Below are 57,671 nucleotides of genomic sequence, written 5' to 3'. Positions count from 1 at the left end.
CCGAGGCGAGCTTTTCGACGAGCGTCGCGTTCTCGATGTTCCAGCCGAAGGCATCGAGGCCGATTTCGTGAGCGGTGAATGCGACCGGCGGCGGGCGGAAAAGGCTGCCCGTATCGTCGATGATCCGCATCGTTTCGAGGGGCGCGGCCTCGGCGGCAAGAGAAGGCCAGACATCGAGCGCCTCGAGAAATCGGACCGATCCGTTAAGAAGAGCGACGGTGCGACCGTCACGGCGCGCATCAAGGTTGCCGATGAGGACGGTCTTGTAGCCGTCACGGGCGAAGGCGAGGGCGGCGCTGATGCCGACGGCCCCCGCGCCGACGATGGCAATGTCATAGATTTCTTCGGTCACCGGCTTCTCTCATAACCAAGCTGTGGACGGCTTGCAGACTCACAATAAACCATGCATTCGCCATTGCCGACCGGCCTGACGCGTCCCTATGATCATTCCGCTGGGGATGTTGATCCTGGGCGGTGTTCGTTCAAGGCCACCCGGGCCGTCATCCACGGCTCATATGTCTCTTTAGCCGTCCTCAACCGTCAAGTGAGAGCGTAGCGTTGGCAGACGTTTCACCTTCGGGATCGCCCCTCGTCGAGCTTAAAGGGATCAGCAAGCGCTACGGCGATCTTCTGGCCAACGACGGTATCAATCTAGCCATCCAGCCCGGTGAAATTCACGCGCTTCTCGGTGAGAACGGGGCGGGCAAATCGACGCTGGTCAAAATCCTCTACGGCGTCATCGAGCCGAGCGCCGGACAGATTTTGTGGGAAGGTCGCCCCGTCTCGCTCTCTTCCCCCGTCGAAGCCCGTGCCCTCGGTCTCGGGATGGTGTTTCAGCACTTCTCCCTGTTTGATGAACTGACGGTCGCTGAAAACATCGCGGTGGCGCTCACCGACGACTGGGACCTCGCCACGGTTCGAAGCAAATTGGGCGACATCAGCCGCGCCTACGGTTTGGCCCTGGAGCCCGACCGCGCGGTATGGACGCTCTCTGCCGGCGAGCGTCAGCGCATCGAGATCGTCCGCTGCCTGCTTCAGAACCCGCGCCTACTCATTCTCGACGAGCCGACCTCTGTCCTGACTCCGCAGGAGGCCGAACACCTCTTCGTCACCTTGGACAAGCTCTCAGCCGATGGCTGTGCGATCCTCTACATCTCGCATAAGCTGGAAGAAGTGCGCCGCCTCTGCCGCAGCGCGACGATTTTGCGGGGCGGGCGTGTTGTCGCCTCGATCGACCCGCGCGAGCGCAGCGCCCGCGATATCGCAGCGCTGATGGTGGGCAACGAGATCGGAGAGGTTCGCACTGGCACGCCGCATGTTCCGAAGGGCGCAATGCTGACCGTGAGCAAGCTCTCGATGCCCGCAGGCGGATTGCATGGGCAAGCTCTGGAAGACATCAATCTCGTCGCCAACGCTGGCGAGATCGTCGGCATCGCTGGTATTGCGGGCAACGGCCAGAGCGAGCTGTTCGCAGCGTTGTCGGGAGAGCGGTTGGCGGACAAAGCCGACGCGGTCGTCATCGCGGGAAAAACATGCGGGACGATCGACATCGACAACCGCAGGCGTCTCGGAGCAGCATTCGTGCCGGAGGAGCGCCTGGGGCACGCGGCTGCACCGACGCATCGTCTAAGTGAGAACACGCTGATTTCTCATGCCGCGACGGAGGTGAGCCGGTCGGGCTTCATTCTGCTCAATGCTGCGAGACGCCTTGCGACGGCGATCATCAAGGCCTTTGATGTCCGCACGCCGAATGGCGATCCGCAGGCGCGTAAGCTCTCCGGCGGCAACCTCCAGAAATTCGTCATCGGCCGCGAGATCATCCGGCAACCAAAGCTCCTCATCGTCGATCAGCCGACCTGGGGCGTTGATGCCGGCGCGGCGCGTCTCATCCGGCAGGCTCTGGTGGATTTGGCCGGTGAGGGCAGTGCGGTCGTCGTCATCAGTCAGGATCTCGACGAGCTGTTCGAGGTGGCGGACCGGATGGCTGTGATCCATCAAGGCCGCCTGAGCGCGGTTAAACCGGTCAATGAATGGACCAAGGAAGCGGTCGGCCTGGAAATGCTCGGCATTGCGCAGACTCAAGGGGCAGTTCATGCGGTTTGAGCTGACGCCTCGTCCCACGATTTCGCCCGTGGCCCGCGCGCTTGCGCCGGTCCTGGCTTTCGTCACCGCGTTTCTCATCGCCGGTGTTGTGGTCTGGCTGATGGGCCGCTCGCCGATTGCGGCGTTCCAGGTCTATGTGCTTCAGCCTTTGAGCGATCCGTGGGCGCTCCAGGAACTTCTGGTGAAGGCCACGCCGCTCGCCCTCATCGCCATTGGCCTGTCCTATTGTTTCCGCGCCAATTTCTGGAACATCGGCGCGGAAGGCCAATATGTAATCGGGGCCCTCCTCGGCAGTTGGCTGGCCTTGAAGACCCATGGGGGCTTCTGGGTCATGCCGGCGATGCTCGTTCTCGGCATCTTGGGTGGAGCCCTCTATGGTCTGATCCCAGCCTTTCTGAAGACCCGCTTCGGTGTGAACGAGATTTTGACCAGCCTGATGCTGGTCTATGTCGCGCAATTGCTGCTTGATTATCTGGTCCGCGGTCCTTGGCGCGATCCGAAGGGTTTCAATTTCCCGCAATCCGTCACCTTCGATCCGGCGGCGACCTTACCGCTCGTGGCAGACGGGAGCCGCGTTCACTACGGTACGATTTTCGCGCTGGTTGCGGTCATCGTCACGGCCATCGTGTTGGGGCGGACCCTCTTCGGTTATCGCCTCAAACTAACCGGCGATGCGCCGCGTGCAGCGCGCTTCGCAGGATTTAGTGCGAAGCACACGACGCTTGCCGTCTTTGCGATTTCGGGTGGCCTTGCGGGCCTTGCGGGGATCAGCGAAGTATCGGGCCAGATCGGGCAATTGCAGCCTTCGATCTCTCCCGGATACGGTTTCACCGCAATCACTGTCGCTTTTCTTGGGCGGCTGAACCCCATCGGCATCCTTGTCGCATCACTTGTGGTCGCTCTGACCTTCATAGGCGGTGAAAGCGCGCAGATTCTTTTGAAGCTGCCGCTTGATCTCACGCAGGCTTTCCAGGGTATTCTGTTGCTGTGCGTGCTCTCCGCAGATGCGCTGGTGAGCCATCGAATTCGCTTCATCACACGGGGAGGGGGCAAGTGAGCACGTTCGAGGCCATTCTGCTGACCATCGTCACCGCCTCCACGCCGCTGCTGATTGCGGCCCTCGGCGAGTTGGTCACGGAGCGCTCCGGCGTTCTCAATCTCGGCGTTGAGGGCATGATGGCCATGGGCGCGGCGTGCAGCTTCGCTGCAGCCGTGACGTTCAATTCCACGCTTCTCGGCGTAGGCGCAGGGATCGTCGCGGGAACGTTGATGGCGGCGCTCTTCGCGGTCGTTGTTCTAGGCTTCGCCGCCAATCAGGTGGGGTCCGGCCTTGCCCTCACGATCCTGGGCCTTGGGCTGTCCGGTCTCATCGGCGCTCCCTTCGTCGGCGCGCGTCGCGATCCTGTGGCGCCGATCTCCATTCCGGGCTTGAGCGATCTGCCCGTCATCGGTCGCCTCTTTTTCGGGCAGGACCTTTTCGTTTACGCCTCGATCCTGCTGACCATTGCGGTCGCCTATTATCTCGGCCGGATCCGCTCGGGGCTGACTTTGCGCTCTATCGGCGAAAACCACACCTCTGCCCATGCCCTCGGGCTGCCGGTGTGGCGGGTGCGCTTCCTGGCCATCCTATTCGGCGGCGCTTGCGCCGGCTTGGCGGGGGCCTATTTGTCGCTCGTCTATACGCGTTTCTGGTCGCCGAATATGACGGCGGGACGCGGGTGGATCGCGTTGGCGCTGGTGGTCTTTGCAGCCTGGCGTCCGGGCTGGGCCCTGATCGGTGCCTACATTTTCGGTGCAGCGACGGTGCTGCAACTCCATGCCCAGGCGGCCCAGTTCGGCGTTCCGTCGCAGCTTCTGTCTGCAGTGCCCTATTTGGCGACGATCCTGGCCCTGCTGCTCCTGTCGCTGCGGCATGGCAGGGCCTTGGGCGCGCCGGGTTCGCTCGGGACGCCGTTCGTGCCTGACCGATAGGCGCAATGGTGATATTGTAGGCATCGGGGCAGTTGCCAGGACATCTGGGACCTGCGACGGAAGACGGGAACCTTTTGGGAAGGGGAGCGACTATGTTTTCACGGACTCTTATCGGCGCTCTGGCCGGAGCCGCAGTGCTTGCGCTGTCGGCAGGCGGCGCGGCTGCGCAGCAGAAGCTGAAGATCGGCTTCATTTATGTCGGCCCGGTCGGCGATTACGGCTGGAGCCATCAGCACGACCAGGGCCGCAAGGCCATCGAGAAGGCGTTCGGTGACAAGGTCGAGACGACCTTTGTGGAGAGCGTTCCGGAGGCTGATGCCGAGCGCCCCATCGAGCAACTCGCCCGCACCGGTCACACTCTGATCTTCACGACCTCCTTCGGCTTCATGGAGCCGACCCTCAAGGTCGCTAAAAAGTATCCGAACGTGAAGTTCGAGCACGCCACCGGCTTCAAGCGCGCGCCGAACGTGTCAACCTATGCAGCCAAGTTCCATGAGGGCCGCTACATTCTCGGCCAAATCGCGGCCAAGATGACGAAGTCCGGCGTCATTGGCTATGTCGGCGCGTTCCCGATCCCGGAAGTGGTCTCCGGCATCAACTCCTATTTCCTCGGCGCGCAGTCGGTGAATCCAAACATCAAGATCAAGGTCGTCTGGGCGAACTCCTGGTATGATCCGGCGAAGGAAGCCGACGCGGCCAAGGCTCTGCTCGACCAGGGCGTCGACGTGATCGCTCAGCACACCGACAGCCCGGCTCCGCTCCAGGCAGCGGAAGCGCGCGGCAAGTTCGGCTTCGGCCAGGCCTCCGACATGGAGCAGTTCGCTCCGAAGGCCCAGCTCACCGCCATCGTCGACAACTGGTCCGATTACTATGTCGCCCGCACCAAGGCTGTTCTCGACGGCACCTGGAAGTCGCAAGACACCTGGGACGGCTTGGCCCAGCACGCGGTCGTGATGGCGCCCTACAAGAACATGCCTGACGACGTGAAGAAGATGGCCCAGGAAACCGAAGCCGCCATCAAGTCCGGCAAGCTCAACCCGTTCAAGTGCCCGGTCATCAAGCAGGACGGCTCGCAGGTTGAGTGCAAAGGCAATGGGGCATTGTCGGACGAGCAGGTGCTCGGCATGAACTTCTACGTCAAGGGCATCGACGACAAGCTGCCGCAATAAGCGACGGTGTTTAAAAAGGGGGGCAGCCGAGCGATCGGCTGCCCTTTTTCATGGGAGAATGCCATGCCGCTGAAGCCGACGGAAACCGACATCTTCATCATCGTCGATGTCCAAAATGACTTCCTGCCCGGCGGCGCTCTCGCGGTGCCGGAAGGCGACGCGGTCATCGCGCCGATCAACAAACTTGCAAAAGCCTTTCGCCATGTCGTGCTGACGCAGGATTGGCACCCGAAGGGACATGCCTCCTTTGCTTCCAGCCACGCGAGCAAGAAGCCCTTTGAACTGATCGAGCTGTCTTACGGTTCGCAGGTGCTTTGGCCTGACCACTGTGTCCAGGGGACGCGCGGTGCCGAGATTGCGAGCGAACTCGACATCCCGCATGCGGAGCTGGTGATCCGCAAAGGGCACAATCGGCAGATCGATAGCTATTCGGGATTCAAGGAAGCGGACCGCAAGACCAGTACGGGGCTTGCCGGGTATCTGCGCGAGCGCGGCTTCAACCGCGTCTTTGTTGCGGGCCTCGCCACCGATTTCTGCGTCACCTGGACGGCGCTCGACGCCAAAGCCGCCGGGTTTGACACTTACCTGATCGAGGACGCCTCGCGGCCCATCGACACCAATGGATCGCTCGCGCGAGCTCAGAATGATCTGAAGGCCGCCGGCGTGCACATCACCACCAGCGGCCAGATCGTCAAAGACTAAAGGGCGTCGGGCTCAAATAGCCGTCCCGTGCAGGTCGTACTCGTCCGACCGCTCGATCTTTACTTCAACGATTTCGCCCGGCCGCAGAGGCTTGGCCGAGGCGACAAAGACCGCACCGTCGATCTCCGGCGCGTCGTATTTCGTGCGGCCCTTGGCGACGGTTGGGCCAGCTTCGTCGATGATAACCGGCAGGGTCTTGCCGACCTTGGCCTTGAGAAGCTTGGCGCTGATCTTCTGCTGCGTCTGCATGAAGCGGTGCCAGCGCTCTTCCTTGACCTCATCCGGCACAGCGCCGGCGATCTCGTTGGCAGGCGCGCCCTGCACCGGCTCGTATTGGAAGCAGCCGACGCGGTCGAGCTTGGCTTCCTTCATCCAGTCGAGCAGGAAGTCCACATCCTCTTCCGTCTCGCCGGGGAAGCCGACGATGAAGGTCGAGCGAATGGCGAGATCTGGGCAGATCTCGCGCCACTTGTGGATCCGGTCGAGGGTCTTTTCTTGATGCGCGGGGCGGCGCATGGCCTTGAGGACGGTCGGAGACGCGTGCTGGAACGGGATGTCGAGATAGGGGAGAATTTTCCCCTCCGCCATGAGCGGGATGACCTCGTCCACGTGCGGGTAGGGGTAGACGTAGTGCATGCGGGTCCACATGCCGAGTTCGCCAAGCTCGCGCGCCAGTTCGAAGAAACGGGTGCGGACCTCCCGATCCTTCCAAAGGCTCGGCTGATACTTGATGTCGAGACCATAGGCGCTGGTATCCTGCGAAATCACCAGCAGTTCCTTGACGCCGGCCTTCGCAAGCTTCTCTGCTTCGCGCAGCACATCGCCGATGGGGCGGCTGACAAGATCACCGCGCAGTTTGGGGATGATGCAGAAGGAGCAGCGGTTGTTGCAGCCCTCGGAAATCTTGAGATAGGCGTAGTGCCGCGGCGTCAGTTTGACGCCCTGGGGTGGCACGAGATCGACGAAGGGATCGTGCTGAGGTGGCGCCGCCTTATGGACCGCCCCGACAACGGTCTCGTATTGCTGCGGTCCGGTGATAGCCAACACCTCAGGAAACTTTTCGCGGATCTGCTCCGGCTCCGCGCCCATGCAGCCGGTGACGATGACCTTGCCGTTCTCGGCCATGGCATCGCCGATGGCTTCGAGGGACTCGGCCTTGGCGCTGTCGAGAAAGCCGCAGGTGTTGACGATCACCACATCTGCGCCGACGTGCTTGTTCGTCAGCTCATAGCCTTGAGCGCGAAGCTGGGTGATGATGCGCTCGGAATCGACCAGGGCCTTCGGGCAGCCCAGGGACACGAACGAGACTTTCGGCGCGGGAGCATTCATCCGCCAAATCCACTCACTGCAGAATTGTCACTGACATTCAAAGGCGCCCGTCTAAGGTCGCATCGGCGCGAAATCATGGCAAAGCCATACCGGGTCGCAGCTAAGTGTCGAATAACAAAAGGTTTTCTTTGCTGTTTCGGCAGTCTTCGTAGCATTTTTCAAGCAAAACGCAAGCCGTTGGCCACTTTCAGCGGCTCAGCGTGACGCGCATAGCCTTCGCAGTTCATCGAAAAGCGGCGAGCCTGAAAACCCAATTTCATCCCGCAGGCGGGAAACCTCGGCCGGCATGGCCGGTATTTCGCCGTCGGGGAGTGGGCCGTGATCGCGGTCGGCGAGATCCTCCCGGCCCATCAGCTGGGCGAGCATTCTCGCGAGGTCGCCGATAAGGATCGGTTCGCCGCTCGCAATGTTCACTGGGCCGACCGCATCGCTGTCGGCGAGGGCTGCGAGCGCTTCACCCACGCGCTCGATGGCCATGTAGTCGCGAAGTGCTGATCCTGAGCGGAGCTGCACCCGCTCCCCGGCTCGGAGCGAGGCAAGGATCGATGCGACCAACTTTCCCGGAGGTTCGTCCGCGCCGAAGAGATGAAACAGACGGGCCCAGGCGAAGCTGACGCCGTGATCCGCAAAGAGCGAGGCTAGATGAGCCGCCGTCACCGCCTTGGCGCGTCCGTAGAGCGTGGCGGGCGCGAGCGCATCGCTTTCGCGTCGCGGCATCTTCCCGCCATCGGACCAGTCATATTCAGCGCAGGTGCCGACACCGACAAAGCGGGTCACTCCATGGCGCGCGGCAAACCGTCCGAGGGTCAGGCTTGCAGCCACCCAGTCCAGGTTTTCTGGAGCGGTCCAAAACCGGCCGTGCTCCGCGAACCAAGCCAGGTGAAGGACATGGCTAGGTCGAACGGTGGCGAGTAGTTTGTCCACGGCCGCCGCATCCATGAGATCGACCAGATGATGGGCCGAAAAGGGGCCTCTTGGCGCTTTCCTGCTAGCCGCGTGAACGCTGAACCCACGTTCCCGAAGCGAACCGAGAACGTGGGAGCCCGCGAACCCTGAAGCGCCGGTCACCAGGATGCGTTTCTCGGCCACGCTTAGCCCTCGAACGCGGGCCAAGCGAGGTCGCGCTCGCCAACCACGACGGGAGCAGCAGGCCACGTGATGGCAAAAGCAGGATCGTCGAAACGAGCGCCTCTGCCAGCCGCAGGCGCGTAGGCCGTGTCAATTGCGTAGGCAACCTCCGTTTCGTCTTCGAAGGTGACGAAGCCGTGGGCGAAGCCTGCGGGAATGAACAGCGACATGCGGTTCTCGGCTGAGAGTTCGAGCCCGAACCACTTTTTGTAAGTCGGTGAGGATGGTCGCAGGTCGACGGCGACGTCGAACATTGCTCCGCGTGTCACCCGCACCAGCTTCGCCTCGCCATGCGGTGCCTCCTGCCAATGCAGGCCACGCAGGGTCCGGGCGACGCGATTGAAGGACGTGCTCATCTGAAGCGGCGTGAAATCGACGCCTGCCGAGGCGAAGGTCTCGCGGCAATAGGTTCGCGCAAAAAGACCCCGGCTGTCGGCATGGGGCTCAGGACGCACCACGAGAACACCGGCGAGGGGCGTCGCCTCGAGGATCATTGCGGCCCCTCGTGGATGCGCAAGGAGGGGATGGCCGTGACGAAGCGGCCTTTCCAGCCCTTTGAAAGGTTCCGCATGATTTCGGGGGCGATGTTCCAGGGCAGGATAACGATATCATCAGGCTTCGCCGCCAAAAGATCGTCCGGCGAGACGATAGGGATGCGACTGCCGGGTAGCAGGCGGCCCTGCTTGAGCGGGTTCGCATCGGCAACGAGCGTGATGTCGTCTGCCGTCGCGCCGACGGCATTCAGAAACGTATTTCCTTTGGCTGCCGCTCCGTAGGCGGTGACGCGACGTCCCGCCGCGCGGCTCTCCTTGAGATAAGAACGAAAGGCATCGAGCACGGCTCGAACCCGCGGCTCAAATCCATCGTAGAAGGCGAATTGATCAAGACCCGCTTCCGCCTCTTCTTTGCGGATCGCTTCGAGGGTCTGGGACGGACGAAGGGATGGATCAGTTCGGCGGGCGAAGAGCCGCAGCGACCCGCCGTGGGTGGTGAGACGCTCTACGTCGAAGATTGCGAGGCCATGCCGGCCAAGCACGCGCTCCGCCGCAAGCAGGGACCAATAGGCGTAGTGCTCGTGGTAGATCGTGTCGAATTGGACGTTCTTCACCAGCTCCACGAGGAGCGGCGCCTCGATCGTGACGACGCCCTTGTCGCCCGCCAGCAGGGCGAGGCCCGCAACGAAATCCTCGACATCGGGCACATGTGCTAGAACGTTGTTCGCAACGATGAGGTCAGGCGAGCGCCGCCGCTCCCGAAGCAGTGCAGCGGCGGTTTCGCGCCCAAAGAAGCGCGCTTCCGTTGGAACGCCGGCTGCGACCGCAATGGCCGCAACATTCGCTGCCGGCTCGATGCCGAGGCAGGGAATACCTGCGGCGACGAAGTTTTTCAGCAGATAGCCGTCATTTGACGCCACTTCGACAACGAAACTTCCGCTATCGAGCGCGAGGCGCTGGATCATGCTTTCGCAATAGGCCTTTGCATGGGCGAGCCAGCTGGCGGAGACGGACGATAGATAGGCGTAGTCGCTGAAGATCGCGCCGGCATCGACCACATGATCGAGCTGCGCCAGCTTGCAACGTTCACAGACGCGGACGTTCAAGGGGAAAACCGGATCAGGCTTGCCGCTCTCCTCAACAGCGACATAGCTGTTCGCCACCGGCTGCACGCCGAGATCGCAGAATGGGATGGACAACGCGCCGCCGCAGGCCCGGCAGGCCGTGATGGCGCGTCCGCTGAGTGTCGTCATGAGGAGATTGCCCTTTCGATAGCCCGTTCGGACAAGCCGCGCAGCTCTTCACCCTTAAGCCATGCTTCGTACCATTCGGCGGTCTCAAGAAAGATCGCATCTTCCTTGAGCCGAGGTTCCCATCCGAGCGTGTGGCGAGCGAGCGAGGCATCGATGGCGAGGCGCGGCGCTTCGGCGTAGATGGCCTGCGGATCGGCGTGCTGCCAATTCACAGCGCGGCCACGCACGCGCGCCACGGTGTCGAGAACATCCTGCACGCTCATCTCCCGAGCGTCGGGTCCGAAGTTGACCGCTCGCGGTGTCTCAGAAGGTTTTTGGATCAGGTCCTCAGCCAGAAGGAGGTAGCCGCTAAGAACATCGAGCACATGCTGGAAGGGCCGCGTCGCATCGGGCTGGCGGATCGCAAGCGGTTGCCCGGCGCGCTCCGCGCGGAAAAGATCGGGGATAAGCCTGTCTTCGCCAAAATCTCCGCCGCCAACCACATTGCCAGCGCGAGCGGTGGCGATTGGGGGAAGGGTACTCGCGAACGACGAGACGTAGGACGCCACCGCGATCTCACAAGCCGCCTTTGATGCGCTGTACGGATCGGAGCCACCGAGCGGGTCGGTTTCGCGAAAGGCGCGGCCCGTGCCGTCATTGCGATAGACCTTGTCGCTTGTGACGACCACGGCTGCGGACAGGCCGGGGGTTCCGCGGCAGGCTTCCAGAAGGCTGATCGTGCCGGCGACATTCGTAGCAAAGGTGCCTGCCGGATCACGATAGCTTCTGCCTACCACGGCCTGGGCCGCGAGATGCAGAACGATGTCGGGCTCGGCCGAACGTACCGCAGTCGCAACCGCTTGCGCATCGCGCAGATCGCCGAATTGGTTTTGATGAAGATGGGCGGCGATCCCCAAAAGATCGTAGGCCGCCGGTCCCGGTTCGTACGGCAGGGCGAAGCCCGTCACCTTCGCCCCGAGTTGAGAGAGGAGAAGGCAGAGCCACGCACCCTTGAAGCCCGTATGGCCAGTCACAAGCACACGCTTGCCGCGCCAGAGATCCGGCGCGGGCTTGCGGGAGTGAACGGGCGGCTTCACCATATTTTCCATGGCGCCGCTCCGCTCCTCCAAAGCTCTTCCAGGTGGAGCTTGTCGCGTAAGGTGTCCATCGGCTGCCAGAAGCCGGGATGGTCGTAGGCGCATAGTTGTCCGTCGGCGGCGAGGCCTTCCAACGGTTCTTTCTCGAACACGGTCTCATCACCGGCGATGCGCTGCAGTACGGCCGGCGAGAGAACGAAGAAGCCGCCGTTGATCGCGCCTCCATCGCCCAAGGGCTTTTCCATGAAAGCCGTAACGTGATCACCGGAACGAGCGAGCGCGCCGAAACGACCGGGGGGCGTCACCGCTGTTACCGTCGCGAGCTTGCCGTGGGCGCGATGGAAGGCAAGAAGCGACGTGATGTCCACGTCGCCGACGCCGTCGCCATAAGTGAGACAGAAAGGCTCGTTGGAATCGAGATAGTTCGCAACACGCTTCAAGCGACCGCCGGTCTGCGTGTCGTCGCCCGTATCGATCAGCGTGACGCGCCAGGGCTCGGCAGCGTTGCGATGATAGCTCACCGCGCCGGAACTCAGATCGACCGAGATATCGGCCTCATGCAGGCGATAGTTGACGAAGAACTCCTTGATCAGGAAGCCCATATAACCAAGGCAGATCACGAAATCGGTCACGCCATGCGCGGCATAAATCTTCATGATGTGCCAGAGGATCGGCCGGCGCCCGATCTCGACCATGGGCTTCGGGCGTGCGCTCGTCTCTTCCGCAAGCCGGGTTCCGCGCCCGCCCGCTAGGATCACAGCTGTCGTCATGGGCGCGGTTCCTCCATCCAGCGAAGCACCGCCTGCTGGAAGTCATTCACGAAAATGTCCGGCCTTCCGAGAGGGTGCGATTTCAGCCGCTCCCGCATGGTGCGGCGTAGTTCGGTGCGCCACGCGGTATTCCGCGCGATCTCGGCCGCCTTCGCCACATAGGCCTCGCGCGAGTTGACGCACAGATCGCCCAGCCCGGCATTGTTCAAGTTGGAATAGGACAGCCGCTCGAAGAATGCCTCGCCGACGAGGCTGATGACGGGAACGCCCATCCAAAGGGTTTCGCACGTGGTCGTGCCGCCCGTCTGGGGGAAGGTGTCGAGGGCGACATCTATCGCGTTGTAGTGCTGGAGATGTGCCCCGCGCACCGGGATGTAGTTGATGCGATCCGGCTCGACTCCGTGCATCGCGAACAATCGCTCGACATTGGCGCGGAATGACGGCACCGCGCCCTCCGGCCGCACGAACAGGAAGCGCGATCCCGGCACTTCGCGGAGGATCGCAGCCCAGGTTTCGATGCAGGCTGGATTGTACTTGTAAGGATTGTTCATGGTGCCGAACGTGATCCGGCCCTCGCGTTCCTCCGGCGTCCTCGGATCGATATCGGGCATCCCACCAAATCCCGGCTGCTCGAAGGAGACCCAGCTATGGGCGAGTTCGAACGGCTTCTCGATGAGAAGCGCCGGGTCCGTCGGTGTGATGAACGGGTCGGTCAGAATCTTGTCGATGGTGCCGAGTCCCGCCGAATGCGGATAGCCGAGCCAGCTTGCCTGACGGGGCGCGGGGCGCCACGCCATGGTGCGGATCTTGTTCATGTCGGTGGAGCCGCCAAGCTCAAACAACACGTCGAGACTATCGTTCGCAATCAGTTGCGCGGCGTCCCGATCCGAAATTTTCGGATGCACGCGGAACACGTCGGCGAATTCGCTCAACCGCTGTTGGATCGGGTCCGGCGGGTGGGTGCACCAGGAAAAGCAATAGAACTCGAAGCGGCTGCGATCATATCCGGCGATCAGAGGCGCCGCGAAATACGCAACCGGATGGTGACGCAGATCCGAGGACATAAGCCCGACGCGGATTTTTGCTCGGCCGATGACAGCCGGAGGGAGTTGCAACGGCGTCTGCGCTGCGCGCTTTTCGACGGACTGCCCCCAGATGCGGTGCCAGCCCACGAGTTTCCGACGCTGCTCCGGCGTCTCGACCTGCCCCATCAGATGGTGAAGGGCGGCTTCCTGGTTAGTCCGGGCCCAGTAAGCGCCAAGCTCCTCCAAGGTTCCCACACGTTCCGCACCGGCATAATCGGCGGAGCGGATCACAATGTTGCGCAGCGTCCGCGCGTCGGGAAGCAAATTGCCGCCGAGGGTAAGGCGCCGAAGAGCCAGCTCGTAGGCCTGGGCGATATTCTTCGGTTCCTCCGGCCCGCGCGTACGATCCAAGGACTCGGCATACTCGGTCAGAATGTCCGTATCGTCCGGGGCGAGGGCGAGGGCTCTTGCGAAATACTCGTTTGCCTTGGGCCTGTCGAAACGGGCGAGCGTTCGGCCTAGCTGAAAATGCAACAAAGCGCTGCCCGGCGTGGCGGCGACAAGTTGCTGGAGCCAGGCGATGGCCTCGTCAAAGCGGCCATTTCGCCGAAAAGCGGCCAGTTTGGAGGTGAGGAGGTCCTCATTCGGGCCGATCCGCTCAAGGGCCTGGTCAAGCGTAGCCAGCGCGGCCTCGAATTGGTTCAACTCCTCCAGTGCGTTGGCAACGCTGATCCAAGGCAGGGGCTCGTTGGGCGCCAACTGCCGCGCCACGTCGAAAAAGCGACGCGCCCGCTCGAAGTCGCCGGAATGGAAATAAGCTGTTCCGAGTTGTCGCTGGTACTCGCTCGATTTCGGCATCATGCGCACGACGCGGGTAAAAACCTCGACGGCGCGCGGTCCATCCTGCAGATCGAGATAAACGTTACCCGCGTTTGCGAGCGGCATGACGCTCTTCGGGTCGAGCTTGCCGGCCTCACGGAAACAGGTGAGGGCTTCTTCATAGCGCCCCAGGCGTCGGAACAGGACGCCGCGCATATTGGTCAGCGCAAAGTCCTTCTTCAACTTTGCCAACCCCTCGCCGGACCAGCGCAAAGCCTCCTCGTACCGGCCAAGCTCATAGAAAAGGATGCAGAGTTCGCCATAAACGCCGCGGGGAAGGGCTCCGCGTTGCGTCTTGTTCTGCTCAATCGCCTGGATCAGAAGCTCGGCCGCCTCGGACCTGCGGCCCTGGCCCTTCATGTTTTTCGACGCAGAAAGAAGATCCTGCAACGAAACTTTAAGTTGCTCAGACAAAGATGCCCCCGATTCGCGTAGCGTTAGGCTTTGGCGATTATGTTATTCTGGTACCAACTGTTTGGGGTTGATGCCAACAGACATCTTTGCGCAGATTGCGAAGTGCTTGCTCCCACTCCCTTTTCGATACAGCGATACGGTCGAAAAGATGGCGGCGGGTTTAGAGGCGGGCGACAGCTCCGAGCAGAAGCATCACGTGACCGTCCCCCCAAGTCGGCAGCAGGAGGCGCGTGTACCCGGTCTTCAAGCCGGAAGTTTCGATGCGGAAATAGGTGGGCTTCCGCTGTGCGACCGTCGCCGCGCATTGCTGCGTCAAGGAATCCAGAGGAGGGCGCTGCTCGACCTCATCCGTGAATCGACCGGCCAACGGTTCCCCATAGTGCCGGCGGATCTGCGCCCCCACGATTTCGAACCGAAAGCGGTCTGGGCTTTCGAACGCGGTAATCAGCATCAGCTGATCCCCGAGTTCGGGAACCTCGGACGGGTCGACATCGTCGGAAAACGGCATGTTGGCCTCGCCGCGCCGCAACGAGAGCCAGTAGGCGCGTACGCGTTTCAGCAGAGATTCGATTTCGTCCGGTACCGAAAAGGAATGCAGGGCCGTCGCCATGTCATTCTTATCTCTTGCAAGGGCGGTTCAGTTGGAAACCTAGGGCGCGGCAATTGGATTTCTAACCGAGCGCCGATTACCTTGAATGTGGGCCGCCTACGCCGATAATTTCAGATTGGTCCATTGAGACCGATGGAAGCTTCTTCGCGGCGTGGAGAGAGCGAGTTGCCTGAGATCGTAACGCTCACCATGAACCCCGCGCTCGATATCGCCACCAGCACGGAAGTGGTCATTCCCACGGAGAAGATGCGTTGCGGGTCACCTCGTTACGATCCTGGTGGGGGAGGTATCAACGTCGCGCGGGTCGTGAAAACCTTGGGCGGAGCGGCGTTTGCGGTCTTCCCCGCAGGGGGACCGTCCGGCCAGTCGCTGGAGGGGTTGCTTGCGCGGCAAGGCGTGCCTCACATCCGTATTCCCGTCGAGGGTGTGACGCGCGAGAGTTTCACCGTGGATGAGCAGCGGAGCGGGCAGCAATACCGCTTTGTCTTGCCCGGGCCGAGTCTGATCGAGACAGAGCAGAGGACATGCCTCGAAAACCTCGCCGGATACCTCGCCGGAGCGCGCTTCCTCGTCGCCAGCGGCAGCCTGCCGCCCGGTGTGAGGGCGGATTTCTTTCAGGACGTGGCCGATCTCGCCGCGGGGCAGGGAGTCCGCTTCATCCTCGATACATCAGGCGAGGCGCTGCGTCTGACACGCAGGGGTGTCTATCTTCTGAAGCCGAGTGTGCGGGAGCTTCGGGAATGCGTAGGGCGCGAGCTTTCGAGCGAGGCTGAACAGATCCAAGCCGCGCGAGACCTCATCACCGAGAAGCGCGCGGAGGTGGTCGTCGTTTCCCTGGGAGCGAAGGGGGCGCTACTCGTCACTGAGCGAAGGTACGAAAGGTTCGCCCCTATAGAGGTTCCCATTCGCAGTGCTGTAGGCGCAGGCGACAGCATGGTTGCGGCGATTGCTCTGGGGCTGGTGCGCGGGATGGAATTACAACAGGCCGTGCGCTTCGGCATGGCTGCGGGCGCAGCGACTCTTATGACGCCGGGCACCGAATTGTGTCGACGGGATGACGTCGAAAAACTGTACTTGGAACAAAGTCCTAATGGAAATACCTAACGTTTTAGGAAAAGAGAGCTGCGCGCCCGCTGCCTCGCATCATAGGCGGTGATGAAGGCGGCGTAGCTCCAAGCCAGGTTCTTCGCGGAGGTCTGACGCCCGGTCGATTGATCGAACTGCTCGGACAGTTCCCCGGAAGCGGGCGTGTAATCCTTGACGGTCAACATGAAGGCATCGCCCCGGTTGAGGAAGGCGCCCGCGAACTTTCTTCGCGCCTCACGTGTGGATGGTTGTGTGGTCGCCGTCCCATCGCCGACGACGCGCGTCAGAAACGACGCGTTGTCTTCACAACATTCAAGCTCGCAGCCAGCGGCAATGCGCTCTGTCAGCCGATAATAGAATTCGGCAGTTCCCAGCGTCGTCATGTACCACGCGCCGCCGCTGAGATAATGATCGTCGGCATAACGACCCATCGCCGGACCTCGCCCGTGCGGGAGAGGATCGTTGATGCGGTATTCGCGAGCGAAAAGGTTTTCCAGCTTTTCGACCGTGGCATGGATTTTGGGATCGAGTACGCTGTGCGCACCCTCTGCACGGTTAGCATGGAGAACGGCGAGGATCGCGGAAGCGTCCAAATCCTTTCGCGTATTGCGGGGGCTATCCGTCCGGCTCAGATAAAAGCGCTTTTCGGGAGACCAATGCAGATCGAGGCTTCTGCGGAGTGTTTGCGCGACGGCAAGTAGGCGGTTTCCTTGGCCTTCGTCGCCGCTTTGGATCAACCAACGCGCACCGTCTTCGAGCGCCGCCATCTGGACGAGGTGCGTGTAGTAGTGATGGCCGAGTTCCTCCTCCCAGAGATCGTAACAAGGCTCCATGCAGCACCTCTCGATGAAGGCGAGGTCCTTCATGAGCAAGTCGACGGTTGGTTGTTCGCCGAACCGCTCGCCCACTTGAAGGTAGCGGAGCACACATAGTGCCCGCAGTGCGGGGCCATCGTTCTGTGGTCGCGACCATTTGATGATGTCGAGCGTTCCATCCGGGTTGTATCGCACTTCGCCCAGGAGGGCTTCGCCCGTCGCCCGCGCCAGGTCCTCGTCGGATCGCACATACTTTAGGAAGTCCGGGTTGATCCCTTTTCTGATGGTCTCCTGACTCAGCCAAGTGCCGTCGAGGCCGGTCAAGTCGAGACCGAAGCGAACAAAGTCCCTGAACCCCTGATGAGCGCCCTCCCACGCGTGCCGCATGTGCAGGATTCTCAAGGCGTCCATCACGAGGGAGGAATCCCGCAACCAATGAAAAAAATAGTCCGGGTCGCCGCCGGAAAGATCGGTTGCGGGGGCGGCGACGATGGATCCGGGCTTCGGTACTATCTTCTCGCCGAAGGATGAGCGCTCCATCACGAGATGTGTGGCGGACACGCCCTGGAAGATGGCGGTTGCGGCAACCTGCAATTCCGCGTCCATCCAGCGGGCAAGCTCTTCGGCCGCGCTTCTCATGGGTTTCCCGATGAAACCAGATGCGGCGATTCAAAGCCTAATCTGGCAAGGCCAGAGCGGACTTCGGGGCAGCTCATGAAGAGCTTCCATAATAGCCCCGAGCGATAATTTTCGATCATGACCACGATCGGCCCCTCATCGACGCCGATATAGTCGCGCGAATACCAATCTCGCGTTTCACCGAAGGCTGATGTGAAGCCGCACTCGCCCCAGATTCTGTCGCGCAAGGGGCCGCAGAAATGGCGTAGAACGCGTGTGACCGCCGCTGGGGCATAAGGAAAGCTCGCAAGAGCCGCATTGGGCGCGATGAATCCGAGATCGTTCGCGGGATGGAGAGAGCGATAGCCGTCGGCGGTATCGTCAGCCGTCAACCCCCAGCAATCTGGCCCGTATCCCTCGTACTGGTGAGGATTGCGGATGCAGTGCTCTCTGTTGATCAACACATGGCGAACGTTCTGCTGCCAATAATCGGCATAACGATCCTTCAATCCGCGTGGGTCGAGGCCGAGAAAGGAGTAGTGGGCGAAGGACAGCGCACCGCCGTAATCGGGACCGAGCGGGAGTTCGATGTCATAGTAAGTGCGTCCGTTTCGGAAGTCCCGTCCTTGGGCCCATCCACCGTGATAGACCTTGGGGTCGATGCCATGTGTTGGCGAAGAGGCGGCCAGTACATAGACGACGAAGCACTCGTTCCAGCCGCGGATCTCGTAATCCATGCTCCAGTCGTGGTTGGGGCTCCAGTGCCAATAGAGCATTTTGACGCCGCCACGCGTGTGCCAATCCCACTCCGCATCCAGCCAAATCCGGTCGATCAGGCCCCGCAACTCACGTTCAGCGGTGTCTTCACCCTGAAAATATTGCCGCGCGCAGAGCAGCCCTTGAAGCAGAAAGGCCGTCTCGACGAGGTCGCCACCATCGTCCTTGCGACTGAAAGGGATCGTCGCACCAGTCCGGCCGTTCATCCAATGGGGGAAGATGCCGTGATAGGACGGTGCGATTTCCAAAAAGCGCACCATCGTCAGAAGCCGCTGGAGAGCGTCATCGTGAGAGATCCAACCTCTCTCGATGCCTACGATGAGCGCCATGACGCCCATGCCTGATGCACCGATAGCGACGCGGTCGCCCGGAGGTTGGCCAATCGTGATCCTCTCTCGCGTGAGGCCACTGACCGGATGGCCGAAATCCCAGAAGTAGCGAAGGGTTTGCCGTTGCACGGCATCAAAGAGCGGAGCGAGACTCCGCTCGTGTCGAAAAAAATGCGAGAAGTCGGCAGAGGTGGTCATGCAACGCCGCACTCACCGTTTTGCCCAGCGCCTACGATACCACTCCCGAGAAGAATTCGCTAACGGCCGGCGGGGAGTGGCTCATGGGCGCGCAGCGCAAGACGCCCCTCGCGGCCACGAACAAGGTTGAGGACACGGGTATAAAAGCGGTCGGTGGAGGGCCGGGCGCTGGTGCTGATGACCGTGGAGCCCGCGAGTTCGTGCTCAAAGATAGAAAGGATGAGGCGGCGGCGGTCCTCATCGAGCGCGCTGATCGCCTCGTCGAAGAAGACCCAGCTTGGCCGTTGAAGAAGTAATCTCGCGAAAGCGAGCCTTTGCTGTTCCTCAAGCGTGAGCGCGATGTCCCAGCGGGCTTCCTTATCGAGATCGGGTTTCAGATGCCCGAGGCCGACCCGGTCTAGAGCCGCGATGCACGCTGAGGCCTCGAAGTCTTTCGCGAGCGCCGGATAGGCCAGGACGGAGCAGAGCGACCCGCGCGGCAGATAGGGGCGCTGCGGCATAAACATAATACCTCGCCCTTTGGGAAGGGTGACGGACCCCGTTCCCCAAGGCCACAGACCGGCCAGCGCTCGGAAAAAGGTCGTCTTGCCAGCGCTCGCCTGCCCAAGGATCAAGACATGCTCTCCTGCGGAGATTTCGACATGCGGCTCCTTCAGTGCCGCGCGGCCATTGACGAGGAAAACGCCAAGATTATCGAACACGAGCTTGGCATTTGCCCCCTTGCTGATTGCAATGTGCTCGATCTTTTCGCCAAGCGTATCGAGCGATGTCAGCGCCTCGCGAAGGAGCATCACACGCAGCAACGCCGCGCGCCAATCGGCCAATTTCTGGAAGTTGTCCACGAACCATCTCAGCGCCTGTTGAACCTGCTGAAACGCCGCGACAGTCATCATCAGAGCTCCAAAACTTAGTTGCCCGGTAAAATATCCAGGTGCCGCGACGATGAAGGGAATGACGATGGCCAGCCAACCATAGCCCGATGTGACCCAGGTGAGCCGTACAAACCCGTTTACGAGTTGTTTCATGACGGCGATGACCCGCTCCAGCTCGCCGTTGAGCATCCGGCGCTCATCCTCCTCGCCTCGGAAAAGTGAGATCGCCTCAGCGGCCTCGTTCACCCGAACAAGCGCAAAACGCAGCTCGGCATCCCGCGCGGACCGCTCGACATTGAGGTCGATCAGGGGCCGACCGACATACCAGCTTAGCCAGGAGCCGATCAGGGCGTAGGCGAGGGCGCACCACACCATGTAGCCTGGCACGGCCACCAGGCTTGTCGAATCTGACTGCGCCATCTCACCGGACAGGACCCAAAGAACGCCGACGAAGGAGATGAGCAGAAGCGACGCTTGGAGCAAGCCGACCATAAGATCCGTCAGGAGTTCTGTCATATGCCGGATGTCTTCATGGATGCGCTGGTCCGGGTTGATGCCGATGTCCCCGGCAAGTGGCAGCCGATAAACCCGCATCGGTTTGAGCCACTCGGAGATGAGGTCCCGCGTCAGGGCCTCGCGGAGGCTCACCTTGAGATATTCCTGCAGCCAGGTTTGCATCACCCCGAGGACAAGGAGGCTCGATGCGAGGACGGCGAAGACCAGAAGTTGGTTGATAAAGAGCGCGAACTCCTTCTGGGCGACGGCGTCGTAAAAAGGCCGGTTCCACGCATTCAGCCGGATCTGTGCGACGGTGTTGGCGCTGACGACGACCACGATCCCGAGACAGACCAGGAAGAGGGTCTTGCACTGATTGGATCGCGCGAGAGCACTCAGCATGACCCGGACGTGGCTCCACACGTAGGCGTAGGGAGGGACGGATTTTTCCGGCATGGGGCGCTCCGATTTCGGATCTCTCCCCATCAATATCGTGATGCAAGCCTTGCCGGACGAGGGGCAAGTGTTCCCGACCGGCCGCGACGCCCTAGCTTTTCATTCACGAAATGCGGAGTGGATTATGGCGGGTCAACGAGGGATCGAAGCGCTGCTTCAGGCCATGACCCTCGAGGAAAAAATCGGCCAGCTGACGATGTTGGACGCCGGCGGCATCGTCACCGGTTCAGGGAGAGCGGGGGACCTAGCCGCGGCCATTCGACAGGGACGCGTGGGAAGTCTGCTTAACTTGGTCGATCCGGAACAGATCCGCGACATGCAGCGCATCGCGCTGGAGGAGAGTCGCCTCGGAATTCCGCTTATCTTCAGCCTCGATGTCATTCACGGCTATCGGACCACTTTCCCGATCCCTTCGGCCGAAGCCGCGGCCCTTGATCCAGATCTCTGGCGGCGGACGGCGCGGGCTGCCGCGACCGAGGCGGCTGCCGACGGCATTCACATGACGTTCGCTCCCATGATCGACATCGCTCGCGATCCCCGTTGGGGGCGGATTGCCGAGAGTCCGGGTGAGGATGTTCTGGTCGCACGGCGCTGGGCGGAAGCAAAAGTGAAGGGCTTCCAGGGCGATGATCTCGCTGCCGCCAATACGCTTGCCGCGACGGCCAAGCATTTCGCCGCATATGGCGCCGCGAACGCAGGGCGCGACTATGCGTCGGTCGATATCTCCGAACGTCTGCTGCACGAGGTTTACCTCCCACCGTTCCATCAAGCGGTTCAGGCCGGGGTCGCCGCGATCATGACGGCATTTACAGATCTCGCTGGCGTTCCGATGACCGCGAATGTCGCGGCGGTGCGGGACGTCCTGCGGCGGCAATGGGGTTTTGAGGGCGTGATCGTGAGCGATTACAGCGCGATCCAGGAACTGATCAATCACGGGGTCGCAGAGGATCGCGCCGCCGCGGCTGCCCTGGCGCTACGCGCTGGGATCGACATCGATATGATGGGTGGTGCCTATGAGAAAGGCCTGCCAATCGCACTTGAGCAGGGCTCTGCCCGGATCGAGGACGTCGATGCCGCCGTGAGACACGTACTTTCGCTGAAAGAAAAGCTTGGCCTCCTTGAGACCCCAAACAAGGGAGGCGCGACCAAGGCGGCCGACCCACGTTTGCGGGATGCCAACAGGGCATTGGCGCGGGACGCCGCGCAGCGTTCCATTGTGCTCTTGAAAAACGAGCGTTCTCTTCTGCCGCTCGATCCGACCACGCGACGCATCGCGCTTATCGGGCCGCTGATCGATTCCCGATCCGACATGCTGGGCCCCTGGGCAGCGCTTGGTGATGCCCAACGAGTGGTCACCATTCTCGAAGGTCTCCGGAACGCTTTGCCTTCAACTGAGATCAGCGCTGCCGAAGCCGTCGACTTCCGTGGGCAGGGCGACCGGGAAGGCATTCCCGCGGCGATAGAGGCCGCATCGGCGGCAGATATCGTTTTGCTCTGTCTTGGCGAGGACAGGGACATGAGCGGCGAAGCCGCCTCTCGCGCGCATATCGACTTGCCAGGGCGTCAGCGCGAATTGGCTGAAGCGATCCTGGCGCTCGGCAAGCCTGTCGTTGCCATCATCATGGGCGGTCGGCCGCTTATCATCGATTGGCTGGTTGATCGCGCAGATTCCCTGATTGTTTCAGGCTTTCTGGGACAAGAGGCAGGACATGCGCTCGCCGATGTCTTGATTGGGCTTTACAATCCGAGTGGCAAGCTCCCGGTTTCCTGGCCACGTGCGGTCGGTCAAATCCCGATCTCCTATGCCCATCGACCGACTGGACGTCCCTTCGACCCTGAAAATCACTTCACGAGCCGCTACATCGACCTGCCGAACGAGCCGCTTTTCCTCTTCGGTGAAGGGCTTTCCTACACCTCCTTCAACATCACCGGCCTTAGCGTGAATGCGAAGCGGTTGGGGCCGAGCGATACCATCGTGGTCGATGTCGATGTAACCAATGAGGGCGCGCGGGAGGGAGAAGAAGCCCTATTTCTATTCATTCACGATCCGGTTGCGTCAGTGTCGCGGCCGGTGCTGGAGTTGAAGGATTTTGGCAAGATCAGGCTGGCCGCGGGAGAGCGACGGCGCCTGCAGCTTAGCGTCGCCGTGGCCGATCTCGGGCACCTCGACCCCAACCTTCGACCCGTGCTGGAAGATGGTGCCATCGAAGTGCTCGTCGGTCCAAGCGCTGACCGGGCGCGGCTGCGTTCGATCACTGTTGAGATCGTGACGGAACAACAGCGGAGCGCCTGATCCGTCACGCAGAAACAGCGTCAGCCGCGCAGCGCATCCGAAACCGGAAGGCGATAGGTCAATGCTGCTGGAACGAGCGCGAGGAGGCTGCCCAGCGCGATCAGACCCGCAACGAAGAGCATGTCAGGCAGTCCGGGCGAAAAGGCCAGGTGAAGCCCCGTCTCCGCCTCGATGGCGCGGGAAACGATAGAGGCCGCTCCCCAGCCGAACAGAAGCCCCAGCGCGCAGCCCGCCGCCAGAAGGATCGCTGCCTCGAGCCAGACCACGACGAGGATGTAGATGGCGGGAGCTCCAAGCGCGCGCAGCACTGCATAGCGCCGCCGCCGCAGGCCGGTGAGGGTGAGAAGCAGCAGCAAAACGGCCACGAAAATCAAACCGTTGCTGATCCACGACGACGCGACCAGCACGTCCTTTATGTCGCCGATGGTTTTGTAAAGGCTAACCAAAACCTCCGCCGGAAATACCGCCATGGTACCACCCTGGCGATATTCGCCCCGCAACGCGTAGGCATCGGCGATACGCTTCGGCTTGACCACGATGGCGGGCACACCTGGGACGGTTGGAGCATCGAAAGGCGGGCCAAGCTCAGCGTCATCCTGGGCGTGTCCGTTACCAAGGCCATGGGTTTCCCAGACGCTCTCGACCGGTACCTGGATCGTGCGGTCCCAGGGTGTGCCGAGCCGGGGGAGGCGTCCGACCACCGTGTAGGTCACTCTCTCGTGCCGGTGGCGGGTTTCCTCCTCCGCATCCTCCTGAAAGGCATGGCCGCCACCTGTCGCGTGAGAGGGTTTGAAGGTGTCTCCGATCTTGAGAGCGACGTCGGCGCCGATCAGCGCTTCGCCTTCCTTCTTGAATACTCGCCCTTCCGCTGCCTGGACGCGTCCCCATCGGCTTGCGAATGCTGGCGTCGTACCGACGACGGGGAAGCCACGCATCACGTCGCCAAAGGCGATGGGTGCCGCGGCAGTAACGCGCGGGTCCGTCGCGAGCTTGTTGAGAGGCGAGCCGTCCGTCAGAGGCAGGGCTTCGAGATCGAGATAAACCGTCGTGAGGACGAGCTGGGTCTGGCTGCCCACAGCGCCGATCAAGAGGTCGAAATCGTCTGCCGCTCGCGCCGAGCTTTGCCGCAGCATTCGCTCCTGGGCGCCGATGCCGACACCCATGGCAACGGCCACGGCGATCAGAAGCGGGATCGCGAAGCCCAGCCAACGAAGCGCCTTAAGATCCGCGCGAACCATCGGAAACGGGTTCATGGGCGCGTCTCCATAAGCTTTCCAGCTTCGATGCGGAGCACCGTGTCGAGGCGGGCAATGAGATGCGGATCGTGGGTCACGACGATGAGTGTCGCGCCGCGTTGCCGAGCCGCATCCAGAAGAAGCGTACCGAGCGCGTCACCCGTAGTCGCGTCGAGGCTCGCAGTCGGCTCGTCCGCCAGCAGGATGGCGGGGTCCTGCAACAGCGCGCGCGCTATGGCGACCCGCTGCTGCTCTCCCCGAGAGAGAACGGCGGCACGGCGGCGTGGATCGGGCAGCCCCATACGCTCGGACAACGCCACTGCGCGTTTTGAATAATTTTGACTCCGGCCGGCGCTCCCGAAGGTGAGAGGCAGCAGGATATTGTCGAGAATGCTCAGTTCGGGAATAAGGTGAAAATCCTGAAATACCAGACCGATCTCACGGCGACGCCAGCGGTCGCGAGCACTCTCGGTGAGGTTGGCGAGATCGAGGCCGCCCCATCGGATGGCTCCGCGGGTCGGACGACCGATCCCGGCCAAGAGATGAAGCAGCGTGGTCTTGCCTGCGCCGGACGGTCCCGTCAGCGCGACCCGCGCGCCAGCGGAGATGTCGAGGGAGGGGATGTCGAGCACCCGCAACGGGGCCCCGCCGTCTTGACGCACCTCAACGGAAACCGCGCGCAAAGCCAATGGCTCGGCGGTTTCACGAAATTCAGACTCGGCGATAGGACGCATCGGCAATCCTGATCTGACTGACAAAGCCGCTGTCCGGGTCGGTCCAGGAACCGACCTCAAGCCGGCCGCTGACGATGATCTTTGCGCCGGCGGAGACAAGCGGCGTTTCCGCCTTGAGGTAAATCACCACGATGTCTACCGGCCAATCCGCATCCGACTGGCAGAACGGGCAGATGGCGAGTGGCTCGCGGGTCAGCACGAAGAAAGTGCTCTCGGCCCGCAAGGGAGGCGCCATGTATCCGGTCAGGGAAACCTCCTGGCCTTTCAGGGCGACAATCCGGTCCGCGAACTCAAATCCGCGAACGCCGAAGCTCTTGTAGAGCGTATCGAACGAGATCCATTCCGCAGCTCGCGCTGGGCTGGCAAAAAGCGCCAACGCGGCGCCGATGGAAAATCGGCGCCGCGTCAGCGAGAGGTGAGGGTGATCCGTCATGGACCCGAGAGGCTTTACTGGCCGAGGCCGAGGGCGGTCGCCATGACCCGGAACACGTAGGTGTTGTCGACGCGAGCCTTGAACATCTCCGAGCCGGGACCCATTGCGGTTAGGACAAGATCGTCAGCCGAGTGCACGCCGGAGTTCGCATCGAGTGGGAGGTTGCCGGTGCGACGGGCGGCCATCGGGTCTTTGCAGTATTCCTCGTTCGCCACGTAGGTCTTGCCGTCGGCAGCCTTCACGGCCGGGACGTTCTCGCCGTTCATGTAAGGACGGCCGAGGTCGCAGTAGTCGGGGTACGAACCAAACACGAAGGCGAGGCGGCGGGAGACGTCGACCTTCTCCGGATAGCCATCGGCATTCGGGGCCGGATAGTTCGGGTACTTCGCCTCAGCGTAGGTTCCGAGCTTGTCGCGCAGCTGATTGCCGGGGGTGTCGTCGTCGTAGGTACCGATGATCGAGACCGGGTGAGCGTGGTCGCCGACGACGATGATAAGGGTGTCATCGCGGTTTGCAACGAAGTCCTTGGCAGCCTTCACCGCGTTGTCGAGCATGATCGTGTCGTAGATCGTGCGCTCGGCATCCAGCGAGTGGGCGTACTTGTCGATACGGGCCGATTCAACCATCAACATGAAGCCGTTCGGATTCTTTGAGAGAACGTCGAGGGCCGCCTTGGTCTGTTCAACGAGATCCGGTTGGTCGGGGAACTTGGAGACAGTGCCCTTCTTGAGGATCTTGAGGTCGAGTGCGCCGTCGATGTTGCCGGTATTGAACAGGCCGAGGACCTTCGAGGAGCCGGCCTTCGCCGCGGCCTGCATCTCCTGCTTGGTGGAGACGAACTTGTAGCCGTCGGCCTCGAACTTCTTGATATAGTCATCCTCGTCCGTGCGTTTGGAGCCCGGGGTCGACTTGGCGAGGAAGTTCGGCGAACCGCCGCCCAGGATCACGTCGGGCTTCACGTCGTAGAACATTTTCACGATGTCGTTGAAGTCCGCGCGGCGACGGGTGTGGGAGACCATGCCTGCCGGGGTCGCGTCTTCGATCTCCGAATTTGAGACGACGCCGACCGACATGCCGCCATTGCGGCGCTTCGCCAGCTCGCCGATGGTTTCGACCTTCGGATGGTCGAGGGTGCTCTTGTTCTTGGCGCAATAGACGCCGAGCGCGTTCACGCAGGACTTGTGGCCCGTCGTGTAGGCGCTCATGGCGTTGGCGCTGTCGGTCACGACCGAGTCAGTGCCGGAAGTAGAGACGAGCGCCATGTGAGGCATCTCGTCCATGGCGAGTTCGCCGTTGTACTTACCCTCGACGATGCCCTTGGAGAGAATGCGCGCGGCGGTGCGGTGCGGGACGGAAAGGCCGTCGCCAACGAAGAGAATGACGTTCTTGGCTTTGCGCTGAGGAGTGCCAAACACTTCCCACTTCACCGTGGCTTTCTTGTCGCCGAGGCTCGCCTCAACGATGTAGGCGCCGGGCTTGGAGATCTGCGCGCCGCGGATCCAGTAAGCCGAGAGATCGCCGCCGTCTTCTTTCTCGACGAACTTCGCGGACTGGCCCAGCGCGATCGCCGGATCTTGCCCATTGATCGTGACCTTCACGGCTCCCTGCGCGGGCGCACCAGGGAACTCGACCTTGAAATCGAATTTCGATCCAGCGAGGATTTCTGCCCGCGAGATGGGGTAAATCGTCTGCGCCTGTGCGCCTGTTGCCACGAGACCAAGAAGGCCCACGCCCAACGCTGTCCACGTCTTCATCAAGTCCGCTCCTGAATTGCTGACGGGCGGGTTCTAACGCTTGGATTCGACAGTTGGATGACAATAGGTCCTGGATGTTGTTGCGGTTCATTGAGGCGTCATTTTTCCGTCACCTGTGCGACATCGCCCGTGCCCAGAACTCTTGTGCTCCACATTGAGCAGGAGGACACATGATGATTGCCCGCTTTGTATTGGCGGTTCCCTTGGTTGCCGGGCTGATTGGGCCGGCCCTCGCGCAGCAAAACTATCCCGCAACTCTCGCGGGGCACGCGGTGCTCCCGGCGTTGAGCTTTGTCGAGGCGCCTGCGGATGCGCCGGACGACCTCAAGGTTTCAGGTAAGTTCACCAACGGTAAGCGGATCGATGAGATCGGCACAGTCGAAGGCCTTTCGGCCAACCGCCCGACCGGTGTGAAGCTTCCTTTCCGCGGTCAGCCGCTACAAGGCCATTCCGGTATCAAGAAAATGCCTGATGGAACCTTTTGGGTTCTGACCGACAACGGCTTCGGTGCGAAGGCGAACTCACCGGATTCGATGCTCTATCTCAATCGCTATCGGATCGATTGGAACAAGGGTTCGGTGGAGCGCCTTGAAACCATCTTCCTCAGCGATCCCGACAAGAAGGTGCCGTTCCGCATCGTCAATGAAGGTACCCCGAAGCGCTATCTGACCGGCTCCGACTTCGACACCGAGAGCTTCCAGTTCATCGGAGACAAGCTCTGGATCGGCGACGAATTCGGTCCCTACCTCATCCGGACCGACCGGACGGGCAAGGTCGAAGCCGTGTTTGAAACCATGATCGACGGCAAACCCGCGCGTTCGCCCGACCACTACGCTGTAACGACCCCGGCTGCGCCGAATGTTCCCGTCGCCTTCAACGTGCGCCGCTCGAAGGGCTACGAGGGCATGGCCGTCTCGCCGGATGGACGCTTTCTCTACGCTCTGCTCGAAGGTTCTCTCTTGGACGCGGACAAGAAGGATTGGGAAAAGACAAGCGACGGCAAGGAGTATCTCCGAATCCTCGAGTTCGATGTTCAGGCTGAGAAGTGGACGGGCCGTCATTGGCAATATGTGCTCGAACAGAATGGACTCGCCATCGGCGACTTCAACATGATCGACGCCACGACCGGTCTCATCATCGAGCGCGACAACGGCGAGGGCACTGCCGACAAGGCCTGTCCGGCAGGTGAGAAGCGCACGGATTGCTTCAGCGACATCGCGAAGTTCAAACGCGTCTACAAGATCGAGATGTCGGACAAAAATGTGAACGGACCGGCTCGCAAGGTCGGCTACATCGACTTGATGCAAATTGCTGACCCGAACAAGAAGGCGCGCAAGCCGCTGAACGGCAGTGTGCTGACATTTCCGTTCTTCACCATTGAGAACGTGGATGTCGTCGATGACCGCCACATCATCGTCGGCAACGATAACAACCTTCCGTTCTCATCGAGCCGCGAACCCAACAAGCAGGATGACAACGAGTTCGTTCTGCTGGAAGTGGCCGATTTCCTGAAGGCCCGTTAACCGGCGCGGCCGGGACCGATGCGTTCGTCTTCGGTCCCGGCAACGTCTATGTGCGGTGCCCGAGTAATTTTTGCCGGTGTCGAAAGTACGGCGACACCCATCATGAAGGTGGCATTCCACACCTTCGCTGCATCCAATTACCTCATTTTGCTCAACATCGACGCAGAGTGTGATGCCCCTCCGTGCATCGGATGCTGTTTGCAGCATCGCCCGCTCATTCTCCCGCTCAAACGACAGGGCGAGCAAGGTTCTCAGGCTCACAGCCAGTTTGACATCATTCTAAATTTTTGATCAGCTGGTCAAATTAACGAGCTTGCCCCTTGAGAGGCGGGCCGAGGTGAACGGTTCGATGGCCTGTAAAACCCGCCTGGGGCGGGCAGGAGGACTTATGACTTCAGCGCCGGATATTCAAGCCGGGCGGCTCGCCTGTGGTGGGTACGCCGAAGCCTTCTCCGATCTCCACGCACCGCTGAACGCACACGAGGCGAGGGTCGCCGCGGAACGGTGTCTCTTCTGTTACGATGCTCCCTGCGTCACAGCCTGCCCGACCAGCATCGATATTCCGCTTTTCATCAAGCAGATCGCAACCGGCAATGCGAAGGGTGCGGGCAAGACGATCTTCGACTCCAACATCTTCGGCGGAATGTGTGCTCGCGTCTGTCCCACGGAGACGCTTTGCGAGCAGGCCTGCGTGCGCAATGAAGCGGAAGGCAGGCCGGTCATCATCGGCGAGCTGCAACGCCATGCGACCGACGCGGTGATGGCGTCAGGGCGTCAGCTTTACAAGCAAGGCGCGCGCGATGGAAAGCGGGTCGCCGTGGTTGGCGCCGGTCCGGCGGGGCTTTCATGTGCCCACAAGCTCGCGACCCTCGGTTACGACGTGGTTGTGTTCGACGCGCGGCGAAAGCCGGGTGGGCTCAATGAACACGGCATCGCATCCTACAAGTCCACGAACAACTTCGCTCAGACCGAAGTGGATTGGATTCTGAGCGTCGGCGGCATTGAGCTGCGCTGCGGGCAGAAGCTCGGACGGGACTTCACACTGGCGGATCTCCGTCGTGACTTCGACGCGGTATTCCTCGGCCTCGGCCTCCAGGCGGTCAACGCCCTTGGTGTCGACGCCCCGGGGTTGCGGGGCCTCGAGGACGCCGTCGCATTCATCGAGAAGCTGCGTCAGACGGCTGATCTTTCCACCTTGCCGATTGGTCGTCGCGTTGTGGTGATCGGGGGCGGCATGACCGCTGTCGATGCTGCGGTGCAGGCAAAGAAGCTCGGCGCCGAGGAGGTGACAATCGTTTATCGCCGCGGCGCAGATCAGATGGGCGCGAGCCGCTACGAACAGGAGCTCGCGTTGACCGAGGGAGTCGTGGTTCGCCATTGGGCGCGACCCACGGCCGTCCGCGGTGAGAATGGCGCGCTCCGCTCCGTGACCTTCGCTGCGACCATGGAGAAGTACGGAAAGCTGGTCGATACCGGCGAGACATTTGAAGTTGTTGCCGATCAGCTCTTCAAGGCCATCGGCCAGTTGTTCGTGCCGGGCGATATCGCGGGATCAAGCGATACGCTCGACCTCGCTTCAGGACGTATTGCTGTCGATGGCGAGCGGCGGACCTCTCTTTCCGGTGTCTGGGCCGGGGGCGACTGCGTCGCTGGCGGGCGAGACCTTACGGTGGTGGCGGTCGAAGACGGCAAGCAAGCTGCCCTGTCCATCAATAGCACGCTCCGGGGCGTCGCCCCCATGGCGGCGGAATAAGGGGAGGAACCATGGCCGATCTCAGCGTCAATTTCTGCGGCATCAAAGCTCCCAATCCGTTCTGGCTCGCCTCCGCCCCGCCAACCGACAAGGCCTACAACATCGAGCGCGCCTTCCGCGCCGGTTGGGGCGGCGTCGTATGGAAGACCCTTGGAGAGGAGGGGCCACCGGTCGTCAACGTTTCGGGGCCGCGCTATGGCGTCGTGCACGGCGCTGACCGTCGCATCACGGCCTTCAACAACATCGAGTTGATTACGGACCGTCCTCTTGAAGTGAATCTTCAGGAGATCACCGAGATGAAGCGCCGCTGGCCGGACCGGGCCATCGTCGTTTCTCTCATGGTCCCTTGCGAGGAGGAGGCGTGGAAGAAAATTCTGCCGCGCGTCGAGGCCACGGGCGCCGACGGCATCGAACTTAATTTCGGCTGCCCGCACGGCATGTCCGAACGCGGCATGGGCTCTGCGGTCGGCCAGGTGCCGGAATACGTCGAAATGGTCACGCGCTGGTGCAAGACCCACTCGCGGATGCCGGTCATCGTCAAGCTCACGCCCAACATCTCCGACATCCGCAAGCCGGCCGAGGCCGCCAAGCGCGGAGGGGCTGATGCGGTCTCGTTGATCAACACGATCAACTCGATCGTCGGCGTCGACCTTGAGCGTATGATCCCGAGCCCACACACGGATGGAAAAGCCACCCACGGCGGCATGTGCGGCCCGGCGGTGAAGCCGATTGCGCTCAACATGGTGGCGGAGATCGCCCGCTCACCGGCGACCCATGGCCTGCCGATATCCGGCATCGGCGGCATTGAAACCTGGCGGGATGCGGCGGAATTCATGGCGCTCGGCTGCGGCACGGTTCAGGTCTGCACAGCGGCCATGGTTTATGGCTTCAAGATCGTGCAGGAGATGATCACTGGCCTCGAGGCCTTCATGGACGAAAAGGGTTACTCCAAGATTTCCGACTTTGTTGGAGCGGCGGTCCCCAACGTCACCGACTGGCAGTACCTCAACCTCAATTATGCCGTGAAAGCGAAGATCGACCAGGACCTTTGCATCAAGTGCGGTCGCTGCCACGTGGCTTGCGAAGACACCTCCCACCAGGCCATCACGCATCTGGTCAATGGGGAGCGTCACTTCGAGGTCATCGAGGAGGAGTGCGTGGGCTGTAATCTCTGTGCGAGCGTCTGCCCCATCGAGAATTGCATCTCCATGGAGCCGCTGGTGAACGAGATCGACCGCCGCACGGGACGCATGGTGGATGGCTCCTATCTCAACTGGACTCAGCACCCCAATAACCCCAGCGCGGCCAAAAAGCTGCAGCCTGCTGAATGAATGCAACGACGGCGCCGGTCACCCGGCGCCGTTTCCACATGCACTCACGCCAATGAGATCGTCGGCATGACCGCTTCAGCGCTTCTGCGAACCGCCTTCGGAGGGCAAGACGCCCTCAAGGAGGATGCTTGTCAGCGCGGCGCGGGTCTTCTCGTAGAACGCCTCGTCTTCGATGCCTGCGCCCGTGAGGGCGCGGATCTGGGTGCCGAAATCGGCATAGTGCTGGGTCGTCGCCCAGATCGCAAAAATGAAGTGCTTCGGATCGATGGGCCGCAACCGCCCCTCGCTGATCCAATCCTCGATGATGCGCGACTTGATTTCCACCAATTCGAGCAGCGTACCACCAAGGGCCGCACTCAGATGCGGAGCGCCTTGGAGCATCTCCATGGCGAACAGGCGCGAGGCCGTGGGCTGGCTGCGGGAATATCCGAGCTTGCGGGAGATGTACGCGGTGAGGGCGGCCTTGGGGTCGCTCGTCGTGTCGAGTTCGCGAAGCGGCTCCAGCCACATGTCGAGCGTGCGGCGGAGAACGGCCGTGTAAAGCTCTTCCTTCGTGCGAAAATAGTAAAGCAGATTGGGCTTCGAGAGGCCCGCCGCCTCGGCGATCTGATCGATGCGGGCACCGCGATACCCGTAGGCCGCGAACACTTCAAGCGCGGCATCGAGAATGCGCTCTGCATTCGCCTCACCCGTCCGGGTCGTCTTGCGCGCTATCGTTTGCGCAGCCAGCCCAACCTCGTCAGCCACAGACCATTCCTTCACGTTGTTCACGACGCGAATTTTACGTCCCCGAGGACGCGCGCGGCAAGAGCGCCCCATCAACCACACAAAGTTACATCTGCCAAGGCATTCGACTTGAGAAGGATAGGACCATGAACGTTGTGCCCATGAGACGCCCGCTTCCCAACGATCTCGCGGCGTTCTGGATGCCATTTACGGCGAACCGGCAATTCAAGAAGGCGCCGCGCCTTTTGGCCAGCGCCCAGGACATGCACTATTACACCGATGACGGCCGTGCGATCCTGGACGGCACGGCGGGGCTCTGGTGCGTGAATGCTGGTCACGGTCGCCCCAAAATCGTCGAGGCGGTGCAGAAGCAGGTGGCCGAGCTTGACTACGCGCCCGCGTTCCAGATGAGCCATCCCAAGGCGTTCGAGTTCGCCTCGCGACTGGCGCAAATTTCGCCTGAAGGGCTCGATCACGTCTTCTTCACGAACTCCGGCTCCGAGTCCGTTGAAACCGCGCTCAAGATCGCGCTGGCCTATCAGCGTGTGAAAGGGCAGGGCTCTCGCACCCGGCTCATCGGCCGTGAGCGGGGCTATCATGGCGTGAATTTCGGCGGCATCTCCGTTGGCGGCATCGTGTCGAACCGCAAGATGTTCGGCACGCTTCTCTCTGGCGTCGACCATATCCGCCACACGCACGATCCCGCTCGTAACGCCTTTACCAAGGGCGAACCTGAGTATGGCGTCGAGTTTGCAGAGGACCTGGAACGGATTATCGCGCTCCACGACGCCTCGACCATCGCCGCGGTCATCGTGGAGCCGGTGGCCGGCTCGACCGGTGTGCTCATTCCCCCGAAGGGATACCTCAAGCGCTTGCGAGAGATCTGCGACAAGCATGGCATCCTCCTGATCTTCGACGAAGTCATCACCGGGTTCGGCCGTCTCGGAGCGCCATTTGCGGCGGATTACTTTGGCGTCGTCCCCGACATCATGATCACGGCGAAGGGCGTCACGAACGGCGTCGTTCCCATGGGAGCGGTTTTCGTGAAGTCAGACATCCACGACGCCTTCATGACCGGGCCGGAGCATCTCATCGAGTTCTTCCACGGCTACACCTACTCGGCGCACCCGCTGGCTTGCGCAGCCGGCCTGGCCACGCTCGATACCTACGCGGATGAAGGCCTTCTGACCCGCGGCGCGGAACTGGCGTCCTATTGGGAACAGGCGCTTCACTCGCTCAAGGGCACGAAGCACGTCGTCGACATCCGCAATATCGGCCTCGTTGGGGCCATTGAGTTGGAGTCGATTGCGGGGGAACCGACGAAGCGTGCCTTCTCGGTTTTCCTTGAGTGCTTCGAGCGCGGACTCCTGATCCGCACGACCGGCGACATCATCGCGCTGTCACCTCCGCTCATCGTCTCGAAGGTACAGATCGATCAGATCGTCGGCACGATTGGCGACGTGCTGAAGGCGGCGGCATGATGCCCGTGAAGGGGGCATCATTTCCCGGCGTCTAGCTCAGAAATTCAGCGGAACTCGACGGGGCGGTCCTTGCGATAGGGAGTGAAATTGGTGCAGCTTAAGGCGGAGACAGTGCTCGAACGCGTAACGGAGGGCGATGTCATGGGCGGTAGCAAAGCACCGTCGGGTCTTGCTGCGGCGAGGCCGGAGTCCGATCCGGCCACTCCTGCCCCAGTGGTCGACATCAAGGACCTGTCTCTCACCTATGAAGCCGCCGACGGCCCGGTCTATGCTCTCTCCAATGTGAACTTGCAGATCGCAGAGGGGGAGTTCGTCTCCTTCATCGGCCCCTCTGGCTGCGGAAAAACGACGCTGCTGCGGGTCATCGCCGATCTGGAGCAGCCGAACGGCGGTCATATCCACGTGAACGGCGTGAGCCCCAGCGAGGCTCGGGTACGCCGCGATTATGGCTTCATCTTCCAGGCCCCTGCGCTCTATCCCTGGCGCACGATCCAAAAGAACGTCGAGCTGCCGTTGGAAATCTTCGGCATTTCAAAGGGCGAGCGGCGGGAGCGGTCTCGCCGGCAGCTTGAACTCGTGAACCTCAAGGGGTTCGAGAAAAAATTTCCCTGGCAGCTCTCGGGCGGGATGCAGCAACGCGCCTCCATAGCTCGCGCGCTGTCCTTCGATCCCAGGCTCCTTCTCATGGACGAGCCGTTTGGCGCGCTCGATGAAATCGTGCGCGACCATCTGAACGAGCAGCTTCTCAAGCTGTGGGACAAGACCCGGAAGACGGTGCTCTTCGTGACACACTCGATCCCTGAGGCTGTCTTTCTGTCCTCCATGATCGTGGTCATGTCCCCACGGCCCGGACGCATCATCGACATCATCGACGCGAGCCACTTAGGTCGCGAACGAAAGCTGGAGATCCGCGAGACGCCTGAATTCCTGAAGATCGCGCACAGGGTCCGCGAGGGCCTGAGGGCAGGGCATTCCTATGACGACTGAGGCCGTTAGCTTGCCCACGCGCCCGGTCGCCCGCAAAGCATCGCGTCTTCGCGGGGGCAACGCCGGCCCGGTCCTCGTCGTCGTGCTCGCAATCGTGGCAATCTGGTACGCTGCTGCCATTCTGATGAACTGGCGAGGGACGATCGACGCCTTTAGCCGGGCAGGGGAACAGCGCTCTGCCACGGAGATTCTGTTCGCGACGATGGAGCAGGAGCGCCCGATCCTGCCTGCGCCGCATCAGGTTCTGACTGAACTGAAGAAAACGACGCTCGACATGCCGGTCACATCCCGGCGAAGCTTGCCGTTCCACGCATGGGTGACGCTGTCCTCGACGCTCCTTGGCTTCGGCTTGGGCACTTTGTTGGGGAGCGTGCTCGCAGTTCTGATCGTCCACGTGAAGACGCTTGAACGCAGCCTGATGCCGTGGATCATCTCGTCTCAGACGATCCCCATCCTCGCCATCGCCCCAATCATCATTGTCGTCCTGGGCTCCATCGGCATCACAGGGCTTTTCCCGAAAGCGATCATTTCGGCCTACCTCTGCTTCTTCCCGATCACGATCAGCATGGTGAAGGGCCTGACCTCGCCGGATCCGATGCAGCGTGATCTCATGCGGACCTATTCGGCGTCGCTGGCGCAGTCCTTCTGGAAGCTGCGGCTGCCTGCCTCCATGCCTTATCTCTTTACCGGCCTGAAGGTGGCGATTGCGATCAGCCTCGTCGGCGCCATCGTCGGCGAGTTGCCGACCGGTGCACAGGCGGGTCTTGGCGCGCGGCTTCTCGCCGGGTCCTACTATGGCCAGACAATCCAGATCTGGGCAGCACTTTTTGGTGCGGCAATCCTTGCGTCGGTCCTCGTCGCCGCCATCGGCCTTCTCGAACGCCTCCTGAACAAAACCATGGGAGCGCGCTCGCCATGACAGGCTTTCATCGCGGGGGTATCCTCGCCCCCTTCGTTCTCCTGGGCTGGATCTATGCGCTCATTCTGGCGCATAGCCCGAATGTTGCCGGTCAGGCCGGACCGGTGTTCTGGGCCTTCGTGAGCGCCCTGTGGCTCGCCGCCGCCGTCGCGCTGAACGGGCTGTCGAATTTGCGCCTCAAGACTCCCGGCGCAAGGCGCTTCCTCGGGCTGTGTATTCCAATCCTGTTCGGCGCTTTTCTGTTCTTCCTCTGGGAGGTCATCGTCGTCGGCGCGGGCGTTCCTTCCGTACTGATGCCTGCGCCGTCCGCCATCGGCAGTCGATTTGCGGCCTCGCTACCTGTCCTTCTCGAGGACTTTCTGCAGACATTCGTGAAGTCCGTTCTCTCCGGCTATATGATCGGATGCCTCTCCGGCTTTCTCGTCGCCATTGTCGCCGACCGAATCCCGTTCCTAAGGCGCGGCCTGCTACCTCTCGGCAATTTCGTCGCCGCCTTGCCGGTCATAGGCATCGCGCCGATCATGGTCATGTGGTTCGGTTTCGATTGGCCCTCGAAGGCCGCCGTCGTCGTCGTGATGACCTTCTTCCCCATGCTGGTGAACACAGTCGCTGGTCTCGCGGCCGCCGGGAGGCTGGAACGGGATCTGATGCGGTCTTACGCAGCCGGTTACTGGACGACGCTCTTCAAGCTTCGGCTGCCCGTCGCTCTGCCTTTCATCTTCAATGCTCTGAAGATCAATTCCACGCTCGCGCTGATCGGCGCGATCGTCGCGGAGTTTTTCGGCACTCCCATCGTCGGCATGGGCTTCAGAATCTCGATTGAGGTTGCCCGCATGTCCCTCGACATGGTGTGGGCCGAAATCGCGCTCGCGGCCATCGCCGGATCGCTTTTCTACGGCCTCGTCGCTCTGGTGGAGCGGGGCGCAACCTTTTGGCATCCGTCGTACCGCACATAAGGGAACCCGCGGCGGCGTAGGAGGAGAGAAGATGATGAGAAGCGTTCTACTCGCCAGCGCGCTTGCGCTCGGCTTCACGACCACCGCCGTCGCCCAATCCGACAAGGTCACGATCCAGCTCAAGTGGGTCACGCAAGCACAGTTCGCGGGCTATTATGTCGCGAAAGACAAGGGTTTCTACAAGGAAGCCGGTCTCGATGTGACGATCAAGCCGGGCGGACCGGATATTGCGCCGCCGCAGGTGATCGCCGGTGGCGGAGCCGATGTGGTCGTCGATTGGATGCCCTCTGCGCTCGCCGCTCGTGAAAAGGGTGTTCCGCTCGTCAACATCGCGCAGCCGTTCAAGAAATCCGGCATGATGCTCACCTGTCGCGCGGAGACCGGCATCAAGACGCCGCAGGACCTCAAGGGCCGCACCCTCGGCGTGTGGTTCTCGGGCAATGAATATCCGTTCCTCGCCTGGATGGCGAAGCTCGGATACAAGACCGATGGTTCCGCCGGCGGTGTGAAGGTGCTCAAGCAAGGCTTCAACGTTGATCCGCTGATCCAGAAGCAGGCCGACTGCATCTCCACCATGACCTACAACGAGTATTGGCAGGTCATCGATGCCGGCTTCAAGCCCGAGCAGCTCGTCGTCTTCAAGTACGAGGACCAGGGCGTCGCGACGCTGGAGGACGGCCTTTATGTTATGCAGGACAAGCTGAAGGACCCGGCCTTCGTCGCGAAGATGGCGAAGTTCGTTGCCGCCTCCCAAAAGGGCTGGGACTACATGCGCCAGAACCCGGACGAGGCAGCCAAGATCGTCCTCGACAACGACGCCTCGGGCGCGCAGACCGAGAAGCACCAGAAGCGTATGGCGGGCGAGATCGCGAAACTGCTCGAGACCTCGGGCAAGGGCAAGCTCGATCCGGCCGACTACGACCGCACGGTCGCGACGCTCCTCGCCTCCGGTGGCGATGCTCCGGTGATCACCAAGAAGCCGGACGGCGCCTGGAGCAGCGCAGTCACCGACGCGATCAAGTAACGATCACATCAAGACGCCCCTCTCCTTCGGGGAGGGGCGAATTGCTCCAAAAGCCTCACAATAACGACCGGAGGAGACATCCATCATGACCCTACTCATTCGCGGTGGCACCGTCGTCAATGCGGATATGAGCCGCCGCGCCGATGTGCTGGTGGACGGCGAGCGGATCGTTGCTGTTGGCGAAAATCTCGGAGCGCCGACCGGTGCCGAGATCGTCGATGCGGGTGGCGCTTATGTCATGCCGGGCGGCATCGACCCGCATACGCATATGGAACTTCTCTTCATGGGAACCGTGTCGGCGGACGATTTCGAGTGGGGCACGAAAGCGGCGCTTTCCGGCGGCACTACGACCATCGTCGACTTCTGCATTCCCGGCCCCGGTCAATCTCTCATTGACGCGTACCGGGACTGGCGCAGCAAGTCCGAAAAGGCGGCCGGCGATTACTCCTACCATCTGGCCGTCACCTCCTGGTCGGAACAGATAGAGCGGGAGATGGGCGAGATCGTGAACACCCATGGCGTGAACACGTTCAAGCATTTCATGGCCTATAAGGGCGCGTTGATGGTGGATGATGACGTCCTCTTCCGCTCCTTCAAGCGCTGCGCCGAACTGGGTGCCATCGCTCTGGTTCACGCTGAGAATGGCGACGTCGTTGCGCAGATGCAGGAATCCTTTATCGCGCAAGGCAAGACGGGTCCCGAGTTCCACGCTTATTCGCGCCCGCCAGAGGTCGAAGGCGAAGCCGCCCAGCGCGCAATTATGATCGCCGACATGGCGGGCTGCCCGCTTTACGTCGTCCACACCTCATCGAAGCCGGCGCATGAGGCGATCTCGCGGGCGCGTGCCGAGGGCAAGCGTGTGTTCGGCGAGCCGCTGATCCAGCATCTCGTGCTCGACGAGACCGACTATCTCAACCAGAGCTGGGACCATGCGGCGCAGCGCGTGATGTCGCCTCCATTCCGGCCAAAATCCCACCAGGACAGCCTTTGGGCGGGCCTTCAGGCGGGCTCCCTTCAGGTGGTGGCGACCGACCATTGTTCCTTCACCATGGAGCAGAAGCGCATCGGCAAGAACGATTTTCGTTCGATCCCGAATGGCACGGGCGGGCTTGAGGATCGTATGCCGGTGCTCTGGAGCGCGGGCGTGAATTCGGGGCGGCTGACTCCAAACGAGTTCGTTGCCGTCACATCCGCCAACGCCGCCCGCATTCTCAACATGTATCCGCAAAAGGGTGTCATCATGCCCGGCGCGGATGCGGACATCGTGATCTGGGACCCGACCGCGACCAACACCATCTCGGCAAAGAACCAAGTCAGCCGTATCGAATACAACGTCTTCGAGGGCTTCAAACTCACCGGCCTGCCGGCGAAGGTCTATCTGCGCGGTCATTTGGCGGCCGAGAATGGACAGGTGAAGGCGCAACGTGGACAGGGCCGTTTTGTATCCCGGCGACCGCTCCCGGCCTATGCCGAAGCGCAGCGCCGCCTGAAGGCGAACACTGCCCCCACAGCCGTGGCGCGCTGATCCGACAGCGCTTCATTCAAGAGCTTCCGCCCCTGTTTTGGCGGGAGCCTCACGATGCTCATTGCCGACCATCCGAGAGATCGAGACCATGCAAAACCTGACAATCAACCCACAGCGCCTCTGGGATAGCCTCATGGAGACCGCGCAGATTGGCGGTACGGCCAAGGGCGGGATTTGCCGACTGACCCTCACGGATCTCGATAAAGTCGTGCGGGACTGGTTTAGAGGGCAATGCGAGGCGTTGGGTTGCACGGTCACAGTCGACCAGGTCGGCAACATGTTTGCGTTCAAGCCAGGCAAGAGGAGTGACATCGAACCTATCGCCATCGGCAGCCACCTGGACACGCAGCCGACCGGCGGCAAGTTCGATGGGGTTCTCGGTGTCCTCGGCGGGTTGGAGGTTCTGCGCACGCTGCACGACCTCAGCTACGAGACGAACGCACCGCTCATGCTCGTGAACTGGACGAACGAAGAGGGCTCTCGTTTCGCGCCTGCCATGCTTGGCTCAGGCGTCTATGCGGGCGTTTTCGACCGGGCCTTTGCCGACAGCCGAGAAGATCGTCAGGGAGTGCGCTTTTCCGACGCCATCGACGGTATCGGCTATCGCGGCGACGCCGCACCCGGTTCCGTAAAATTCGGCGCGATGTTCGAGCTTCATATCGAGCAGGGGCCCATTCTCGAAGCAGAAAGGAAGGCCATTGGCGTCGTGACCGGCGTACAGGGCATGCGCTGGTATGAAGTCGAATTGACCGGTCGGGAAGCGCATACCGGCTCGACCCCCATGCACTTGCGGGCCAATGCGCTTTTGGGCGCGGCGCGGGTCGTCGAGCATGTCAACCGGATCGCCCTCGAACACGCACCGTCCGCGGTCGGGACTGTAGGCCTCGTTGAGGTCACGCCGAACTCCCGTAATGTGATCCCGGGGCACGTGTTCTTCACGGTGGACTTCCGACACCCGGACGACGCCGTGCTCGATGTGATGGAGCGCAAGCTGATGGAGGCGATCCCGGCCGTCTCAAACGAGATCGGCCTGGAGCCTGTCGCGAAAAAGGTTTGGGACTCGCCCGCGGTCAAGTTCGACCCCGATTGCATCGCCGCCGTTCGTACCGGCACCGAGAGGGCCGGCATGCCCGCTCGCGACATGGTGTCGGGAGCGGGGCACGACGCCGCCTATATCGCCCGCGTTGCGCCGACAACGATGATCTTCGTCCCTTGCGAGGGCGGGCTGAGCCATAACGAGGCGGAGAGCACGACGCTTGAGGAATGCGCCGCCGGCGCTCAGGTTCTGCTGAACGCGGTGCTGGAATACGATAGACGGTTTGGCCGTTAACACGGCCTTCGTCGGGTCATCACGACCTTTCTGCTGGCACGAAATCGGCGCGACTGATCCCGTGACGCTGAAGCTTGTCGTAAAAGGTCTTTCTGGGGATGCCGAGGGCTTCAATGGTCAAGCGCACGTCGCCGCCATGGGCAGCGAGCGCTTCGCGGATCAAACTGGCTTCGTAAAGCTCCATTCGCTCCGGCAGGGCCATAGAGATCGCGGGCGTGCCCGTTTGAGGTATGTCGACCTCGGCGACGCCGAGCGTCAGGCGCTCGGCAAAATGCGCAAGCTCGCGGACATTGCCGGGCCAGTCATGGGCCATGAGATAGCTTCTCACAGGCGCCGAAAGGGGCGGAGGCTCACGGTTGAATCGGGCTGCTGCCAGCCGGGCGAAGTGTGCGAAGAGAAGCGGGATGTCGTCTTTTCGCTCCCTCAAAGGCGGGATGCGAATGGTCACGACGTTCAGGCGATAGAACAGATCCTCTCGGAAGCGGCCGAGCTTGGACGCCTCGCCCAGATCGACCTTGGCCGCCGCGATGACGCGCAAATCCACATTGCGAATTTCATTCGTCCCAAGGGGCGTGATCCTGCGGGTTTCGAGAACGCGCAGCAGCTTCACTTGAGCATCGAGCGGCATGCTTTCTATCTCATCGAGAAAAAGCGACCCGCCGCTGGAATATTCGATGCGACCGATCCGTTTCTTCTGCGCGCCCGTAAAGGCCCCGGGTTCGTGTCCGAAAAGCTCGCTTTCGATCATCGTGTCGGGCAAGGCACCGCAATTGACGGCGACAAAGGGCTTGCCCCGACGTCGGCTCCATTGATGGAGGGCGCTGGCGACCACCTCTTTTCCGCTTCCTGTTTCTCCGGCCACCAGCACGTCCACATCGGCATCGGCGATGTGGCGCAGCGTCTGGCGGAGGCGTTGCATAGCTGGCGTCTCGCCTATGAGCGGGAGAGTGCCGTCGATGTTCTCCGTGGCTGCCTTGAGACGGCGATTTTCAAGAACGAGGCCGCGCTTTTCGACGGCGCGCCGGATGCTTTGAAGGAGACGGTCCGCCGCGAACGGCTTCGTAATGAAATCGTAGGCGCCTTCGCGCAGGGCCTCGACGGCCGTAGGGATGTCGCCATGGCCAGTGATGAAAATGACCGGCAAATCAGGGTCGATCTCCTTAAGCCGCCGGAAAAGCTGCATCCCATCGATGTGCGGCATGCGGATGTCGGTGACGACGACGCCTTCGAATTCTTGGGTCAATGCCGCTAGCGCGGCGGACGCTGAAGCGAATGGCAGGGGCTTGAAGCCTGCCAGCTCCAGCGTCTGCGTGTTGGCTTCGCGTAGCTCCTTGTCATCGTCGACAAAGGCGATCCTGATGCGGGTTTCGTTCATCAATGAATTCTCCGCAGGTGAATTGTAAAGACAGCCCCCTGACCCAATGCGCTCTCAACCGAGAGGTGGCCGCCAAACTCGGTTGCAATGTCGTTCGAGATCACGAGGCCCAGCCCCAAGCCGCGTGGCTTCGTGGTGCTGAACGGTGTGAACAGTTCGGTCATGGTCTCAGGTGGGATGCCCGGCCCATTGTCGCGGACCGACAACCAGACGAAATCCCCGTCCTCGACGAGACCGATCCTCACCTCTGCTCCGGGCTGGCCCTCAAGTGCCTCGACGGCATTTTGGAGAAGATTGACCAGAACCTGCTCCAAGCGGACGCGGGTTCCGGCGACCTTCAAATCTGGTGGCGGATCATCCCGCAACAGCAAGATGCCCTGCTGTTTGAATCGACTCCCAAGCAGAAGCAGAGCGCCGTTGATGACGTCTTCCACACGAACCGGCCCGATCTCGCCAGTCCCCTTACGAGAAAACGAGCGCAACTCGTCGGTGATTGCACCGATCCGCTCGGTCAGGTTGGCAATGGTTGCCAAATTCCTTTGTACGGGTTCCGCCTCGTTGCGCTCAAGGAAAACCCGGGCATTGTCCGCATATGTCCGGATGGCCGCGACTGGTTGATTGATCTCATGTGCGACGCCGGCCGCGATCTGCCCCAGCGAGCCGAGGCGGTTAGCTTGCACCAGTTCATCACGGATGGCTTGGAGTCTCGTCTCTACCTTCTGCCGCTCGTCCATCTCGGCAATGAGACGGTTGTTCGCAGCGCTTAACTCCTCAGTTCTTTCTGACACCCGCTGTTCAAGCTCTCTGCGCGCAGCCTCCTGCATGGCCGCGCGGCCGATTGCTCGGTTGCGGCGGTAGATGACGAAGGCTGCGCCGGCGAGAAATGGCGTCACGAGAGATAGAGCGGCCAGTCGCGTGTTCAAAATGCCGGACCTTACTTCCTTGTCAGAGGGGGTGAGCAGGTGAAAGGTCCATTGCGTCGTCGGCATAGCGTTCTCGGTCACCAAGACCTGCGTTGCGTTGGAGCCCCCCGGCAAAGAGGCAAGGAGTGTCTTGGATCGCGATGACGCGGAATCTGCTTTCAGTGGAAGGGGTTGAAGCGATGCGTCTCCGAACTGCAGGCTCTCGCGAATGGCATGGGCGTCTTGCGGCGCAATGTTTCGCTCCGCCATGAACCGCCATTCGGGAACGCTCGTCACTAGGACAATCCCGCTCTGGTCGGTCACATAGGCCGGGTTTCCGGAACGAGCCCACTCCGCCTCCACTTGGTCGAACTCGACCTTCACCACGATCACGCCGAGCGGGCCGGAGGAGCCATCGACGCGGCGGGAAATATAGAGGCCAGGGTGACGGCTCACACTGCCGAGCGCGTAGTGCTCATCGCCGCCGTTTGAGAGGCCTCGCTGAAAATATCGCCGGAAGCGATAGTCGTTGCCGACGAAGCTTGTCGGCTCGCGCCAATTGCTAGCGGCAATGGCAATGCCGTCGACGCCGATGAGGTAGATGACGGCAGCCTGTGTTCCCTCCTGCAGAGCCTCAAGCTTGGCATTGAACGACGCAATCGCGGAAGGCGAGGGGGCCGACAGAATGTCGCGCACGTCCGGGTCTTTCGACAGCACAAAGGGGAGGGACCTCTGCTTGTCCAACTCGCTCCGGAGCAACGCAATATCCAGCGTGGCAGCAGTATCGGCCTGAGCCTCGAGCGCTGCATAGGCGCGCGTTTCTCCAAGGGTTCCGGCGAACCAAATCGTGAATGCAATGACGATTGCGGCCAAGATAGCCCAGATCGGCCACCGAGCCGACGGTATGGCGATTTCTCTGTCGGCCGGCACGGGTTCTGTGCGCATGCGAGGTCGCCCCTGAAGGATTTCCGTTTGTGCAATTTTCCGCACAGCTATTCAAGATACGAGGCGAAAAGCCGCACGGCAGCATGGGCGAATATCCCTCACAACAAATATTATCGGTCTATATCAATATCTTATTCGCCCAAGACGGGGCTGGCACGATTTTTGCTCTGACCGAAACGCCGCCGCCTCTGGCGGCCGATAAGCCAAGAGATCCAAGGAGCCGGACATTCGCGAGGCGTAAGGATCCTCATAGCAACATCGGAGGAAACGATGAGCCCAGTCGAAGTCACTGCGAAGGCCCATCCGCGCAAGAAGAAGCTTTATCAGCACCTATATTTCCAGGTTCTCGTTGCGATCAGCGCCGGGATCCTACTCGGGCATTACTACCCGTCCTTCGCGGCGGACATGAAGCCGCTTGGCGATGCGTTCATCAAACTCGTGAAGATGATCATCGCACCCGTCATTTTCCTGACTGTGACCACCGGCATTGCGGGCATGAGCGATTTGCAGAAAGTCGGTCGCGTCACCGGAAAGGCGATGATCTACTTCCTCGTCTTCTCGACCCTCGCCCTCATCGTCGGCCTCGTGATCGGCAACATCGTTCAGCCGGGACATGGGCTGCATATCAGCGCGGCGAGCCTCGATCAGAAGGCGGTTGCCGACTATGCGGCCAAGGCCCACGAGCAGACCATCACCGGCTTCTTGATGAACATCATTCCGACGACCGTCGTCGGCGCATTCGTTTCCGGCGATATCCTGCAGGTTCTGTTCTTCTCTGTCCTCTTCGGTATCTCGCTCGCGATGATCGGGGACAAGGCCGCGCCGTTGACGACTCTGATGCAATCTCTCTCTCAGGCAATGTTTAAGCTCGTCAGCATTCTGATGAAGGCAGCTCCAATCGGAGCTTTCGGCGCCATGGCGTTCACCATCGGAAAGTACGGCATCGCCTCGATCGCAAACCTCTTCTTCCTGGTGGCGACCTTCTACATGACGGCCATCGTGTTCGTCCTTGTCGTTCTGGGAGCGGTCGCCCGCTACAATGGCTTCTCGATTTTGGCCTTGATCCGATACATCAAGGAAGAGCTCCTCCTTGTGCTCGGCACCAGCTCATCCGAGGCCGCCTTGCCGAGCCTGATGGAGAAGATGGAGCTGGCGGGTTGCAAGAAGTCGGTCGTCGGCCTTGTGGTGCCGACGGGCTATTCGTTCAATCTCGACGGCACGAACATTTATATGACCTTGGCCGCGTTGTTCATTGCCCAGGCCACGGATACGCCGCTCACGCTCACCGACCAGATTTTGCTGCTCCTTGTTGCCATGCTTAGCTCGAAGGGCGCAGCAGGAATCACCGGCGCCGGATTCATCACCCTTGCCGCGACGCTCTCTGTTATTCCGTCGGTACCGGTCGCAGGCATGGCTCTGATCCTTGGCGTCGACCGCTTCATGTCGGAGTGCCGCGCCCTCACGAACCTCGTGGGCAATGCGGTCGCCACCATCGTGGTGGCGCGGTGGGAAGGCGAGCTCGACAAGGTTCAGCTCGACCGCGCCCTGAGTGGCGCCAAGGACGTCGAGAGCATCTATGAGCCTAGCTTGGCTCCGAGCTCCCGCTAATTCCAGACGCGGGCTTCTTAAGACACGGGCGGCGAAAAGCCGCCCGTACGCGTTGAGCGAAACAAACTGCGAGGCTATCGGTCCATCAACACCCGCACGTCGATGAGTGGTTGTTGGTTCTCAAGGATGAGACCCTGTCTGGGCTCATGAAGATCGAGCGTCAGGATGACGACTGCTGAAACCAGGACGGCTATGATCGTTGTCGCGCCGAGAGCACGATAACCGGCTATCCCACAGCTATAGCCGATCAAGGCCATCGCCACGAGAGTCAGAAGGCCCAGCATGGTAAAAACCTGTCTGGGGATGCGGTTGGCGAGCGCCGCCTGTCGTTCACTGTAGTTGTCGATGAGCGTGTTGATCGAGCCGATAAGCAGCGCCATCGCTGGGGAGCGATCCTTTGCGGCGCCTTGGAGGGCCTCGTCCCATATTCTCTTCGTGAGAAGGGCGGTCTCCCGGTCAATGTCGCCGCTCTCTCTCGCGCCCAAGACACGCAATTCCGCATATCTGCGCAAGTCGCTTTGAATCTCCGCCCTGGCCGGGTCGGGTAGCAGGCTCGTGCGAAGGAAGACCGTGCCGATGGCATTGGCCTCCTTCACGACGAGTTCACGCCGCGCCTCGTACCGGCTCATCGCAGCCGAATAGGTAAAGCCGAGAAAGAGAGCCAGCAGGCCGAGGACCGAAGCCTGGAAAGATCCGATCTCAAGCTTAGCGGGATCGCGCGACGCGCGCTCGAGCCGCTGACCTATCCTGAAGCCAAGCTCGGTTACGATCACTAGCGGCGCGAGAAACAAGCCGAACAGGATGAGCATCGGAATACCGAACAGACCGTTCGCGCTCATGGTGCCTGCAGCTCCTCAACGCGGAGCCGCCGTATCCCGGATGCGCGGCTCACGCCTCGATCCCCAACAAGATAGGGCGGCAAGCCGCGCCTGAGAACGAGGCTCTATGGCAGATCGACGTGCTCGTGCTCGAGATCAGGCTCGCCGAGCTGCGTGAGGATTTCGGCACGGGCAGCATCCCGCAGCCGGAGTGCGGCAGCGAAGTCGCGTCCGGTCGGGGCAAGCGGCTCGCCGATGTGAACCGAAATCGCGCTGCGTCGCGGAAGCCACTGGCCAGCGCGTAGGATGGAGCGGGTCCCACGAATGGTTACCGGGATGATCGGAATAGCCGCTTGGCAGGCGACTTCGAAGGCGCCCAGGTAAAACGGGAGAAGTCCCGGCATGCGGGTGAATGTTCCCTCGGGAAACCAGCCGAGACGTTCATCCGCGCGGGCTGCTTCGAGCGCGTGCATCGTATCGGCCACGCCTCCCGCCGCATCGGTCCGGCGAACAAACACCGCGCCGAGGCGACGGAGGAACGGCCCCGCAACCACCTGATCTGCAAGTTCGTGCTTCGCGACGAAGGTCAACCCGTTTGGGTATGTCGCCGACAACACGGCGGCGTCGAGATAACTTGAGTGATTGGCAATCAGGACGAACGCTCCGTTTGGCAGCGGAGCCGACGCTTCGATCGAAATCGCGTTCCCGGCCAACCGGAAGAATAGGCGCGAGCCGAGGCCCAAGGTGTTTCGCCGCCATGATCGCCTCGGCAGCAGAACCACAAGTGGCCACAGGGTCAGGCCTGTGCAACCCAGCAAAAACCACCACCATGCGGCATAAGCCAACCCGCCGAGCTTTCTGTTCGCGCGGCGCAGCCTCGGGAGGACGCCGGCAAAGGCCAGGCGAGCGACTTGCCAGGACAGCGGCTGAAGTCCACCGCGCAGCCGGCCGGTTTCATAGATCGCCCGCGCTGCTGAGCGACGGATTTTTCCGCTTGAGGTTTTAGGCACTGTGTGCGGCGGTACGAAAACGATGTCATCCGGAGAGATATCGAGGATGCTTTGCGAGGCGTCGATGATGGCGCGGCGGAGGCGATCAAGTTGGCTCAGATCGATCAGCCGGGTTTCAGCCATGACGACGAGGCGCTCGCTGCCTGTGCCCGGATCGGGGCTTGCGAAGACTGCGACGCATCCCTTGCGGACGCCGTCGAGCCCACCGATAAAATCCTCAAGCTCCTGTGGGTAGATGTTGCGCCCGGCGCGCTTGATCATGTCCTTGATGCGGCCAGTGATGAAGATATCTCCGCCCGCGATATAGGCGCGATCGCCGCTTTCGAGCCATTCTCCGTCAAAGAGAGCGCGTGTCTTTTCGGGATTCCGGAAATATCCCGATGTGGCGGAAGGGCCCCTGAACTGAAGGCGTCCTTCCTGTCGCTCCGGGAGTTCGCGCCCATCCTCATCGACGACGCGAATCTGATGTCCGGGCAGTGGCTGCCCGCAGGCGACGAATTCGAGTGCTGTCACATCATCGGGAGCGGCCGGCCGGGCGATACCGTCTCTCGCGAGGGGATGGCGGCTGACCCGATCCACGATCGGCCCGCGCCCCATCGGCGGGAAGGCAAGGCCGACTGAGCATTCTGCAAGTCCATAGACCGGGCCCATCGCCTCGGGCCGCAGGCCGTAGGGGCCGAAGCGCTCCTGAAAACGCCGGATCGTGCTCGGGCTCACGGGCTCGGCCCCGTTCATGACAGCTCTAAGCGAGCTGAGGTCCAGGGTATCGAGGGGGCTATCCCTGGCGACCTTGAGGCACAGTTCAAAAGCGAAGTTGGGACCCGCGGTGATCGTGGCCCGGTGCCGGTGAACAGTCCACAGCCACGCCATCGGGTCTGCCAGGAAAGACTGAGGCGGCATGATGATGGCAAGCGCCCCATAATAGAGGCTGCCGAGCCAGCAACCGATCAGCCCCATGTCGTGATAGAGGGGGAGCCAGCTCACCACCACGTCCGAAGACGAAGCTCCCATACCACTCCCGATGGCACGGATGTTGGCGAGCAGGTTTGCATGCGAGAGCACGACGCCTTTTGGATCGCCGGTGCTCCCCGACGTGTATTGGATGAGCGCGGTCGCGCCCGCCGTCGTTGGCATCGGGGACGGAAGCGGTGGCGTCTTTTCGAAGCTGCGTGCAGTGACGACCTGGTCGAGTCCTGAAACGAGGCCATGAAGAAGCCTTGCCGCTGCATAGACTTCCTCATTCGTGATGAGAATGGAGGCTTCGGCATTGCGAAGAATCCCTGCCTGCCGCCGCAGGTGATCCTCCAGCATGGCTCGACGGAAGGGGGGGTAAATAGGGACTGGAACCCCTCCTGCGTAGAGAACGCCGAAGAAGCTGACGAAGAAAGATCTTTCAGTCGGCAGCATGACCCCGATGCGATCGCCAGACTTTAGACCGAGATCCAGGAGACCGGCCGCGACGGCTCTCGCCCCATGGTCGAGTTCCGTATAGGTGAGCGGCTCCTCCGAGCCGTCGCTGTGCCGCAGGCGCACGTGGACCCGGTCCGGGTGCGCACGGACATGAGCGGCCAGAGCCTCGGTCAACGTGGCGGCCTCGATGGGTTCGGTGACGGGTGGGCGAGGAGAGGGCGCTCCGCTTGTCGGCTCCAAGGCGACCTCTGTGCGTGGGGTCGTGCGGATGATCGCGGCCACCAGATCTGCCGGGGTTTCTGCCTCGCCAAGGAGTTTGTCGGGTAGCTGGACTCTGAAGGTCCGGTTCAGGCGAAGCAGCAGCTCCGTTCTCGCCAGACTGTCCAGCGCGAGGTCGCGGTCGAGACTGCTGTGCAACGTCACGATCCGGGCGGAACCGAGGGAGGAATGCACTTCGCTGACAAGCTGGCTGACGATGTCGATGACCCGGTCGGCGACCGCATTGTCCCGCGGAACGATTTCAGCTTGCGCCCGTGACTGGCTAACGGACTTGCTCACGGCCAGGCTCCCACCACCGTCGAGTTCGCATGACCGTCGTATCGCGCTGGCGCCAGAAATTCTTGACATTCCCCAATGCAGGGAAAGGAACACGGCCCACCCTGTGACCTCTTGGGGTGGATGCCTTAGGCCGTGATTAACGCGAACAACCACCGTTGCGAACAGTGCCGTTACACCGGCTAGCAGGAGCTATCGCCATGCAGGTAGAGGCTCAGATCGATTTCCAAGGCTTCGCTGCGACGGAGCGGCTACGCACTTTGATCGAAGAGAAGATTGAGGATCTCGAGGAGTTCTACGGCCGGATCACCGCCTGCCGCTTCGTGATGAAGGCGCCTGGCCAACATCATCAGAAAGGCGGACTGTTTGAGGTCAACATCCATCTCGTTCTCCCCGATGGACGGGATGTCTCCGTAGAACGCACTCCGCCTGAGGACGAGCGGTTCTCAGATCCGGTTTTTGCGATCAACGATGCCTTTAATCGGGCCCGTCGGCGTCTCCAGGATGAAGCGAGGCGCATGCGCGGTCAGGTCAAGGCGCACGAGCCGCAGCCAATCGCTACCGTGAAGAGCCTGCAGCTAGAGGAGGGATACGGCTTTCTCGAGACGGAGGACGGGCGCGAGATTTACTTCCACAGGAACAGCGTGCTCGACGACGCTTTCACGCACCTGAAACCAGGAGTCAGAGTGACGTTTGCCGAGGAGATGGGCGATGAAGGACCGCAAGCCAGCACCGTCAAAATTCTGGGCAAGCATGGGCTGCGCTGATGAAGGCCGTGATCTCGAAGTCCTCTTGGCAATAACCTTCGAACGGGCTGCGGACAATCTCCACCGTCAGGTGCGGATCATCGCTCAAGCACATGTCGCCTCTGAGCCGGGTGCATATCAATCTCACCCACCTACGCGTGGGGCGCGCCGCCCTTGACCGTGGACGGGGGGCACACAGAATGGATCTTTCACTGACTCCATCATAGCGCCCACAGCAGCTGACGCTGCGCTCCTGATCCAGACTGAATACAACCCAAGTCTATTCCCATGCAGGCGGATGATTTTGCAGGCTCTTGGTTTGCAAAGTGCGATTGAACACATCGATCCCGCCAATCTGCTCGAACTCAGCGTCCTACCGGAATAACGGGCTGATCCGACTGGTCTCTGAAGAATGAGGCTGACCGAATGTCGCCTCGAGTTGAGTGGCTCTGAGGCCGTCCGAGCGACGAGTCAATATGAGCCAGATCAAAGCAGATGGAGCAGGATCATGAAGAAAGTTCTCATTGCGCTAAGTGCAATCTTGGTGTCGGCGACGTTCTGGGCAGGTGACGCTTTCGCACGCAGCGGCAACCATGGTGGCGGTCTAGGTGCCCACATCAGAAGGGACAACGGCTACGGACTTAGTGTCCCAGTCAGAGGGTTCATTTCGCTCGAACGCTTACGGTCGCGGGAGCCATCGTACCGGTATGATCCACCGCCCTTCCAGACTCCGTATGATAACGGTGATCCCTTCCACGTTATCGATACCCGGGGCGGGTAACCACACTGCATGTCTTCTGGGACACGACACAGTGCGAACGGGCGCATCGGTCGATGCGCCCGCCATCGTCGGAGCCGTGCGAGTGCGTCGGGAAGAGCGTGTCATTCTATCCGGCGCGCCAATGCTGTGAGGGGAGTAGGAGCGCAGTCGTTGGACAGGTTCGCCAAGCATCGGCGGCTTCTTGCCATGGCTGTATGATCCGTACGCTTGGGAATCATTCATTGGATGGATCCTCCAATTCTCGCGCGCAGCGCCGGCCCTCAACCGCCCCCTGTGACCATCATTGAGGGGTGAGACGCGCTTGGAAACGATGCATGAACTCCTCTAACTCAGTCGAGCTGAGGTCTGAGATCGCCCAGAAGGTCATTCCATTACCGGACCAGTGAAGCGTGTTGTATCCATTGTTGACTGTAGATTGCGCCCGTTCAGCGCCGAGCTCACTCTTCTCCGACGGCCAGATGAACAGGTTGACTAGGTGTTCGCGGCGTTTGTACACCAATGCTGCAACCGCTCGCCCGGCAATGTAGTCGAGCCGACCGCCAGTCAGCGCGAAGCCTTCACTCGCAAGATCGACAACCGGAGGGGAGAAGTTGAGCCGACCGGTGAACCAAGGCTTGACCGTATGCTGGTCCGATGTCGTGACGTCCGTGATATGGTTCGCCTGCAAGGAGCGGATATGCTCGGAGACAAGTTCTTGCTCCAGGTTCGGCGGCTGACGCGGCACGATCAGGGCCACGGCTAGGCCCGCCGCAAAAGCAGCAGCGGGGAGGCCAAGGCGTCGGTCACGCCATAGGTGTTGCCACCACCGGAAGATTGTCGGCGTCACCGGAGCTGCTGTAGCGGAGTCGAGTGCCCCCATGATCCGCGCGTGCAACGCATCAGATGCGCGATACCGCAGCCCGTCTTGGCGCAGGGCGGCCTGCAGTTTCTTCAGACGCTGATATTCGTCCGCGCAGGCAGCGCAGGTTCTCAGGTGGTTTTCGAGCTGCAGCGTGTTAGCTGCATCCAGTTCCTCGTCCAGATGACCATGCAAGAGAACTTTCATGTCGGCACATGAGAGAGTCATGACCGTTCCTCCTCGCTGCCAGCGGTGCGCCGGCGCCAGGCGTCGGCCAGCAGATTCCGCGCCCGGGCGAGGCGGGACATCACGGTGCCGATCGGCGCTCCGGTCGCGTCGGCGATCTCCTGATAGGAGAGCTCTTCGAGCTCCCGCAGAACCAGCGTTTCCCGAAATGGGATGGGTAGATCTTCGATCAGCTCTCTCATGGTGGCGATCTCGTCATACCGGACAGTGACTGTTTCTGGGCTGTCTGCGGGATCAACCAGGCCGGCGCTGCGAGATGATCCTTCGCCCGGATCACCTCCAGAAGCTTCGGCAGCCTCAAGCGGAACAGTCAGATGGGAGGCTGCGGCCTTTGCCGAGGTGTGGCAGCAGTTTCGCACGATCGCCAGGATCCAGGCTTTCGGATCGCCGCCTCGATAGCCTTCGAAGGCGCGGAACGCCCGCAGGAATGCATCCTGGGCGACATCCTCTGCGGCGACCGGATCTCGCAACAGATAGCGTGCAAGGTTGTAGGCGGCATCCAAATGCGGGAGCATCAGTTCGCGAAAACGCCGCGCGAGATCGGCTTGCTCGGCCGTTGCAGGAGGCGACAAGGAGACCGGCACAGGTTCCTCCTCTCGTTGCTGAATTGTACCCTCGTCCCTCCTGACTGTCACATCTCTGCGATGGACCGGCGAGTAGACTGTCCAATAGCCCTTGGGAAGGATGACGCGCGAAGTCGCTGTGTCGCCACTCATGCGTGGGCCTGTCCGTGCGCGCGCGAGGCGAACACATGGGTGTTCGAGTTCCCACGATGGTTCCCTCGACAACACCCCCTCAATCATGGCCAAGTGTCCGCAAATAGCTGGCTCATCACAGCAACCACGGTGCTGATGCTACGCTGCCAATCCAGACTGCGTGCGATCCAGGTTTATTCCCGTCCGATCGGAGAATTTTACAGCCCGGCTTTTCGCACGTGCGATCGAGCACAATGAGGATGCGGATCGGCTCGAACTAGACCTCATGCAGGAATAAAACGCTGGTCAGACAGGTCTCTTAAACATGAGGCCGCCCGAATGGCGCCTCGAAGCGAGTGGCACAAGACCGTCCGAACGACGGAGTGATGCCCGGAGGCTACCATGGACATGAACAGTCGCGATCGCATTCTCGTCGCCGACAACAATCCGCTGTTCCGTGAAGCCGTCGCCCGATATCTCAGGACCGCAGGGTACGACGTGACCACGTCGGACACAGGCGAGCAAGCATTCCTCGTCCTGCGGGATTGGCAGCATCCCATCGGCTGGCTCTACACCCGAGCCGGTCTGCCGTTTCTGATCGACGGTTGGATTTTGGCCGACGAGTATCACGACATGTATTCGACACGTCCCGCGGTCATCGCGGCCTCCGAGAACCGGTCGTCTCCACGCGGCGATATCATTCTTGGTCAACCGAGCCCGGTCGCAGTGCTGGAGACCATTCGTCAACTTGTCAATGCGAGCCACAATCTGCCGGCGGCCGAAAGTGGTCCCGGTCTTCAGCGACATGCTGCGTGATGACAGAGCACCTATGGCCAGTCTCACTTCTCAAAGAGAGAGTGTTGTTATGCTCTGTCTCTACTGGGGCATGATGGCAGCTGCCAAGGACCGTGTCTAAGCCACAGCGGACCTTCGGCTGCTATTGGTCGCTTGCGATGGTCGCATATTTCTTTGTGGTCTGATGAGCGGTCTGTATTACGCAAACGTCTGCGCCGCGAGCGCGCCGAGAAGGGCCGCGCTTAGCAGGGCTGCGTCGTGCGCTCCCAACAGCCGGCGCGAGGGGCGGCCATCCTTGTGGATCCACAAGGTCGTACCGAGGGTCGCCAGCGACCAGCCGGCGCCGAGAAGGGTCGCGGAGACGGAAAAGCCCGCGACTTTGCTGGAAAAAGCAAAGATCGCAGCTGCCGCCACGAGAAGCAGTGCGCCAAAGCTGACGATGACAGGTGGTTTCACCGCGTTGCGAAATGCGAGAAGGACGAGCGAGGGCGTATACATCGCCATGACATGCCAGGCGATGGTCCCGGAAACCGCGTCGGAGAGGCCGCAGCCGACCATCGCGATGGGCGTCGCACCCATGAGGCCGGTCATCAGGAACCACGCCGCCGCGCCGATGGCAGTGGGGAGGACTATCGCGCGCCAGCCCTGCGGATTGTTCGCCTCATTCACTTCCTCGCGAATGCGTCGATAAGGCAAGGCGGCGGTGGCAATGAGCGAGCCGACATGAGCAAGCGCGGCGGCGGCGGCAAGGCCGACGAATTCGCGCGGGGCGGCAAACGCTTCCGCCGTTGCTCCGAGCGTCGGCGCAACAATCCCCGCAACGGATGCCGCCCCAAAGACGATGAGGATCGCGCTCGTCCCTTTACCGCCGACCGGCACCGCTGCATGGCGATAGAACAGGCTGAAGCCGCTGGCGATGCCGAGCCAGAACGCGCCCAGCACCAGAGCGCCGAAACGGAAAGTCGTGAGAGCGAAGACGAGCACCATGCCGCCCGCAGCACCCAAACTTGCACCGAGTGAGAAGGCCGCGCGCCTGCCGAATGCGTCGAGCAAGAGCGAGGCGGGGAGGCTCGCCAAAGCCGCGCCCGCGTAGAAGGCCGCATAGGGTAGGGTTGCGAGGCTGTCACTCGGTGCAAGCGCAAGCCCCGCCAACGGCAGAATGCTCAGGCTGAAGATCTGGGAGAGGATCGAGAGCGAGAAGGCGATGGCGAGAAGGGCAACGCTGCTTCGCCCCTCAGAGGTTTCTCCAAGCGCTCCCGGCTCGCAGACGCATTCAATCTGTCCGGCGCGGGGGATGGAGGTGGTGGTGCTCATGGTTTGATGTCATCGTCCGAGAGGACGCGCAAAGCCGCACCCTCCACATCGTCGTATTGGCCGCTTTTCAAAGACCACATGAAGGCCGCGAGCCCCGTCAGGCCGAGAAGAAGAGCCATCGGAACGAGATAGAGTAATACGTCCATGAGATCATGCCTCCTGGAGAACGAGGTCCGGCGTGGTTTCGCTGCGCCGGGGCAGGGTGCCTGTGTCGGCGCGTGCGCGCAAGGCGTTGAGGGTCACGATTGTCGAGGATCCCGACATAGCGAGTGCGGCGACGAGGGGAGTGACGTACCCCAAAAAGGCGAGCGGCACGGCGATGAGGTTGTAAACGAGCGCAATCAAGAGGTTTTGCCGCATGAGGCGGTGCGCTCGTCTCGCAATGTCGATCGTGGCGAGAACCGGCGCGAGACGGTCGCCGAGGAAGACCGCGTCAGCCTGGGCCTGGGTGAGATCGGCGGCGGAAATCGGAGAGAGGGAGACAAGGGCGGCGGCGAGAGCGGGGGCGTCATTGAGACCGTCACCGACCATCAGCACCTTGCGGCCTTCAGCCTTCAACTCTTCGAGCGCGGCGATCTTGTCGGCGGGTTTCGCGCCGCCTCGCCAGGCGGAAATGCCGAGTACATCGGCTATCGGGGCCACGGCTTCAGGCCGGTCGCCGGAGAGGATGCGGCAATCGAGGCCCTTTGCGCGCAAATCCGCGACAACGGAGACCGCATCTGGCCGCAGCGCCTGACGGACGAGCAGGATGGCCCGCTTTTCGCCCCAGGCGAACGCGATGAGGGAGCAGTCGGGATGGCGGGCGGCACTCTCCCGCGCCTCTTCCTCAAGGCCGCAGAAGGCCGGAGACCCGAGCCGCATCTCGACCTCGTCCACGATGGTGCGGACGCCCTGTCCCGGCTCTTCGACCACACCCTCGAAAGAACGGCGATTGCCGTCCGTCCGTGCTACTGCCGCCGCAAGGGGGTGATGGCTCAATCGCGCGATCCGCGCCGCAGCCGCGAGAATATCGGGCGCGATGCTTGCCGGGTTCACCACCTGCATGTCCGGCAGCGTCAAGGTGCCTGTCTTGTCGAAGACGACGGTGTCGACAGCGGCAAGTCGCTCCAGAGCGTCGCCCGCATTCAGGAAGACGCCCGAACGGAAAAGTGCGCCGGATGCCACGACCTGAACCACCGGCACGGCGAGCGCCAGCGCACAGGGGCAGGTGATAATCAGAACGGCAACCGCCGTGAGAATGGCGTCATGCACGCTCGCGCCGGTCGCGATCCATGTCAGCGCGGTGATCGCCGCCGCCGTATGCACTACAGGGGCATAGGCACGAGCCACGCGGTCGGCGAGTTGCACATAGCGCGATTTCGCGGCTGCGGCGTTTTCGAGAAGCCGCGACACCTCGTCGAGCAGGGTGCCTTTGCCCGCTGCGGTGACCTGTAAGGTTAGCGTGCCGTTGTAGTTCAGGCTTCCCGCATAGACCTGGTCGCCCGCTCGTGTAGGACGATGGGCCGTCTCTCCCGTCACGAGGCTTTCATCGATCTCGGAGGAGCCGGAGATAACAATGCCGTCCACCGCGATGCGTTCGCCGGGGCGCACGAGAACCCTGTCATCCGGCCGCAAGGCGGCAGTGGGAACGAGGACGATCTCACCGCTGGAATCGATGCGGTGCGCGACTTCTGCCCTGAGCGAAGCGAGATTGCCCGCCACGGCGCGGGTTTTGCGGCGCATGGCCTGATCGAGATAGCGCCCGCAAAGCAGGAAGAAGAGCAGCATAACCACCGAGTCGAAATAGGTGTGTTCGGCGTGGTTCAGCGTCTCGAAAACGGACATGGTGAGCGCCAAGAGAATGCCGATGACGATCGGCACATCCATATTGGTGCGCTTGTTGCGCAGGGCCTTCATGGCGCTTTGGAAAAATGGCTGGCCCGCATAGGCCACGGCGGGCAGGGCGATGAGAGCAGCGAGCCAGTGGAAGAAGTCGCGCGTCTCCGGTGTGATATCCGTCACATTGCCGGACCAGACGGAGACCGCGAGCAACATGATGTTCATGGAGGCGAAGCCCGCCACGGCCAGGCATTTCAGAAGCCACTGCGCGCGTCGCGTCTCTTCCTCCTCCACAAGCCGGGACTGGAAGGGGTGAGCGCGATAGCCGAGCCGCTGCAATTCCTCCACCACAGCGGTGGGAGCGATCTCGCCCTCCTTCCATTCCACCGCGAGGCGATGGTTGGTGTAGTTGAGGCGGGCGTCCACCATGCCCGGTAGACGTAGGACACAGCTTTCGATCTCGTCGATGCAGGCAGCGCAGTCGATCCCCTCGATGGCGAGGTCGAGATGCGCCGTTCCGTTGTCTTCGTGCTTGACGAAGATCGAGAGATCGAGGGTTTCGGCCATCGCGTTCGCTTCCTGGGGTCCCTACAGGCTCTTGATCGTGATGCGGCTCTTGGACCGGAAAACCGTTTCCTCTCCGCGTTTGAGGCCGATCATGAGATCCCATTGGCCGGGCGGAAGCGGCGTTGCGAACTGGAACTGTCCCGGGGTGACGTCGGCGAGTTCGAGAACCACGTCGCGGCGCTTGTCTGTCGGATGGTAGAGCCGCGCCTCGATGGTCAGTCCGCCGAGAGGACGGCTTTCTGCATCACGCGCCGTCACGTTCACACGGGTTTTCCCGCCATCCTTCACAAGGGCCGCCTCAACTTTCCAATGTAGGGCGTCCTGGGCTTCGGCGGCGGCGACATCGTTCTTGAAGTTGAGGCCGGCCTTGTACGAGCTTTCGGTCTCAACGCCACCGAAGGTCGTGGTCGCAGCCCGAACCATGATCGCGTTCATGGCAAAGACGATGCCGAAGAAAGCGATGAAGCAGACCAGCACCATGCGGCCGGTGAGGGGGCGAGGATCCCGTTGCGGGGCGATGGCGTTTTGCATCGTGTTCACGTCATGGCGCCTTGAAATGGTCGCTCGCATGGGCGGTTTCGCCGCCGGCGAGATCGGTCAATGTGAACAGAAGGTTCGTCGAGGAAGCAAGCCCGTCAGCGCTCGCGCTCACGAGGACGCGTGCTTCGAGGGTCT

Annotated in this window: 48 protein-coding genes (2 of these 48 running past the window's edge); 20 read left to right on the top strand and 28 right to left on the bottom strand. The window is 61.6% G+C overall.

Annotated elements, in window-relative coordinates:
* On the bottom strand, window positions 1-352 hold the 5' portion of the coding sequence (locus HB375_RS13170; protein WP_167673455.1) for a UbiH/UbiF family hydroxylase. It extends 854 nt beyond the left edge of the window; 352 of the gene's 1,206 nt are visible here — the first part of the coding sequence; it begins with the start codon at window positions 350-352; its stop codon lies off the left edge, out of view.
* A gap of 206 nt (window positions 353-558) precedes the next feature.
* Between HB375_RS13170 and HB375_RS13165 the strand changes: the two genes are divergently transcribed.
* From HB375_RS13165 to pncA, 5 genes are all read left to right on the top strand, one after another.
* Entirely contained in the window at window positions 559-2,103 is a 1,545-nt protein-coding gene (locus HB375_RS13165; protein ID WP_167673454.1) for an ABC transporter ATP-binding protein, read from the top strand.
* Window positions 2,093-3,160, top strand: coding sequence for an ABC transporter permease (locus HB375_RS13160; RefSeq protein WP_167673453.1), 1,068 nt, complete (start codon window positions 2,093-2,095; stop codon window positions 3,158-3,160). The genes HB375_RS13165 and HB375_RS13160 overlap by 11 nt, the downstream gene beginning before the upstream one ends.
* Complete coding sequence (locus HB375_RS13155) at window positions 3,157-4,074, top strand: ABC transporter permease subunit (protein WP_167673452.1); 918 nt, start codon at window positions 3,157-3,159, stop codon at window positions 4,072-4,074. The genes HB375_RS13160 and HB375_RS13155 overlap by 4 nt, the downstream gene beginning before the upstream one ends.
* 92 nt (window positions 4,075-4,166) lie before the next feature.
* On the top strand, window positions 4,167-5,243 hold the full coding sequence (locus HB375_RS13150; protein WP_167673451.1) for a BMP family ABC transporter substrate-binding protein: 1,077 nt from the start codon (window positions 4,167-4,169) through the stop codon (window positions 5,241-5,243).
* Between the two features lie 63 nt (window positions 5,244-5,306).
* Window positions 5,307-5,945, top strand: coding sequence for a bifunctional nicotinamidase/pyrazinamidase (gene pncA / locus HB375_RS13145; RefSeq protein ID WP_205800182.1), 639 nt, complete (start codon window positions 5,307-5,309; stop codon window positions 5,943-5,945).
* A gap of 12 nt (window positions 5,946-5,957) precedes the next feature.
* On the opposite strand, the gene rimO is transcribed toward pncA, so the two are convergent.
* The 8 genes from rimO to HB375_RS13105 form a co-directional block, all read right to left on the bottom strand.
* Complete coding sequence (gene rimO, locus HB375_RS13140; RefSeq protein WP_167673450.1) at window positions 5,958-7,274, bottom strand: 30S ribosomal protein S12 methylthiotransferase RimO; 1,317 nt, start codon at window positions 7,272-7,274, stop codon at window positions 5,958-5,960.
* Between the two features lie 195 nt (window positions 7,275-7,469).
* Window positions 7,470-8,363, bottom strand: a complete 894-nt coding sequence (locus HB375_RS13135; protein WP_167673449.1) for an NAD-dependent epimerase/dehydratase family protein — start codon at window positions 8,361-8,363, stop codon at window positions 7,470-7,472.
* 2 nt (window positions 8,364-8,365) lie between these two features.
* The gene (rfbC, locus tag HB375_RS13130; protein WP_167673448.1) at window positions 8,366-8,896 is read right to left on the bottom strand and encodes a dTDP-4-dehydrorhamnose 3,5-epimerase; all 531 of its coding nucleotides are present in this window, start codon (window positions 8,894-8,896) and stop codon (window positions 8,366-8,368) included.
* Complete coding sequence (locus HB375_RS13125) at window positions 8,893-10,149, bottom strand: class I SAM-dependent methyltransferase (protein WP_167673447.1); 1,257 nt, start codon at window positions 10,147-10,149, stop codon at window positions 8,893-8,895. Before HB375_RS13125 ends, rfbC begins: the two co-directional genes overlap by 4 nt.
* Complete coding sequence (gene rfbG, locus HB375_RS13120) at window positions 10,146-11,237, bottom strand: CDP-glucose 4,6-dehydratase (protein ID WP_246728490.1); 1,092 nt, start codon at window positions 11,235-11,237, stop codon at window positions 10,146-10,148. The genes HB375_RS13125 and rfbG overlap by 4 nt, the downstream gene beginning before the upstream one ends.
* Complete coding sequence (rfbF, locus tag HB375_RS13115) at window positions 11,222-11,995, bottom strand: glucose-1-phosphate cytidylyltransferase (protein ID WP_167673446.1); 774 nt, start codon at window positions 11,993-11,995, stop codon at window positions 11,222-11,224. Before rfbF ends, rfbG begins: the two co-directional genes overlap by 16 nt.
* Window positions 11,992-14,313: a tetratricopeptide repeat protein gene (locus HB375_RS13110; RefSeq protein WP_167673445.1), complete on the bottom strand. Its 2,322-nt coding sequence runs from the start codon at window positions 14,311-14,313 to the stop codon at window positions 11,992-11,994. Before HB375_RS13110 ends, rfbF begins: the two co-directional genes overlap by 4 nt.
* A 160-nt stretch (window positions 14,314-14,473) precedes the next feature.
* On the bottom strand, window positions 14,474-14,923 hold the full coding sequence (locus HB375_RS13105; protein ID WP_167673444.1) for a PAS domain-containing protein: 450 nt from the start codon (window positions 14,921-14,923) through the stop codon (window positions 14,474-14,476).
* A gap of 165 nt (window positions 14,924-15,088) precedes the next feature.
* Here HB375_RS13105 and HB375_RS13100 point away from each other — a divergent pair, with 165 nt between their 5' ends.
* On the top strand, window positions 15,089-16,027 hold the full coding sequence (locus HB375_RS13100) for a 1-phosphofructokinase family hexose kinase (RefSeq protein WP_205800181.1): 939 nt from the start codon (window positions 15,089-15,091) through the stop codon (window positions 16,025-16,027).
* Here HB375_RS13100 and HB375_RS13095 read toward each other — a convergent pair.
* Genes HB375_RS13095 through HB375_RS13085 form a run of 3 tightly spaced genes read right to left on the bottom strand, consistent with a single transcriptional unit; the run spans window position 16,024 to window position 20,569 of the window.
* Window positions 16,024-17,463 (bottom strand): glycoside hydrolase family 15 protein, encoded by a 1,440-nt coding sequence (locus HB375_RS13095; RefSeq protein ID WP_167673443.1) that lies wholly within the window; start codon window positions 17,461-17,463, stop codon window positions 16,024-16,026. The genes HB375_RS13100 and HB375_RS13095 overlap by 4 nt on opposite strands.
* Window positions 17,460-18,746 carry a glucoamylase family protein gene (locus HB375_RS13090; RefSeq protein WP_167673442.1) on the bottom strand — a complete coding sequence of 429 codons (1,287 nt, stop codon included), beginning with the start codon at window positions 18,744-18,746 and terminating at the stop codon, window positions 17,460-17,462. The genes HB375_RS13095 and HB375_RS13090 overlap by 4 nt, the downstream gene beginning before the upstream one ends.
* A gap of 59 nt (window positions 18,747-18,805) precedes the next feature.
* Window positions 18,806-20,569, bottom strand: coding sequence for an ABC transporter ATP-binding protein/permease (locus HB375_RS13085; protein WP_167673441.1), 1,764 nt, complete (start codon window positions 20,567-20,569; stop codon window positions 18,806-18,808).
* A 124-nt stretch (window positions 20,570-20,693) separates the two neighbouring features.
* On the opposite strand from HB375_RS13085, the gene bglX reads away from it, so the two are divergent.
* A complete protein-coding gene (bglX, locus tag HB375_RS13080; RefSeq protein WP_167673440.1) occupies window positions 20,694-22,862 on the top strand; it encodes a beta-glucosidase BglX in 2,169 nt (722 codons plus the stop codon).
* A gap of 20 nt (window positions 22,863-22,882) precedes the next feature.
* Here the strand turns inward: bglX and HB375_RS13075 are convergent, their stop codons facing one another.
* The 4 genes from HB375_RS13075 to HB375_RS13060 are packed head-to-tail and all read right to left on the bottom strand — an operon-like array spanning window position 22,883 to window position 27,018.
* Window positions 22,883-24,115 (bottom strand): ABC transporter permease, encoded by a 1,233-nt coding sequence (locus tag HB375_RS13075; RefSeq protein WP_246728489.1) that lies wholly within the window; start codon window positions 24,113-24,115, stop codon window positions 22,883-22,885.
* Window positions 24,112-24,831: an ABC transporter ATP-binding protein gene (locus HB375_RS13070; RefSeq protein WP_167673439.1), complete on the bottom strand. Its 720-nt coding sequence runs from the start codon at window positions 24,829-24,831 to the stop codon at window positions 24,112-24,114. The genes HB375_RS13075 and HB375_RS13070 overlap by 4 nt, the downstream gene beginning before the upstream one ends.
* Entirely contained in the window at window positions 24,809-25,264 is a 456-nt protein-coding gene (locus HB375_RS13065) for a hypothetical protein (RefSeq protein WP_167673438.1), read from the bottom strand. Before HB375_RS13065 ends, HB375_RS13070 begins: the two co-directional genes overlap by 23 nt.
* A 14-nt stretch (window positions 25,265-25,278) precedes the next feature.
* On the bottom strand, window positions 25,279-27,018 hold the full coding sequence (locus HB375_RS13060) for an alkaline phosphatase (RefSeq protein WP_167673437.1): 1,740 nt from the start codon (window positions 27,016-27,018) through the stop codon (window positions 25,279-25,281).
* 173 nt (window positions 27,019-27,191) lie between these two features.
* Here HB375_RS13060 and HB375_RS13055 point away from each other — a divergent pair, with 173 nt between their 5' ends.
* The 3 genes from HB375_RS13055 to preA all read left to right on the top strand — a co-directional run bounded on the left by HB375_RS13055 (window position 27,192) and on the right by preA (window position 31,625).
* Window positions 27,192-28,541, top strand: coding sequence for an esterase-like activity of phytase family protein (locus HB375_RS13055; RefSeq protein WP_246728510.1), 1,350 nt, complete (start codon window positions 27,192-27,194; stop codon window positions 28,539-28,541).
* A 388-nt stretch (window positions 28,542-28,929) separates the two neighbouring features.
* Window positions 28,930-30,294, top strand: coding sequence for an NAD(P)-dependent oxidoreductase (locus HB375_RS13050; RefSeq protein WP_167673435.1), 1,365 nt, complete (start codon window positions 28,930-28,932; stop codon window positions 30,292-30,294).
* 11 nt (window positions 30,295-30,305) lie between these two features.
* Window positions 30,306-31,625: an NAD-dependent dihydropyrimidine dehydrogenase subunit PreA gene (gene preA / locus HB375_RS13045; RefSeq protein ID WP_167673434.1), complete on the top strand. Its 1,320-nt coding sequence runs from the start codon at window positions 30,306-30,308 to the stop codon at window positions 31,623-31,625.
* Window positions 31,626-31,700: 75 nt separating this feature from the next.
* Here preA and rutR read toward each other — a convergent pair whose 3' ends face one another.
* On the bottom strand, window positions 31,701-32,372 hold the full coding sequence (gene rutR / locus HB375_RS13040; RefSeq protein ID WP_343232418.1) for an HTH-type transcriptional regulator RutR: 672 nt from the start codon (window positions 32,370-32,372) through the stop codon (window positions 31,701-31,703).
* A 125-nt stretch (window positions 32,373-32,497) separates the two neighbouring features.
* On the opposite strand from rutR, the gene aptA reads away from it, so the two are divergent.
* The 7 genes from aptA to HB375_RS13005 all read left to right on the top strand — a co-directional run bounded on the left by aptA (window position 32,498) and on the right by HB375_RS13005 (window position 40,573).
* Window positions 32,498-33,832 carry an omega-aminotransferase AptA gene (gene aptA / locus HB375_RS13035; protein ID WP_246728488.1) on the top strand — a complete coding sequence of 445 codons (1,335 nt, stop codon included), beginning with the start codon at window positions 32,498-32,500 and terminating at the stop codon, window positions 33,830-33,832.
* Window positions 33,833-33,973: 141 nt separating this feature from the next.
* Window positions 33,974-34,819: an ABC transporter ATP-binding protein gene (locus tag HB375_RS13030; RefSeq protein WP_167673738.1), complete on the top strand. Its 846-nt coding sequence runs from the start codon at window positions 33,974-33,976 to the stop codon at window positions 34,817-34,819.
* Window positions 34,809-35,738 carry an ABC transporter permease gene (locus HB375_RS13025; RefSeq protein ID WP_167673432.1) on the top strand — a complete coding sequence of 310 codons (930 nt, stop codon included), beginning with the start codon at window positions 34,809-34,811 and terminating at the stop codon, window positions 35,736-35,738. Before HB375_RS13030 ends, HB375_RS13025 begins: the two co-directional genes overlap by 11 nt.
* Window positions 35,735-36,694, top strand: coding sequence for an ABC transporter permease (locus HB375_RS13020; RefSeq protein WP_167673431.1), 960 nt, complete (start codon window positions 35,735-35,737; stop codon window positions 36,692-36,694). Before HB375_RS13025 ends, HB375_RS13020 begins: the two co-directional genes overlap by 4 nt.
* 34 nt (window positions 36,695-36,728) lie before the next feature.
* Window positions 36,729-37,718 (top strand): ABC transporter substrate-binding protein, encoded by a 990-nt coding sequence (locus tag HB375_RS13015; RefSeq protein ID WP_205800200.1) that lies wholly within the window; start codon window positions 36,729-36,731, stop codon window positions 37,716-37,718.
* Window positions 37,719-37,803: 85 nt separating this feature from the next.
* The gene (gene hydA, locus HB375_RS13010) at window positions 37,804-39,243 is read left to right on the top strand and encodes a dihydropyrimidinase (protein ID WP_167673429.1); all 1,440 of its coding nucleotides are present in this window, start codon (window positions 37,804-37,806) and stop codon (window positions 39,241-39,243) included.
* 79 nt (window positions 39,244-39,322) lie between these two features.
* The gene (locus HB375_RS13005; protein ID WP_425515182.1) at window positions 39,323-40,573 is read left to right on the top strand and encodes a Zn-dependent hydrolase; all 1,251 of its coding nucleotides are present in this window, start codon (window positions 39,323-39,325) and stop codon (window positions 40,571-40,573) included.
* A gap of 19 nt (window positions 40,574-40,592) precedes the next feature.
* Here the strand turns inward: HB375_RS13005 and HB375_RS13000 are convergent, their stop codons facing one another.
* Window positions 40,593-41,948, bottom strand: a complete 1,356-nt coding sequence (locus HB375_RS13000; RefSeq protein WP_167673427.1) for a sigma-54-dependent transcriptional regulator — start codon at window positions 41,946-41,948, stop codon at window positions 40,593-40,595.
* Window positions 41,948-43,795, bottom strand: a complete 1,848-nt coding sequence (locus tag HB375_RS12995; protein WP_167673426.1) for a sensor histidine kinase — start codon at window positions 43,793-43,795, stop codon at window positions 41,948-41,950. The genes HB375_RS13000 and HB375_RS12995 overlap by 1 nt, the downstream gene beginning before the upstream one ends.
* A gap of 270 nt (window positions 43,796-44,065) precedes the next feature.
* On the opposite strand from HB375_RS12995, the gene HB375_RS12990 reads away from it, so the two are divergent.
* On the top strand, window positions 44,066-45,403 hold the full coding sequence (locus HB375_RS12990) for a dicarboxylate/amino acid:cation symporter (protein ID WP_167673425.1): 1,338 nt from the start codon (window positions 44,066-44,068) through the stop codon (window positions 45,401-45,403).
* Window positions 45,404-45,477: 74 nt separating this feature from the next.
* Here the strand turns inward: HB375_RS12990 and HB375_RS12985 are convergent, their stop codons facing one another.
* Both HB375_RS12985 and HB375_RS12980 read right to left on the bottom strand, forming a co-directional pair.
* Complete coding sequence (locus HB375_RS12985) at window positions 45,478-46,242, bottom strand: bestrophin-like domain (protein ID WP_167673424.1); 765 nt, start codon at window positions 46,240-46,242, stop codon at window positions 45,478-45,480.
* 104 nt (window positions 46,243-46,346) lie between these two features.
* Window positions 46,347-49,199, bottom strand: a complete 2,853-nt coding sequence (locus HB375_RS12980) for an AMP-binding protein (RefSeq protein ID WP_343232417.1) — start codon at window positions 49,197-49,199, stop codon at window positions 46,347-46,349.
* Window positions 49,200-49,396: 197 nt separating this feature from the next.
* Here HB375_RS12980 and HB375_RS12975 point away from each other — a divergent pair, with 197 nt between their 5' ends.
* Window positions 49,397-49,963, top strand: a complete 567-nt coding sequence (locus HB375_RS12975) for an HPF/RaiA family ribosome-associated protein (protein ID WP_167673422.1) — start codon at window positions 49,397-49,399, stop codon at window positions 49,961-49,963.
* A 1,040-nt stretch (window positions 49,964-51,003) separates the two neighbouring features.
* Here the strand turns inward: HB375_RS12975 and HB375_RS12970 are convergent.
* Both HB375_RS12970 and HB375_RS12965 read right to left on the bottom strand, forming a co-directional pair.
* Complete coding sequence (locus tag HB375_RS12970; protein ID WP_167673421.1) at window positions 51,004-51,789, bottom strand: anti-sigma factor family protein; 786 nt, start codon at window positions 51,787-51,789, stop codon at window positions 51,004-51,006.
* Window positions 51,786-52,391, bottom strand: coding sequence for a sigma-70 family RNA polymerase sigma factor (locus tag HB375_RS12965; RefSeq protein WP_343232416.1), 606 nt, complete (start codon window positions 52,389-52,391; stop codon window positions 51,786-51,788). Before HB375_RS12965 ends, HB375_RS12970 begins: the two co-directional genes overlap by 4 nt.
* 513 nt (window positions 52,392-52,904) lie before the next feature.
* On the opposite strand from HB375_RS12965, the gene HB375_RS12960 reads away from it, so the two are divergent.
* Window positions 52,905-53,318, top strand: coding sequence for a response regulator (locus HB375_RS12960; protein ID WP_167673420.1), 414 nt, complete (start codon window positions 52,905-52,907; stop codon window positions 53,316-53,318).
* Window positions 53,319-53,495: 177 nt separating this feature from the next.
* Here HB375_RS12960 and HB375_RS12955 read toward each other — a convergent pair whose 3' ends face one another.
* The 5 genes in view from HB375_RS12955 to ccoG are tightly spaced (at most 21 nt apart) and all read right to left on the bottom strand, a layout consistent with a single transcriptional unit that may run on beyond the window.
* Complete coding sequence (locus HB375_RS12955; protein WP_167673419.1) at window positions 53,496-54,611, bottom strand: hypothetical protein; 1,116 nt, start codon at window positions 54,609-54,611, stop codon at window positions 53,496-53,498.
* Window positions 54,608-54,757 carry a cbb3-type cytochrome oxidase assembly protein CcoS gene (gene ccoS, locus HB375_RS12950; protein WP_167673418.1) on the bottom strand — a complete coding sequence of 50 codons (150 nt, stop codon included), beginning with the start codon at window positions 54,755-54,757 and terminating at the stop codon, window positions 54,608-54,610. The genes HB375_RS12955 and ccoS overlap by 4 nt, the downstream gene beginning before the upstream one ends.
* Before the next feature lie 4 nt (window positions 54,758-54,761).
* Window positions 54,762-56,996 (bottom strand): heavy metal translocating P-type ATPase, encoded by a 2,235-nt coding sequence (locus HB375_RS12945; RefSeq protein WP_167673417.1) that lies wholly within the window; start codon window positions 56,994-56,996, stop codon window positions 54,762-54,764.
* 21 nt (window positions 56,997-57,017) lie between these two features.
* Window positions 57,018-57,527, bottom strand: coding sequence for a FixH family protein (locus HB375_RS12940; RefSeq protein ID WP_246728508.1), 510 nt, complete (start codon window positions 57,525-57,527; stop codon window positions 57,018-57,020).
* A gap of 10 nt (window positions 57,528-57,537) precedes the next feature.
* On the bottom strand, window positions 57,538-57,671 hold the final stretch of the coding sequence (gene ccoG, locus HB375_RS12935) for a cytochrome c oxidase accessory protein CcoG (protein ID WP_167673415.1). 1,333 nt of this gene lie beyond the right edge of the window; 134 of the gene's 1,467 nt are visible here — the last part of the coding sequence; the start codon falls outside the window, past its right edge; its stop codon occupies window positions 57,538-57,540.

It is taken from the genome of Microvirga terricola (assembly GCF_011777495.1).
Taxonomy (GTDB): Bacteria; Pseudomonadota; Alphaproteobacteria; order Rhizobiales; family Beijerinckiaceae; genus Microvirga; species Microvirga terricola.
The sequence above is the reverse complement of the archived record's forward strand: the minus strand, read 5'-3'. Positions and strand labels throughout refer to the sequence as shown.

Excerpts from the sequence above, each read along its gene's own strand:
- HB375_RS13090 (WP_167673442.1), bottom strand. The coding sequence starts at position 18,746 with ATGACCACCTCTGCCGACTTCTCGCATTTTTTTCGACACGAGCGGAGT.
- HB375_RS13065 (WP_167673438.1), bottom strand. The coding sequence starts at position 25,264 with ATGACGGATCACCCTCACCTCTCGCTGACGCGGCGCCGATTTTCCATC.
- HB375_RS13030 (WP_167673738.1), top strand. The coding sequence starts at position 33,974 with ATGGGCGGTAGCAAAGCACCGTCGGGTCTTGCTGCGGCGAGGCCGGAG.
- HB375_RS13150 (WP_167673451.1), top strand. The coding sequence starts at position 4,167 with ATGTTTTCACGGACTCTTATCGGCGCTCTGGCCGGAGCCGCAGTGCTT.
- aptA (WP_246728488.1), top strand. The coding sequence starts at position 32,498 with ATGAACGTTGTGCCCATGAGACGCCCGCTTCCCAACGATCTCGCGGCG.
- HB375_RS12975 (WP_167673422.1), top strand. The coding sequence starts at position 49,397 with ATGCAGGTAGAGGCTCAGATCGATTTCCAAGGCTTCGCTGCGACGGAG.
- HB375_RS12970 (WP_167673421.1), bottom strand. The coding sequence starts at position 51,789 with ATGACTCTCTCATGTGCCGACATGAAAGTTCTCTTGCATGGTCATCTG.
- HB375_RS13015 (WP_205800200.1), top strand. The coding sequence starts at position 36,729 with ATGAGAAGCGTTCTACTCGCCAGCGCGCTTGCGCTCGGCTTCACGACC.
- HB375_RS12960 (WP_167673420.1), top strand. The coding sequence starts at position 52,905 with ATGGACATGAACAGTCGCGATCGCATTCTCGTCGCCGACAACAATCCG.
- HB375_RS13070 (WP_167673439.1), bottom strand. The coding sequence starts at position 24,831 with ATGCGTCCTATCGCCGAGTCTGAATTTCGTGAAACCGCCGAGCCATTG.
- HB375_RS13105 (WP_167673444.1), bottom strand. The coding sequence starts at position 14,923 with ATGGCGACGGCCCTGCATTCCTTTTCGGTACCGGACGAAATCGAATCT.
- HB375_RS12995 (WP_167673426.1), bottom strand. The coding sequence starts at position 43,795 with ATGCGCACAGAACCCGTGCCGGCCGACAGAGAAATCGCCATACCGTCG.
- HB375_RS13055 (WP_246728510.1), top strand. The coding sequence starts at position 27,192 with ATGATTGCCCGCTTTGTATTGGCGGTTCCCTTGGTTGCCGGGCTGATT.
- HB375_RS13060 (WP_167673437.1), bottom strand. The coding sequence starts at position 27,018 with ATGAAGACGTGGACAGCGTTGGGCGTGGGCCTTCTTGGTCTCGTGGCA.
- bglX (WP_167673440.1), top strand. The coding sequence starts at position 20,694 with ATGGCGGGTCAACGAGGGATCGAAGCGCTGCTTCAGGCCATGACCCTC.
- HB375_RS12955 (WP_167673419.1), bottom strand. The coding sequence starts at position 54,611 with ATGAGCACCACCACCTCCATCCCCCGCGCCGGACAGATTGAATGCGTC.
- HB375_RS13125 (WP_167673447.1), bottom strand. The coding sequence starts at position 10,149 with ATGACGACACTCAGCGGACGCGCCATCACGGCCTGCCGGGCCTGCGGC.
- HB375_RS12985 (WP_167673424.1), bottom strand. The coding sequence starts at position 46,242 with ATGAGCGCGAACGGTCTGTTCGGTATTCCGATGCTCATCCTGTTCGGC.
- HB375_RS13160 (WP_167673453.1), top strand. The coding sequence starts at position 2,093 with ATGCGGTTTGAGCTGACGCCTCGTCCCACGATTTCGCCCGTGGCCCGC.
- HB375_RS12945 (WP_167673417.1), bottom strand. The coding sequence starts at position 56,996 with ATGGCCGAAACCCTCGATCTCTCGATCTTCGTCAAGCACGAAGACAAC.
- rimO (WP_167673450.1), bottom strand. The coding sequence starts at position 7,274 with ATGAATGCTCCCGCGCCGAAAGTCTCGTTCGTGTCCCTGGGCTGCCCG.
- HB375_RS13085 (WP_167673441.1), bottom strand. The coding sequence starts at position 20,569 with ATGCCGGAAAAATCCGTCCCTCCCTACGCCTACGTGTGGAGCCACGTC.
- HB375_RS13050 (WP_167673435.1), top strand. The coding sequence starts at position 28,930 with ATGACTTCAGCGCCGGATATTCAAGCCGGGCGGCTCGCCTGTGGTGGG.
- HB375_RS13025 (WP_167673432.1), top strand. The coding sequence starts at position 34,809 with ATGACGACTGAGGCCGTTAGCTTGCCCACGCGCCCGGTCGCCCGCAAA.
- HB375_RS13020 (WP_167673431.1), top strand. The coding sequence starts at position 35,735 with ATGACAGGCTTTCATCGCGGGGGTATCCTCGCCCCCTTCGTTCTCCTG.
- ccoS (WP_167673418.1), bottom strand. The coding sequence starts at position 54,757 with ATGGACGTATTACTCTATCTCGTTCCGATGGCTCTTCTTCTCGGCCTG.
- HB375_RS12990 (WP_167673425.1), top strand. The coding sequence starts at position 44,066 with ATGAGCCCAGTCGAAGTCACTGCGAAGGCCCATCCGCGCAAGAAGAAG.
- rfbG (WP_246728490.1), bottom strand. The coding sequence starts at position 11,237 with ATGGAAAATATGGTGAAGCCGCCCGTTCACTCCCGCAAGCCCGCGCCG.
- rfbC (WP_167673448.1), bottom strand. The coding sequence starts at position 8,896 with ATGATCCTCGAGGCGACGCCCCTCGCCGGTGTTCTCGTGGTGCGTCCT.
- HB375_RS13075 (WP_246728489.1), bottom strand. The coding sequence starts at position 24,115 with ATGAACCCGTTTCCGATGGTTCGCGCGGATCTTAAGGCGCTTCGTTGG.
- HB375_RS12940 (WP_246728508.1), bottom strand. The coding sequence starts at position 57,527 with ATGCAAAACGCCATCGCCCCGCAACGGGATCCTCGCCCCCTCACCGGC.
- hydA (WP_167673429.1), top strand. The coding sequence starts at position 37,804 with ATGACCCTACTCATTCGCGGTGGCACCGTCGTCAATGCGGATATGAGC.
- pncA (WP_205800182.1), top strand. The coding sequence starts at position 5,307 with ATGCCGCTGAAGCCGACGGAAACCGACATCTTCATCATCGTCGATGTC.
- rfbF (WP_167673446.1), bottom strand. The coding sequence starts at position 11,995 with ATGACGACAGCTGTGATCCTAGCGGGCGGGCGCGGAACCCGGCTTGCG.
- HB375_RS13095 (WP_167673443.1), bottom strand. The coding sequence starts at position 17,463 with ATGAGAAGCGCGGCCGAAGAGCTTGCCCGCTGGATGGACGCGGAATTG.
- preA (WP_167673434.1), top strand. The coding sequence starts at position 30,306 with ATGGCCGATCTCAGCGTCAATTTCTGCGGCATCAAAGCTCCCAATCCG.
- HB375_RS13000 (WP_167673427.1), bottom strand. The coding sequence starts at position 41,948 with ATGAACGAAACCCGCATCAGGATCGCCTTTGTCGACGATGACAAGGAG.